The sequence below is a fragment of the Streptomyces sp. NPDC051172 genome, from assembly GCF_040682555.1.
GTDB lineage: Bacteria > Actinomycetota > Actinomycetes > Streptomycetales > Streptomycetaceae > Streptomyces.
On the sequence record NZ_JBFBBE010000021.1, the window covers coordinates 1 to 57,671 of the forward strand.

The following is a 57,671-nucleotide window of genomic DNA, read 5'->3' on the forward strand; positions in this document are numbered from 1 at the left end:
CTGCAGGGGGGACCCTGTGGGAGAGTAGGACGCCGCCGAACAATTGTTGAGGAAACCCCCGTACCGTTTATTCGGTACGGGGGTTTTCTGCGTTTCAGGCTTTTAGGTTTCGGGCCCTTCAAAGAGGGCCCTCCCCTTCCCTTACAGACGTCCCGCCGCCTTCAGGGCCAGATAGGCATCTGCCAGTGCTGGCGCCAGTTCTTCCGGTGTCTCGTCGACGACTGTGACTCCGTGACGGCGGAGCTGCTCCGCGGTTCGGTGGCGTTCACTCTGGGCCTGGGCAGCGGCTGCGGCTTCGTAGACGGACTCGGTGTTTCCCCGGGCGTTCGCCATACGCGCGATGTATGGATCCGCTACCGATGCCATCAGAACTGTGTGGCGCTGGGTGAGTTGGGAGAGCACGGGAAGCAGGCCTTCCTCCACAGGTGCCGCATCGAGGCTTGTGAGCAGCACGATGAGTGAGCGGCGGGGAGCCGTGCGGAGTGCGGTCGCTGTCAGGCCTCGGGCATCCAGTTCGACCAGTTCGGGTTCGAGCGGGGCCATCGCGTTGACCAGGGACGGGAGGACATCGCGTGCCGTGCGGCCCTGGACGAGGGCGCGTACCCGGCGGTCGTAGGCGAGCAGGTCCACCCGGTCGCCGGCGCGTGAAGCGAGTGCTGCCAGGAGCAGGGCCGCGTCCATGGAGGCGTCGAGGCGTGGGGCGTCGCCCACGCGGCCTGCTGAGGTGCGGCCGGTGTCCAGGACGATCAGGATGTGGCGGTCGCGCTCGGGACGCCATGTGCGCACGGCGACCGCAGACTGGCGAGCTGTCGCACGCCAGTCGATGGAGCGGGTGTCGTCGCCTGGGACGTACTCGCGCAGGCTGTCGAATTCTGTGCCTTCGCCGCGGGTGAGCACACTGGTGCGGCCGTCGAGCTCGCGGAGGCGGGCGAGTTTCGAAGGCAGGTGCTTGCGGCTGGTGAAGGGGGGCAGGACGCGCACCGTCCAGGGGACCTGGTGGCTGCCTTGGCGTGAGAACAGACCGAGGGGGCCGTAGGAGCGGATCGTCACGCGGTCCGCTTGACGGTCGCCGCGGCGGCTGGGGCGTAGACGGGTGGTGACCCGGCGGCGTTCGCCTGCAGGCACGGTCAAGCGATGGCGCGAGGCCGCGATCTCCGTGCCGGACTGCCAGCTGCTGGGGGGCCAGGCGTCACGTAGACGGGCACGGAGGAGCTGCCGCGATGGATTGCTGACGGTGAGGGTCACGTCGGCGGCCTCGCCCAGGCGGACGGACGTGTCGCCGGAGCGGGTCAGGCCGAGGCGCCGTACCGGTGCTGCGAGGGCGAAGTCGCAGGCGCAGGCCAAAGCCAGGGGGCCGTTCACAGCGAGGATGCCTGTCCAGCTGGGGGCCCAGATACCGACGGGGAAGGAGCCGAGTGCCGCGAGGAGCGCGGCGCGCCCGGTGAGTGGCATCAGCGGGGGACAGGGACGTGGGCGAGGATCGCGTTGATGACGGAATCGGCCGTGACGCCTTCCATCTCCGCCTCGGGGCGGAGTTGCACGCGATGTCGGAGCGTGGGGAGGGCCAGGGCTTTGACGTCGTCGGGGATGACGTAGTCACGGCCCGTGAGCCATGCCCATGCGCGCGAGGTGGCAAGGAGGGCCGTGGCACCGCGTGGTGAGACGCCCAGGGTGAGGGAGGGCGACTCGCGGGTGGCCCGGCAGATGTCCACCACGTAGGCGGTGATTTCCGGGGAGATGGCCGTCTTGGCGACCGCGGCGCGAGCGGCTTCCAAGTCGGCCGCGCCGGCCACGGGGCGTACGCCGGCGGCGCGCAGGTCGCGCGGATTGAAGCCCTCGGCGTGTCGGGTGAGGACGTCGATCTCGTCCTGGCGGGAGGGGAGAGGGACCGTCAGTTTGAGGAGGAAACGGTCCAGTTGGGCTTCGGGGAGGGGGTATGTGCCCTCGTACTCGACCGGGTTCTGGGTTGCGGCGACCAGGAAGGGATCGGGGAGCGGGCGCGGGGTGCCGTCGACCGTGACCTGGCGTTCCTCCATGGCTTCCAGGAGGGACGACTGGGTCTTCGGCGGTGTGCGGTTGATCTCGTCGGCCAGGAGGAGGTTGGTGAAGACCGGGCCGGGCTGGAACGAGAACTCGGCGGTGCGAGTGTCATAGACCAGGGAGCCAGTGATGTCGCTCGGCATCAGGTCGGGGGTGAACTGCACACGCTTCGTGTCGAGTTCGAGTGCGGAGGCGAGGGCGCGTACGAGCAACGTTTTGGCGACCCCGGGGACTCCTTCCAGTAGTACATGTCCGCGGCAGAGGAGGGCGACGACGAGGCCGGTCACGGCAGGGTCCTGGCCGACCACGGCTTTGGCGATCTCGGCGCGCAGGGCTTCCAGGGAGGCTCGGGCTTTGCCCGGATCCCCGGTGTTCCCGGCGTTGTCAGTGGTCGGGTCCATCATGGACGGCGTACCTCTCTTTCGAGGGCGTCGAGTTGGTCGGCGAGGGCAATGAGGGCCGCGTCGTCGCCTGGCGGCGGGCCGAAGAGGAGAGTTTGCAGGGCCTGGCCGTCGCCGTGGAGATGGGCGGACAGGGCGGGGAGCAGAGCCTCGGGCGCGTGCGCCTGGGCGACGGGGACACCTACGAGGGGGGCGAGGCGGGTGCGGGTGGTGGAGCGAAGAGCGGCGGCCGCGCGGTCGCGGGCGCTCGCCTTGCGGTAGAGGCGGGCGCGGCCTTCGACGGTTTCGGAGGCGCGGATCGCCACGGGGAGTTTTTCGGGCACGAGGGGGCCCAGTCGGCGTGCCCGCCAGAAGGCGGCGAGGGCTGCCGCGACGAAGAGTTGCAGCGTGCCCCAGCGCCAGCCGGAGGGGATCAGGTCGAAGAACCCTTTTTCGTCGCCCGTGTCGGCGGCGGAGTTGTCGGAAAGTGAGGGGAGGTACCAGACCAGATGGGGGCGGGAGCCGAGGAGTTGGAGGGCGAGCGAGGCGTTGCCCTCTTTGTCGAGGCGGTCGTTGAAGAGGATGTCGGGCGCACCGAGGACGACGGTGTCGCCGTCTGCGGAGGTCTCCGGAATGCGCAGGAGGGTGGCCAGGCGCTCGCTGCGGTAGCACTCGTCGGCGCCGAGGCGTGTGGTGGTGTAGCGGATGCCGCCCGTGTCCGCGGTGCCCGCGCGGCGGGCAGCAGGCAGTTGGCAGTCGGGTGGCAGGGTCGAGTCGAGGCTGGTCGCGGGGTCCGCGGTGACGCCGGGGGCAAGCTTCTCGACCGACGAGCTGCCTGGGGCGATGAGGACGGTGCGGCCACCGGAGTGTGCGGTCGCGGCCTGCAGCCGTGTCTGTTGACGGTATGTCAGCAGGTCAGGGAGGGCGACCAGGAGGGTTGTGTCCGGGGCGGCTGCTGCGCGCGCCTCGTCCAGAGTGGTCACCACGCGTGTGGACACACCGCGGTCGGCGAGGAGCTCGGCGACGGCGCGGCTGCCGTGGGAGTCGACGGAGCGCGGGTCGAGTTCGCCGTGCCGGGTGTCGGAGCGGATCACGGCGATCACGACGGCTGCGGCCAGGAGGAGCACTACGGCGAGTGCAATGCCGCGTGCGCGGGTCCACACCTGGCGGGCAGTGGGCGAGGCCGAGGTGGACGGGAGCATGACCTCGGTCGTCATCCGGCGGCTCCCTGGCGGGAGTTGTGGGCTGTGCCGGGGCTGCTGCTTGCGAGCTGGGGCTTGGTGCGTTCGAGGTCGTGGTCGAGTTGGGCCATGCGGTGGTACGAGTGCTCGCTCGCCCTTCGGCCGCCGTATGTCACGTCGTCGAAGTCCCGGGCCGCGGCGTGCAGCCGGTCTCGGTGTTCGGGCAGTGCGCTGCCCGCTTCGGCGGCTGCCTCGTCCGCGGTGCGGCCGGGGCGGATGTCGAGGAGCGCGCGTTCCTCGAGGGAGCGGACGATGCCGCGCATGCGTTCCTGGACGGCTTGGTTCCAGTGGCCCTGGGCGGCGTGCGCCTCGGCGGCTGCGCGGTGTTCGGTGGCGCTGCGGGGGCGATCGTCGAACAGGGTGGCGGACGAGGCGGGTTCACGCCGTGGTGTGCCCAGCCGCCACCACAGCGCGCCCAGCAGCGCCAAGACGGCCACGATGACGACGACCAGGCCGAGTGTGCCGCCGGGGGTCGCGGCCGCCGCCGAGCCGAACAGCTTGTCGACCCAGTCCCAGAAGGCGTTCAGGGCGCGCTGGAACAGGCTGGGGTCGTTCTCGTGGTACATGCGCTTCGACAGCTCGCGGCGGGCTGCCTCACGTGCGGGATCCCGAGGGATCGTCACGGACGTCTCGTCGGCGGAGTGCACCAGCGACAGGACGGATGTGCTGCCGGCGCGCAGCAGCGTCCGTACGGCAGATTCTGCAGCGCGCGGCAGGACCGTCGGCACCGCTGTGAGAACTCCCCCCGTCATGCTCACCGCATCAGCCCCCCGAGCCGGCGTCGGCCCCGTAGCCCTGGACGCCGGCGGCGCGGGCCAATTCGAGATCCAGTGCTTCGCGGCGGATGCGCTGGTCGATGTAGAGGAGCACGGTGACGCCGGCGTTGATCGGAAAAGTGATCATGGAGCCGATCACCGAGCCGATCCCGCTGATGATGAGGAAGGTCCAGCCGAGGTTGTTGCCCTCACCGTTGAGGAAGCCGACGACGCCTTCGCTGCCGAGCGCTGCGGCGAGGAAAGTGAAGGGGACGACGACGATCGCCGAGATGATGTTGGCGATGATTCCGGCGAGCAACTGGATACCGAGAACACGCCACCAGGAGCCTCGGACCAGCTTCGCGGATCGGCTCATCGACTTCACGACGCCCTGCTTCTCCAGCATCAGTGCGGGCGAGGCCAGGGAGAAGCGGATCATCAGCCACAGGGCGACGACGCCGGCGGCGAGGCCGCCCAGGACGGCGAGTGCGACACCCCCGTCGGCGTTCCCGAAGACCGCGACGAGGATGCCGGGCAGCGTGCCGACGAAGACGATGGCGACGGCGATGAGCGGCAACAGCAGGATCAGGCCGAACAGCTTCACGACCTGAGGGCGGGCATCGCGCCAGGCTTCGCCCGTGGTCACGGTGCGGCCGAGGACCGCGCGGCTGGTGACGGTGGTGAGGAGGGCGGTCGCGGCGACTGTGGCGATCAGAGTGATCAGGGAGACCGCACCGGAGCTGAGCATGACCTCGCCCATGGCGCGGGTCAGTTCGCCCGCGGTGGCGCTCGGGTCGTTCAGGGCCGCGGTGCTGGTGTCGTTGAGGACCAGGCCCTGGAGCAGGATGACGAGGACCTCGGTGACCACCGCGACGGTCAGAGAGATGCCCAGTACCGTGCGCCAGTAGGTGCGCATGGTGGAGACGGCGCCGTCGAGGATCTCGCCCACGCCCAGCGGGCGGAGCGGGATGACGCCGGGCTTGGCGGCGGGTGGGGGGCCGCCCCAGCCGCCGCCCCATGCGGGGTATCCGGGAGTGCCGTAGGCCTGGTAGCCGCCGGGGCCGGGGGGAGGCTGGGTGCCCCAGCCGGCGCTGGGCGGTGGGGGTGGCGGAGTAATTCGGTCGGAGCCTGCCGGGTCGGCGGGCGCGGACCACTGGCCGGGTGGCGGCTGCTGCTTGGACCACTGCGAGCCGGGGCCCTGCGGGTCAGGCGTGTCCTGCGGGGCGGAACCGGACTGGTCCGCGGGCTCCGCGGGGCCGGGTCGGTCGGTGGCCCCGGCAGGGCCGGACGCGCCGGGCTCCTGCCCGTCGGACGGGGCAGATCCGGGCGAGGCCCAGCCCGGAGTGTCTTTCATCGTCGCTCCTTCAAGGTGCCCGTCCGCGGTCGCGGCGGCAGGTTGGCAGCCATCGTGCCATGGGGTGGTCGCCGAGGTACCGGCCGCGGTATGGGCTGCACACCTTCAATTGTCCGCGGGAAAAGGGGCAGACTGACCGCATGGCTGATCAGTACGTGCAATCCGGCGAAGACAGCAGTCCGACCGAGATACCGGCGATCCGCTGGGAGGAGCCACCAGAAGGGCCCGTACTGGTACTTCTCGACCAGACGAGATTGCCGGCCGAGGAGGTCGAGCGGGTTTGCACGGACGCGCCCGCGCTGGTGGAGGCGATCCGTTCGCTGGCTGTGCGCGGGGCGCCGCTGCTCGGCATCGCCGGAGCGTACGGTGTCGCGCTCGCCGCCGTGCGCGGCTTCGACGTGGACGAGGCCGCAACCGCGCTGGCCGGTGCCCGGCCCACTGCGGTGAACCTCGCTGTCGGTGTGCGCAGGGCCCAGACCGCCTACCGGGCCGAGTTCGCCAGGAGCGGCGACGCCGGGCAGGCTGCGGCGGCGGCGCTTGCCGCGGCCCGTCGGCTGCACAAGGAGGACGCCGAGGCCAGTGCCCGTATGGCCGAGTGCGGGCTGGCACTTCTGGACGAGCTGCTGCCCGGTGGCGGGCACCGGATCCTCACCCACTGCAACACCGGTTCGCTGGTGTCGGGCGGGGAGGGGACCGCCTTCGCGGTGGCGCTCGCGGCGCATCGCGCGGGGAGGTTGCGACGGCTGTGGGTGGACGAGACGCGTCCGTTGCTGCAAGGCGCTCGCCTGACCGCTTATGAGGCGGCCCGTAGCGGCATGGCGTACACCTTGCTCACGGACAACGCCGCGGGCTCGCTCTTCGCGGCCGGCGAGGTGGACGCGGTGCTGATCGGGGCGGACCGCATTGCGGCCGACGGTTCGGTGGCGAACAAGGTCGGGAGCTATCCGCTCGCGGTGCTCGCGCGGTACCACCATGTGCCGTTCATCGTGGTGGCACCGCTGACGACGGTGGATCCGGACACCCCCGACGGGGCCTCCATCGAGGTGGAGCAGCGGCCCGGCCATGAGGTGACCGAGGTCACCGCGCCTCAGGTGCCGGTGGCAGGAGCGGAAGCAGGAGGTGGCGTTCCGGTGGCGCCCCTGGGGACCCAGGCGTACAACCCGGCGTTCGATGTGACGCCGCCCGAGCTGGTGACCGCGATCGTCACGGAAGAGGGTGCGGTCTCGCCCGTGACGGCTGAGGCCCTTGCGGAGCTCTGTGCCAGGTCGCGCGAGGTGTCGATCAGCTGAGGGTGAGCTCGGCTCGAGCGATGCTTGCCGGTAGAGGTTCGAGGCCGGCAAAGGGTGCTCGCCCTCGTGCGGCACTGAGCGATCGGTGCAGTGCCGCCAGGAGTCACTGGGCTGACCGTATGGTCAGGCTCCGCCTACCCTGGGTAGCTGACATCCGTGTCTGACATCGACGTCGCGGGACAGGGGCAGACAGTGACGGCCGAGTACGACTATCGTCACGGGCCAGTGACCCTGCTCACCTGCGCCTTCACCACTGTTATGAGAATGGGATGATGTCGTTTATGAAGGGACGAGTCCTTGTCGTCGACGACGACACGGCACTGGCCGAGATGCTCGGCATCGTGCTGCGTGGTGAAGGTTTTGAGCCGTCTTTCGTAGCCGACGGCGACAAGGCGCTGGCCGCATTCCGTGAGAGCAAACCCGACCTGGTGCTGCTCGACCTGATGCTGCCCGGGCGTGACGGCATCGAGGTGTGCCGCCTGATCAGGGCGGAGTCGGGCGTGCCGATCGTGATGCTCACGGCCAAGAGCGACACCGTCGACGTGGTGGTCGGACTGGAGTCGGGTGCCGATGACTACATCGTGAAGCCGTTCAAGCCGAAGGAGCTGGTCGCCCGGATCCGGGCGCGGCTGCGGAGGTCGGAGGAGCCGGCGCCGGAACAGCTGGCCATAGGTGACCTCGTCATCGACGTGGCCGGTCACTCTGTGAAGCGGGACGGGCAGTCGATCGCGCTGACGCCGCTGGAGTTCGATCTGCTGGTGGCGCTGGCGCGCAAGCCGTGGCAGGTGTTCACGCGTGAGGTGCTGCTCGAGCAGGTGTGGGGATACCGGCACGCTGCGGACACGCGGCTTGTGAATGTTCACGTGCAGCGGCTGCGCTCCAAGGTCGAGAAGGACCCGGAGCGGCCGGAGATCGTGGTGACCGTCAGGGGCGTCGGTTACAAGGCAGGGCCCAGCTGACATGTCCGGTGACAGTGCCGCTTCGGCGCCGGGGCCGGACAGGGCCAGCGCGGGGCGGCCTGTCGGCCGGGAGACGACAGCATCGCGTTGGGGCCGACTGCTGGAGGGCGGTCTGCTGCAGGGCGGAGTCCAGGGCAGCCCGGTGCTGCGCTTGTTCATGCGCTGGGTCCGCCGGCCGTTGCTGCCCGTCATGCGGCTGTGGCGGCGGAACATCCAGCTCAAGGTCGTCGTCACCACACTGCTGATGTCCTTGGGCGTGGTGCTGTTGCTCGGATTCGTCGTCATCGGGCAGGTGCGCAACGGGCTGCTGGACGCCAAGGTGAAGGCCTCGCAGAGCCAGGCCACCGGTGGGTTCGCGGTGGCCAAGCAGAAGGCCGACGAGGCAGCGGCCGGGACCAGCGACGACGGCACGGCGGCGGACCAACGGCAGTCGCAGAACCTCACCTCGTGGATGAGCGACCTCGTGGAGTCCCTGTCCAGTGGTGGTCAGGGCGCCTTCGACGTGGTGACCCTGCCAGCGGGGGACGACAACAGCGGCGGCGGGCGCGGACCCCGTGCCTCGGGGTTCGTCGATCCGACGGCCAGTGTGCCCGAGGACCTGCGCGCGCGGATCAACGACGACACTGCGGCCGCCCAGAGTTACACCCGCATCCTGTACAGCAACAACAAGGAGTCGCAGCCGGCACTGGTCATCGGCAAGCAGGTCAACGACCCCAACGGTGAGCCGTACCAGCTCTACTACCTCTTCCCGCTCACCCAGGAGGAGAAGTCACTGAGCCTGGTCAAGGGCACGCTGGCGACCGCGGGACTCTTCGTCGTCGTACTGCTCGGGGCCATCGCCTGGCTGGTGGTACGGCAGGTCGTCACCCCCGTGCGCATGGCCGCGGGGATCGCCGAGCGGCTGTCGGCCGGGCGGCTGCAGGAGCGTATGAAGGTCACCGGCGAGGACGACATCGCCCGCCTCGGTGAGGCCTTCAACAAGATGGCGCAGAACCTGCAGTTGAAGATCCAGCAGCTGGAGGACCTGTCGCGGATGCAGCGGCGGTTCGTGTCGGACGTGTCGCACGAGCTGCGGACACCGCTGACGACCGTACGGATGGCGGCGGACGTCATCCACGAGGCGCGGGAGGACTTCGATCCGGTGACCGCGCGGTCGGCGGAGCTGCTGGCCGACCAGCTGGACCGGTTCGAGTCGCTGCTCGCCGATCTGCTGGAGATCAGCCGGTTCGATGCGGGCGCGGCGGCGCTGGAGGCGGAGCCGATAGACCTCAGGGAGGTCGTACGGCGCGTCGTCAGCGGGGCCGAGCCGCTCGCCGAGCGCAAGGGCACGCACATACGTGTGCTGGGCGACCAGCAGCCCGTCGTCGCCGAGGCGGACGCGCGACGCGTGGAGCGGGTGCTGCGCAACCTCGTGGTCAACGCCGTGGAGCACGGCGAGGGCAAGGACGTCCTCGTCAAGCTCGCCGCGGCCGGCGGGGCGGTTGCCGTAGCGGTGCGCGACTACGGCGTCGGACTCAAGCCCGGTGAGGCCACGCGCGTGTTCAGCCGCTTCTGGCGGGCCGATCCGGCACGCGCGCGTACGACCGGTGGTACGGGCCTGGGGCTGTCCATCGCCCTGGAGGACGCTCGGCTGCACGGCGGCTGGCTGCAGGCCTGGGGGGAGCCCGGCGGAGGCTCGCAGTTCCGGCTGACGCTGCCGCGGACCGCGGACGAGCCGCTGCGGGGCTCGCCGATACCCCTGGAGCCCAAGGACTCGCGGCGCAACCGAGGACTCAACGACGCCGGGCTGCCGCGCGGCGACAAAGCCGCCACCGTGCCCGCGCAGCCGGTCGCGGACCAGATGCCGCCCATGGCCCCCAGAGTGGGCGGTGCGGCCCCCACAGCCGACCCGACGGCACTGCCCGGGAACGGCGCGCGCGTGGTGCCCCGTCCGACTTCCGGAGCCAGACGACAGAACGAGACGCCCGGCGAGGACGGGGCCGAGACCTCGAGCCGCCCGGACACCGGGCCGGAGGAGTCGAAGAAGCAAGGGGAGGCATTTCGTGGGCGCTGACCGCGAGGGGGGCGCCGGGCGCAGACCGTTGCGCGCGGCGACGTACGCAGCCTGTGGCGCCGTACTGCTGGCGGGATGCGCCTCGATGCCCGACAGCGGCGACCTGAGCGGCGTCGACTCCACACCGCGACAGGACACCCAGGTGCGGGTCTTCGCCATGCCGCCCCAGGAGGACGCCCAGCCCTCGGACATCGTCTCCGGTTTTCTCGAGGCGCTGACCAGCGACGATCCGAACTACTCGACGGCCCGGCAATACCTGACCAAGACGGCGTCACAGACATGGAAACCGGGGCAGTCCAGCACGGTCCTCGCCAACGGGCCCGGCATCGACCCCAACCGCCTGGGCGGCCGGGAGGGCGACGACCTGTCGTTCACGCTGACCGGCACCAGGGTCGCGAACGTGGACGAGCAGCAGGCGTACTCGCCCGCCGACGGGCCCTACGACGCGCCGGTGCATCTCACGCGCGACAAGAAGACCAAGCAGTGGCGCATCGACAGGCTGCCGCAGGGCATTGTCATGGGTAAGTCGGACTTCCAGCGCAACTACATGTCCGTCAACAAGTACTACTTCGCCTCGAACGCCGCGGCCGGGAGCACGACGCAGCCGGCGGCCGTCGCCGATCCCGTGTACATCCGCCGGCGCGTCGACCCCATGACGCAGATGGTCCGCTCGCTGCTCAACGGGCCCACGAACTGGCTCGATCACGTGGTGCGGACGAGTTTCCCGACGGGTACGGCGCTGAAGGACGGCGTCACCGCGCTGACGCCCGACGACCAGAACACGCTGACCGTGCCGCTGAACGAGAGAGCCCGCCGGGTCGGCCAGGGACAGTGCAACGAGATGGCCGCCCAGCTCCTGTTCACCGCGCAGAACCTCACCCCCGCGGTGGACCAGGTCGAGCTGCAGTCCGGCAACTCGCGGCTGTGCTCGCTCCGCGAGGCCGACGCCGCCACCGTGCGCGGCTCGGTGCAGCAGCCCGGCTACCTGTATTTCATCGATGGCAAGAACCGGCTCGTACGGATGGGGACCGGCAACAACCCCACCCCCAAGGCCGAACCGGTGGCCGGGGCTCTCGGCGCGGGCGAGAAGGAACTGCGCTCGGTCGCCGTGTCGCACGACGAGTACAAGGCGGCCGCCGTCTCCGGCGACGGCAAGGAGCTGTACGTCGCCTCGCTGGTGTCCGGCGATTCACTGGGGACCCCTGTACTGACCAGCCACGCCAAGTCGGACAAGGACCGGCTGACGGCACCCAGCTGGGATGTCTACGGCGACCTCTGGGTGGCCGACCGCGATCCCGGCAACCCCCGGTTGCTCCTGCTGGAACAGGGCAGGGGCGAACCGCTCGCGGTGAAGATCCCGGAGCTGAACGGCCGTATCAAGGACGTCCGGGTGGCAGCCGACGGAGTGCGCATAGCGCTCGTGGTGGCGAAGGGCAGCACGAAGTCCCTGCTCATCGGGCGGATCGAGCGGCGGCAGGAAGCCGCGGAGGGGCGGCCCACCGTCTCGGTGCTCGGACTGCACACCGCCACACCGGAGTTGCAGGACGTCACGGCCATGTCCTGGGCCGGGGACAGCCGGCTCGTGGTGGTCGGGCGTGAACAGGGCGGACTGCAGACCATGCGCTACGCGCAGGTCGACGGGTCCACACCCGAGGGGCCGGCACCGGCGGCCCTGTCCGGGATCAAGGAGATCACCGCGGCCGAGTCCGACCGGCTGCCGTTGGTGGCCGGCTCGGAGGACGGGATCGTACGACTGCCGTCCGGCGGCCAGTGGCAGAAGGTCACGGACGGGGTGGCGCCGGTCTATCCGGGGTGACGCTGTCGGGCGGGGGAGCCGGTGAGGTTGTCCGGGGGTGGCCGTTTCGAGCCGTGTCGAAGCGGCGGTTTGCACCGGGGACGACTTGTCCACAGGGAGTTGTCCACAGGGCTGGCCGGGGAGCTCGGGCGTTGGCAGAGTGATGGGCATGCGGGGGTGGTGGCAGGACCTCACCGACCTGGTGCTGCCGGCCGAGTGCGGAGGCTGCGGGAGGCCTCGCACGGTGCTCTGCCCGGAGTGCCGTGCCGTCCTGAGCGGGACCGCACCGAGCCGGGTGCGACCGGTGCCGGAGCCTTTCGGGCTGCCCGTGGTGCACGCGGCCGCCCGGTATGCCGACGAGGTGCGGGCCATGCTGCTGGCCCACAAGGAACGGGGCGCGCTGGCCCTCGCAGCACCGCTCGGCACGGCACTGGCAGGCGCCGTGCAGGCGGCGCTCAGGGAGGCGGCAGGCTCTGCGGCTGGGGGCGGTGGAGTGCCCGTACTGCTCGTTCCCGTTCCGTCCGCGCGTGCGGCGGTGCGGGCGCGGGGCCACGACCCGGCACGGCGGATCGCGCTCGCAGCGGCGGGCGAGCTGCGGCGGACCGGAACGGCGGCCCGGGTCCTCGCCGTGCTGCGGCAGCGGCGCACCGTGGCCGACCAGGCGGGGCTCAACTCCCGGCAGCGGCTGGACAATCTCGCGGGCGCCCTGGCGGTGGCTCCCGGCGGAGACCGACTGCTGCGCGGCGGTTGGGTCGTGCTCGTCGACGATCTGATGACCACCGGCGCCTCCCTGGCCGAAGCGGCGCGTGCCGTGCGGGCGGCGACGGGGCCGGAGGAAAGGGCGGGCGCCTGCGGGAGGAGAGAACAACAGGCGGTCGCGCAACGGCAGTTCCCGGGGCTGGTTTCGTACGGCGAAGCAACTACGGCTGTGTACACGGCAGCCGCTCGGGAAGGCGCAGGAGAACGGATCGCCGACTCGGCGGACGGGGCGCCCGGTCGTATGCACTCAGTGCCAGGAATGGCGGGTGCGGGCGGCGCAGGTGACGTCATCTGCGCAGCCGTGGTCGCAGCGCCCCCAGATTCTTTCGAAATAAACCGGAACTGACTGCCAGCTTGCATCGTTGCAGGTAATGAGAGGGTCAATTCACCTGAACGGAGGTACGCCGCGGTAGAGGGTGACGACATCCGTCCGGGCGAGATATGTTCGGTTGTGAGAGAAAGGCGCAGGCCATCGCTCTCGTACCCGAATGCCGTGCTGCGGGTTTTTCACAATCACCCGTCGCGGTGGAGTGGAGATCTTGCCCGCGGGGGAGGAGGTGGAAGTCACCGAGTCCGTAGGTTCCGGAGCTCGCCGGAACCTGGTGCAAAAGGGAGATGCTCCGCCAGTGGAGCGGAGTGATCCGGGAACGGAGTTCTGCGTGGACATCGTCGTCAAGGGCCGCAAGACCGAGGTGCCCGAGCGGTTCCGCAAGCACGTGGCCGAGAAGCTGAAGCTGGAGAAGATCCAGAAGCTCGACGGCAAGGTGATCAGCCTCGACGTCGAGGTGTCCAAGGAGCCCAACCCCCGACAGGCCGACCGTTGTGACCGAGTGGAGATCACGCTCCGCTCCCGCGGTCCGGTGATCCGGGCGGAGGCAGCGGCCAGTGACCCCTACGCGGCGCTGGACCTGGCAGCGGAGAAGCTGGATGCCCGGCTGCGCAAGCAGCACGACAAGCGGTTCTCTCGCCGCGGCGCGCGCAGGATCTCGGCCGCCGAGGTCCCCGACCACGTTCCGGGCGCGGCGACGCTCAACGGGAACGGCCACCCCGTCCACGAGGAAGACCAGGACGGAGTGCCCACCAAGAAGATCGGCTCACTGGAGGTCAAGGGCGAAGGCCCCCTCGTCGTCCGCGAGAAGACCCACGTCGCCTCCCCCATGACCCTCGACCAGGCCCTCTACGAGATGGAACTGGTCGGACACGACTTCTACCTGTTCGTCGACTCCGAGACGAAGGAACCCAGTGTCGTCTACCGGCGGCACGCCTACGACTACGGCGTCATCCACCTCAGCACCGACCCGATGGTTGCCCAGGCGCAGTCTCCCGCGCCCGGCGGGACCCTGGGCGGCTGACCCGCGCGGCTGACGGCTGAGCCGGTGCCCCTGGAGCGCCTGTGCGCCCCCAGGGGCACCGGTGTGACCCCTTCATGAACCGCTCTGTCACCGCGTTGTCGCCCGGGCATGGAATCATGGCGGCAATGGCCCAACCGGTGGGTCACTGCCTTGGGTTGGCGATGGCACAGCACCACAGGCCACAGCCTTCAGGGGGAGGAACGATGGCGGACAGCTTCGGACCGATGCACGAGGAGGACGCCGACGGCGTCGTCGGCATGGGCCCGGACGCGGGCTCTCCACGCAAGGAGCCGATCAGGGTCCTTGTCGTGGACGACCACGCCCTCTTCCGCCGGGGCCTGGAGATCGTGCTCGCGGCCGAGGAGGACATCCAGGTCGTCGGGGAGGCCGGGGACGGTGCGGAGGCCGTCGACAAGGCGGCCGACCTGCTGCCGGACATCGTCCTGATGGACGTACGGATGCCGAAGCGGGGCGGGATCGAGGCCTGCACCTCCATCAAGGAGGTCGCTCCCAGCGCCAAGATCATCATGCTGACGATCAGCGACGAGGAAGCCGACCTCTACGACGCGATCAAGGCGGGCGCGACCGGTTATCTCCTCAAGGAGATCTCCACGGACGAGGTGGCCACCGCCATTCGCGCGGTGGCCGACGGACAGTCCCAGATCAGCCCGTCCATGGCGTCGAAGCTGCTCACCGAGTTCAAGTCGATGATCCAGCGCACCGACGAGCGTCGGCTCGTGCCTGCACCGCGGCTGACGGACCGCGAGCTGGAGGTCCTCAAACTCGTCGCCACCGGGATGAACAACCGGGACATCGCCAAGGAACTGTTCATCTCCGAGAACACCGTGAAGAACCACGTCCGCAACATCCTGGAGAAGCTGCAGCTGCACTCCAGGATGGAAGCGGTGGTGTACGCGATGCGGGAGAAGATCCTCGAGATCCGCTGACGGGCCGGTGGCCGCGGTCAGCGCATGGCCGCGACGAGTGCCCGGGTCACCTCCTTGGTGAGCGGCTCGTGCAGCTCCGGGGCGTCCACGCGCTCCACGCGTACGCTCGTGCAGTTCACCCAGCTGGCCGCCTCGACCAGCGCCTCCGCCACGGCCGGGACCACCTTGGGGCCGTCCAGGGTGACCTGCTTGGCGACCAGCGTGGCGCCGTCACGGGCGGGGTCCACCCGGCCGACGAGGCGGCCGCCGGCGAGGACCGGCATCGCGAAGTAGCCGTACACCCGCTTCGGCTTTGGCACGTAGGCCTCCAGGCGGTGGGTGAAGCCGAAGATCCGCTCCGTGCGGGCTCTCTCCCAGATCAGGGAGTCGAAGGGGGACAGGAGCGTGGTGCGGTGGCGGCCGCGTGGCGGCGTGTCCAGGGCGGCCGGGTCGGCCCAGGCAGGTTTGGACCAGCCCTCGACCGTGACCGGGACCAGGCCCGAGTCGGCGATCACCGAGTCGACCTGCTCGCCCTTGAGACGGTGGTAGTCGGCGATGTCCGCGCGCGTGCCGACGCCCAGGGACTGACCCGCCAGACGGACCAGACGGCGCAGGCACTCCGTGTCATCCAGTTCGTCGTGCAGCAGCGCGTCCGGGATCGCGCGCTCGGCGAGGTCGTACACCCGCTTCCAGCCGCGGCGCTCCACGCACACCACCTCCCCGTACATCAGCGCACGCTCCACGGCGACCTTGGCGCCCGACCAGTCCCACCACTCACTGGTGCGCTTCGCACCGCCCAACTCCGTCGCCGTGAGGGGGCCTTCGGCGCGGAGCTGCTTGATGACCTGGTCGTAGGTGCCGTCCGGGAGGGCGTGGCTCCAGTGCGGGCGGCTTCGGTAGGCGCGGCGGCGGAAGGCGAAGTGGGGCCACTCCTCGACGGGGAGTATGCACGCGGCGTGCGACCAGTACTCGAAGGCGTGCGGTGCGGCGGACGGCGCCTTCCAGTACGCGTCCTCGACCTTTCCGCGGCCCACCGCACCGAGGCGGGCGTACGGGATGAGCTCGTGGGAACGCGCCAGCACCGAGATCGTGTCCAGCTGGACCGCGCCGAGATGGCGCAGGACGCCGCGGACGCCGGCTCTGCGGTCGGGTGTGCCGAGAAGGCCCTGGGCGCGGAGGGCGATGCGGCGGGCTTCGTCTGCCGAGAGATCGGTGGCGGGGCGCGGGGACGTCATGGTCGGCACGATAGACGGCGGCACTGACAACGCGGGATGATCTGCGAATTCGTCACTGGACGCCCGGTGTTGAGGCGGTTGCGGGGAGATACGGCGCCGTCGAGGCCAGCCCGAGGTCCGAGGGCAGCAGGGCACCCACCCAGGAGTCCCGGCGCACGCCCTCGTGGATGATCGCGGAGCGCAGGACGCCCTCGATGACGAAGCCGGCGCGCTCCGCCACCGCGCGGGAGGCGTTGTTGCCGACTTCCGCCCGCCATTCCACGCGGTCCACCGACAGGTGGGTGAAGGCCCAGCGGGAGACCTCGGCGACGGCCTCGGTGACATAGCCGTTGCCGCGGTGCTCCTTCGTGCCCCAGAAGCCGATCTCGGCCATGCTCAGAGAATGCATGGTGAGGCTGAGCATGCCCACGAGTTCCTCCCCTTCGGGGAGGAACAGAGCGAAGGTGAGTATGGAACCGTTCGCCCACCCCTTGGGGGCGAGTTCCTCGGTGAAAGTCCGCGCGTGCTCGGCGAGGTAGGGCGAGGGAATCGCCGTCCAGCGCTGGATGTCGGGATCCTGGGCCGCGGTGTACACCGCGTCGGTGTCCTCGGGGCCGACCGTGCGCAGAAGCAGCCGGGAGGTCGTGAGCGTGACGGGTTCCATCGGCTGATTCTCCTCGCGGGTCCGACACGGACGCCATCCTTTTGCCGTGCGTGAGCGCGTGATCACAATTCGCGCAATTCGTCGGCGTGCTGCGGCACCATCCGCAGGGCCCGTCCGTTGTCCCCTTTGAAGAAGATTTGAAGCGGTGCGCGAAGCCTTCGGCGGTCGTCGTACCGGCGGGCCTCCCGGCTTGGTGGGGTCCTCGCATACGATGGCCGTTGCTCAGTAAGTCAAATGGAAACCGACCGTGCCAGGCCCGACCGGCAAGGAGACCAACCCCCGTGTCCGTCCTCTCGAAGATCATGCGTGCAGGCGAAGGCAAGATCCTGCGCAAGCTGCACCGCATCGCGGACCAGGTCAAGTCCATCGAAGAGGACTTCGTCGACCTCTCCGACGCCGAGCTGCGGGCCCTCACCGATGAGTACAAGCAGCGGTACGCCGACGGCGAGAGCCTGGACGACCTGCTCCCCGAGGCGTTCGCCACCGTGCGCGAGGCTGCCAAGCGCGTCCTCGGACAGCGTCACTACGACGTGCAGATGATGGGCGGCGCCGCGCTCCACCTCGGCTATGTCGCCGAGATGAAGACCGGTGAGGGCAAGACGCTCGTCGGCACGCTGCCCGCGTACCTGAACGCCCTCTCCGGGGAAGGCGTCCACCTCATCACGGTCAACGACTACCTGGCCGAGCGCGACTCCGAAATGATGGGGCGCGTCCACAAGTTCCTGGGCCTGAGCGTCGGCTGCATCCTCGCCAACATGACGCCGGCTGAGCGTCGCGCGCAGTACGAGTGCGACATCACGTACGGCACGAACAACGAGTTCGGCTTCGACTACCTGCGCGACAACATGGCGTGGTCGAAGGACGAACTGGTGCAGCGCGGCCACAACTTCGCCATCGTCGACGAGGTCGACTCCATCCTGGTCGACGAGGCCCGTACGCCGCTGATCATCTCCGGTCCGGCCGACCAGGCCACCAAGTGGTACGGCGACTTCGCCAAGCTGGTCACGCGCCTGAAGAAGGGCGAGGCGGGCAACCCGCTCAAGGGTGTCGAGGAGACCGGCGACTACGACGTCGACGAGAAGAAGCGCACGGTCGCCATCCACGAGTCCGGCGTCAGCAAGGTCGAGGACTGGCTGGGCATCGACAACCTCTACGAGTCGGTGAACACGCCTCTGGTGGGCTACCTGAACAACGCCATCAAGGCCAAGGAGCTCTTCAAGAAGGACAAGGACTACGTCGTCATCGACGGCGAGGTCATGATCGTCGACGAGCACACCGGCCGTATCCTCGCCGGCCGCCGCTACAACGAGGGCATGCACCAGGCGATCGAGGCGAAGGAAGGGGTGGACATCAAGGACGAGAACCAGACGCTCGCCACGATCACCCTGCAGAACTTCTTCCGCCTCTACAAGAAGCTCTCCGGCATGACCGGTACGGCGATGACCGAGGCGGCCGAGTTCCACCAGATCTACAAGCTCGGCGTCGTCCCGATCCCGACCAACAAGCCGATGATCCGCAAGGACCAGTCGGACCTGATCTACCGCACCGAGGTCGCCAAGTTCGAGGCGGTCGTCGACGACATCGCCGAGAAGCACGAGAAGGGCCAGCCGATCCTCGTCGGTACGACGTCGGTCGAGAAGTCCGAATACCTCTCGCAGCAGCTCTCCAAGCGCGGTATCCAGCACGAAGTGCTGAACGCGAAGCAGCACGACCGTGAGGCGACGATCGTCGCCCAGGCCGGCCGCAAGGGCGCCGTGACCGTCGCCACCAACATGGCCGGTCGTGGTACGGACATCAAGCTCGGCGGCAACCCCGACGATCTCGCCGAGGCGGAGCTGCGCCAGCGCGGCCTCGACCCCGAGGAGCACATCGAGGAGTGGGCGCACTTCCTGCCCGACGCCCTGGAGCGTGCCGAGAAGGCCGTGAAGGCGGAGTTCGAAGAGGTCAAGGAGCTCGGCGGGCTCTACGTCCTGGGCACCGAGCGGCACGAGTCGCGGCGTATCGACAACCAGCTGCGCGGTCGCTCCGGCCGTCAGGGCGACCCGGGCGAGTCCCGCTTCTACCTCTCGCTCGGCGACGACCTGATGAGGCTCTTCAAGGCCCAGATGGTCGAGCGCGTGATGTCGATGGCGAACGTCCCGGACGATGTCCCGATCGAGAACAAGATGGTCACGCGCGCGATCGCGTCCGCACAGTCACAGGTCGAGCAGCAGAACTTCGAGACCCGCAAGAACGTCCTGAAGTACGACGAGGTCCTCAACCGCCAGCGTGAGGTCATCTACGGCGAGCGGCGCCGCGTCCTGGAGGGCGAGGATCTGCAGGAGCAGATCGGCCACTTCATGGACGACACGATCGACGCGTACATCGCCGCGGAGACCGCCGAGGGCTTCGCGGAGGACTGGGACCTCGACCGGCTGTGGGGCGCCTTCAAGCAGCTCTACCCGGTGAAGGTGACCGTCGAGGAACTTGAGGAGGCGGCCGGCGACCGTGCCGGTCTGACCGCCGAGTTCATCTCCGAGTCCATCAAGGACGACATCCACCAGCAGTACGAGGCGCGCGAGGCACAGCTCGGCTCCGAGATCATGCGTGAGCTGGAGCGCCGGGTCGTGCTGTCGGTCCTGGACCGCAAGTGGCGCGAGCACCTCTACGAGATGGATTACCTCCAGGAGGGCATCGGCCTGCGCGCGATGGCGCAGAAGGACCCGCTGGTCGAGTATCAGCGCGAGGGCTTCGACATGTTCACCGCCATGATGGAGGGCATCAAGGAGGAGTCCGTCGGCTATCTGTTCAACCTGGAGGTCCAGGTCGAGCAGCAGGTCGAGGAGGTCCCGGTCGAGGACGCCGAGCCGGTCGACATGGAGAAGCAGGACGTGGTGCCGGCGCAGGCGGGCAGCCGCCCGGAGATCCGCGCCAAGGGGCTGGACGCTCCGCAGCGCCGGAACCTGCACTTCTCCGCGCCGACCGTGGACGGCGAGGGCGGCACCATCGAGGGCGACTTCGTGGGCGACGAGGAGCCGGTGCGCTCGGAGGCCGACGGCCTCACGCGCGCGGAGCGGCGCAAGCAGTCCCGGAACGGGCGTCGCCGCAAGAAGTGAGCAGCGCGTCGTAGCGGCTTGAAGGGCCGGGTCACCTCGGGGTGGCCCGGCCCTTCTGCGTACGGCGGCGCGGGCCGCGTGGCAGCCCCTCTGGTCGTCTAGTCGTCGCCGGTGGTGCGCGGTGGGCGGGGGCCACCGAGTTCCACCGCCGTGCAGCGCCAGCGCAGGTCCTGGCCTCGTTCCAGGCGGAAGGCCATGGCCCGCAGCTGGTCACCGGCGCCGATGCGGGCGAAGGCCTCGACGGCACCGGGACGGGCTTCGTAGTAGCCGATGTCGCGGACGACGGGACGCGCGCCGCGGGTGCGCAGGGGGCCGCGTTCGGCGAGCCAGGCCAGTTCGTCGTAGGCCCGGCCCGCGGTGTGCCGCAGCATCGAGTGGACGGGGCGCTGACCGCTCAGCACGGCGAGGAGGAGGTCGGCGAAGACATCGGTGGGGCGGGGCTGGGGGATCGGCCGGGTGTGACCGGTGCGGCAGGGCGGGTGGCCGGCTGGGTTCCCGGGGGCAAGGACGGTTTCTTCTGGGACCGGAGCCGTGTTGGGCGGTGCGTGGGTGGTGGTGCGGGCCGCGGTGGCGGTACGCGCGCCCGGAGCCGTCGGCGGGCGGTTGTCGGCGGGCCCGGTGCTCGGGGAGGGGGTGTCCGTCCGGGAGCCCGGTGGGCGGCCGCCGCCCGGGGCGGTGCGGGTCGGGGTTCCGCCGGGCGTCCGGGGCGGGGCGCCGCCGGGGCGGCGGGAGTCGCGGCGGCCGGGAGGGCGGGCGCCCGGCTGGTGCTGTGTCCTGGTCATGATCTTGTGCATGTGCGTCCCCGTTCGGTGAGACGGATTGATACCCGCCGGTAACTTGGCGTTGGGGATCTTGTACGGGGCGAGGGGTGGCGGCAGCAAGGACACGGGGAGCCGGGCCGGGGTGGTCGGAATCTTCACCTATCAGAGTGATGGTGGGGGCCTGAAACCCCGTGATCACGGGGGCGCGCCGGGTGAATTCCGCGGCCGGAAGTAGACGCCTCCGGGCTTGCGGGCAGGGACTCGAAAGGGGACTCCCGCACGTATCCTGAAGGCCCTTCACAAGGCGCGTGAGCGCGCCCAGCCACCGACCACGAAAGCGGCCAGCCATGCGCGTCTACGTCCCCCTGACCCTCTCCGGTCTCGCCGAGGCGTACAAGACGGGAGAGCTGGGGGCAGGGCCGCTCGTGGCGTACGCCGTCACGCCCGGCCTTCGCGAGTGGTACCTCTCGGACGACATCGAGGAACTGGAGTATGCGGCCCTCAACCGTGCCGCGCTGGCCTCGCTTCGGCTGCTGGCCGCGGATCCCGGGGTGGTAAGGCGCCGGGTCGTGGTCGCCGTCGACGTGCCCGACGGCGCCGCGTCCGCCGACCCCGACCGGGGCCTCGACCCGGTCGCGCTCGGCGAGGTGCGGGTGACCGGGGCCGTGGCGCTGGCCAAGGCCGCCGCCGTGCACGTCGACCTCGACGACGCGGAGGAGGACGTGGCCGCCGCGGCCGAGGCGCTCGAAGCGGCGGACCGTGGGGATGACGATGCACAGTTCGTGGTGGACGGCGCCGAGGACCACGAACTGCTCTGGTACGCGACGCAGGAGATCCCCGACCTGGTCGGGCTCGGGGACTGAGCTCACCGTGCTCCATGGCTGTCTGATCTGCGGCGCTCTTGATTGTCAGTGGCGGCGGGTACGTTTTTGGCATGGGGAAGCAGACAGGGGCGCACATTGTCTGGGACTGGAACGGGACGCTGTTCCACGACAATGACGCGATCATCGGGGCGACGAACGCGGCGTTCGCCGAGCTCGGCCTTGAGCCGATCACGATGGAGCAGTACCGGGAGCTGTACTGCGTGCCGGTGCCGAAGTTCTACGAGCGGCTCATGGGCCGGCTGCCGACGGACGCCGAATGGGAGGTCATGGACGAGACCTTCCACCGGTACTACGCCGAGCACCGGATCGGCTGCGGGCTGACCGAGGGGGCGGCGGAACTGCTCGCGGGGTGGCGGTCGGCCGGACGCAGCCAGTCGATCCTGAGCATGTACACGCACGACGAACTCGTGCCGTTGGTGCGGGGGTTCGGGATAGAGGCGCACTTCATACGCGTCGACGGGCGGACGGGGCCGTCGGGAGGGAGCAAGGCGGAGCACATGGTGCGGCACCTCGGCTCACTGGTCGGTGTGGATCCGGCTCGTACGGTGGTGATCGGGGATGCCGCCGATGATGCGGTGGCTGCGCAGTACGTGGGTGCGCGGGCGGTGCTGTACACCGGCGGGTCGCATGGTCGGGCCAGCCTCGAGGTGGTGGGGGTGCCGGTGGTGGACACCCTGGGGGAGGCGGTTGCTGAGGCGGAGCGGTTGGCGGCGTAGGGCGCTGCGGGCTGGGCGGGGTTTTGCGGCGCCCGGCACCGGGGCTGGGCTGGTGGGGTTTGCCTGCCCGCGCTTGCGGGGTGCCGTCTGCGCCCACCCGTGCCGCCCCAGCGGCACGACTGCCCGCAGACGGCGCGGCGCGGCACGACTGCCCCTGGCTGCGTCAGCCCGTCATGCCACCGGGGCCTTTGCCCGTAGCACGGTCAGGAATTCCCGCATCCAGGCCGGGTGGTCCGGCCAGGCGCGGGAGGAGATCAGGGTGCCGTCGACCACGGCCTCGGTGTCCTGGAAGGTGGCGCCTGCGGCCTGCATGTCGGGTTCCAGGGCGGGGTACGCCGTGACGCGGCGGCCGCGGAGGCCGTCCACCGCGGCGGTGAGCAGGGGGCCGTGGCAGATCTGGGCGACCGGCTTGTCCGCGTCGAAGAAGGACTTGAGGATCTTGCGGAGTTCGGGGTCGTTGCGGAGGTACTCGGGAGCACGGCCGCCCGGGATGACGAGGGCGGCGTACTGGCCGGGATCAACCTCGGCGAAGGCGAGATCTGCGGGCCAGGTGTAGCCGGGCTTCTCGGTGTAGGTGTCGAAACCGGGTTCGAAGTCATGGACGACGAACTGGAGCTTCTTGCGGGCGGGGGCCGCGATATGGACGTCGTAGCCCTCCTCGCGGAGGCGCTGGTAGGGGTACAGGACCTCGAGTGACTCTGCTGCGTCGCCGGTGACGATGAGGATTTTTACGGTCATGTCGGGCGGCTCCCCTCGGGCGGGCGTGCGCTGTCATGGGCAACGTCCCTCCTGCGGGTGGTCTTGCCAAGGGGTCCGGTCGTATTCGAGCAAGGGGGATCAGATGAGGGGTTCGTTTCGTCGGCCCGCACGACAGTGGGGCCTTTGCCGCTGTGCAGAGTGTCAAAGTTCCACCCCTGGTTTTGTACACATACGGCTCATGACGGGCCCCCCGTACTGAGCGATAGCCTTATGGCGTGATCAGCGCGATAGCTCGCGGGGGCACCGTTGCCCCTGCCCTGCGCCCGGCGAGCACGGACCACCTCCGTGACCGGGCGGCGGTCGCTGGTCTTCGCGGGCAGGAGGGGGCCGGAAGGGCTCCCGGGATGCCATTCGCCCCCAGGACGCGGCCGCTGCGGAGAGCAGCGTCACACCCTCGGGGCAGCTCAAATATGGCTCATATCTTCCCGCTCATCTCACCTTGCGGCATAGCGTCGGAGCAGACCGGAGAACCCGGGCCGTGGCGAAGAGCCGCAGGGGAAGAGACCGTACTTCCTTCTACGTCACGCAACGGCGCGCGACAGGAGCCAGAGGACAATGCAGACCAAGCTGGACGAAGCCAAGGCCGAGCTGCTCGAAAGGGCCGCCCGGGTAGCTGAGAACAGCCCGGTCGGGGGGCACCTACCGACCGGGACGACGGACGGGAGCACCCCAGACCGGGAGACCGTGCTCGCGTTCCTCCAGCGCTACTACCTGCACACCGCCCCAGAGGACCTGAACGGCCGCGACCCGGTCGACATCTTCGGCGCCGCGCTCTCGCACTACCGGCTGGCCGAGAATCGCCCCCAGGGCACGGCCAACGTGCGGGTCCACACCCCCACGGTGGAGGAGAACGGGTGGACGTGCAGCCACTCCGTCGTCGAGGTCGTCACCGACGACATGCCCTTCCTGGTCGACTCCGTCACCAATGAGCTGACGCGCCAGGGACGCGGGATCCACGTCGTCATCCACCCGCAGATCGTCGTCCGCCGGGATGTCACCGGCAGGCTCATCGAGGTGCTCAGCGCGCAGCCGGGCGGCGAACTGCCGCACGACGCGCACACCGAGTCCTGGATCCACGTCGAGATCGACCGCGAGACCGACCGTGGCGACCTCAAGCAGATCACCGCCGACCTGCTGCGTGTGCTGTCCGACGTCCGCGAGGCCGTCGAGGACTGGGACAAGATGCGGGACGCGTCGCTGCGCATGGCCGACGAACTGCCCGAGGAGCCCGTCGCCACCGACCTGCGCGAGCAGGACATCGAGGAAGCCCGCGAGCTGCTGCGCTGGCTGTCCGCCGATCACTTCACCTTCCTCGGCTACCGCGAGTACCAGCTGCGTGAGGACGACTCGCTGGCCGCCGTGCCCGGCACCGGCCTCGGCATCCTGCGCTCCGACCCGCACCACGCCGGGGACGACAGCCACCCGGTGAGCCCGTCCTTCGAGCGGCTGCCCGCCGACGCCCGCGCCAAGGCCCGCGAGCACAAGCTCCTCGTCCTGACCAAGGCGAACAGCCGGGCCACCGTGCACCGGCCCTCGTACCTGGACTACATCGGCGTCAAGAAGTTCGACGCGGACGGCAATGTCGTGGGTGAGCGCCGCTTCCTCGGCCTGTTCTCCTCCGCCGCCTACACCGAGTCGGTGCGCCGGGTCCCGGTCATCCGCCGCAAGGTCGAGGAGGTCCTGGAGCGCGCCGGCTTCTCGCCCAACAGCCACGACGGGCGCGACCTGCTGCAGATCCTGGAGACCTACCCGCGCGACGAGCTCTTCCAGACGCCGGCCAGCGAACTCGAATCCATCGCCACCTCCGTCCTGTACCTGCAGGAGCGCCGGCGGCTGCGCCTCTACCTGCGGCAGGACGAGTACGGGCGCTACTACTCCGCCCTCGTCTACCTCCCGCGCGACCGCTACACCACCGGTGTGCGCCTGAGGATCATCGACATCCTGAAGGAGGAACTCGGCGGCACCAGCGTCGACTTCACGGCCTGGAACACCGAGTCGATCCTGTCCCGGCTGCACTTCGTGGTCCGGGTCCCGCAGGGCACCGAGCTGCCGCAGCTGTCCGACGCCGACAAGGATCGCATCGAGGCCCGCCTGGTGGAGGCCGCCCGCTCCTGGGCCGACGGCTTCGCCGAGGCGCTGAACGCAGAATTCGGCGAGGAGCACGCCGCCGAACTGCTGCGCCGCTACAACAACGCGTTCCCCGAGGGCTACAAGGCCGACCACACCCCGCGTGCCGCGGTCGCCGACCTCGTCCACCTGGAGCAGCTCAGCGAGGCACAGGCCGAAAGCGGCCAGGACTTCTCGCTCAGTCTGTACGAGCCCGTCGGCGCCGCCCCCGAGGAGCGCCGGTTCAAGATCTACCGCAAGGGTGAGGCCGTCTCCCTGTCCGCGGTGCTGCCGGCCCTCAGCCGGCTCGGTGTCGAGGTGACGGACGAGCGGCCGTACGAACTGCGCTGCTCGGACCGCACCACCGCGTGGATCTACGACTTCGGCCTGCGCATGCCCAAGTCGCAGAACGGCAGCGGCGACTACCTCGGTGACGACGCCCGCGAGCGCTTCCAGGAAGCCTTCGCCGCCACCTGGACCGGCAAGGCGGAGAACGACGGCTTCAACGCCCTGGTGCTGAGCGCCGGACTGACCTGGCGGCAGGCGATGGTGCTGCGCGCGTACGCCAAGTACCTGCGCCAGGCAGGCTCCACCTTCAGCCAGGACTACATGGAGGACACCCTCCGCAACAACGTCCACACCACCCGGCTGCTCGTCTCGCTGTTCGAGGCGCGGATGTCCCCGGACCGGCAGCGCGCCGGGCACGAGATCGTCGACGCGCTGCTCGAAGAGGTCGACGCGGCCCTCGACCAGGTGGCCTCCCTCGACGAGGACCGGATCCTGCGGTCCTTCCTGACCGTCATCAAGGCGACCCTGCGTACGAACTTCTTCCAGGAGGCGGCGGGCGGCAAGCCGCACGCGTACGTGTCCATGAAGTTCGACCCGCAGGCGATCCCGGACCTGCCGGCGCCGCGCCCGGCGTACGAGATCTGGGTGTACTCGCCGCGTGTGGAGGGCGTGCACCTGCGCTTCGGGAAGGTCGCCCGAGGTGGTCTGCGCTGGTCCGACCGGCGTGAGGACTTCCGGACCGAGATCCTCGGCCTGGTCAAGGCGCAGATGGTGAAGAACACCGTCATCGTGCCGGTCGGCGCGAAGGGCGGGTTCGTCGCGAAGCAGCTGCCGGATCCGGGCGTGGACCGGGACGCGTGGCTGGCCGAGGGCATCGCCAGCTACAAGACGTTCATCTCGGCGCTGCTCGACATCACCGACAACATGGTGGCCGGCGAGGTCGTGCCCCCGGCCGACGTGGTGCGGCACGACGAGGACGACACCTACCTCGTGGTCGCCGCCGACAAGGGCACCGCGACCTTCTCGGACATCGCCAACGGGGTCGCTCAGACGTACAACTTCTGGCTCGGTGACGCCTTCGCCTCCGGTGGCTCGGCGGGCTACGACCACAAGGGCATGGGCATCACCGCCCGCGGCGCCTGGGAGTCCGTCAAGCGGCACTTCCGGGAGCTGGGCGTCGACACGCAGAGCGAGGACTTCACCGTCGTCGGCATCGGCGACATGTCCGGTGACGTGTTCGGCAACGGCATGCTGCTGAGCGAGCACATCCGCCTGGTCGCCGCCTTCGACCACCGGCACATCTTCATCGACCCGAACCCGGTCGCGGAGACCTCGTACGCCGAGCGCCGCCGTATCTTCGAGCTGCCGCGCTCCAGCTGGGCCGACTACAACGCCGAGCTCATCTCCGCAGGTGGCGGCGTGTTCCCGCGTACCGCCAAGGCCATCCAGCTCAACTCGCACATCCGCGAGGCCCTCGGCATCGAGGGCAAGGTCTCCAAGATGACCCCGGCCGACCTGATGAAGGCCATCCTCCAGGCTCCGGTGGACCTGCTGTGGAACGGCGGCATCGGTACGTATGTGAAGGCCAGCACGGAGAGTCAGGCGGACGTCGGCGACAAGGCCAACGACCCGATCCGGGTCGACGGCGCCGACCTGCGGGTCAAGGTCGTCGGCGAGGGCGGCAACCTGGGTCTGACCCAGCTCGGCCGGATCGAGTTCGCACGGCACGGCGGCAAGATCAACACGGACGCGATCGACAACAGCGCGGGCGTGGACACCTCCGACCACGAGGTGAACATCAAGATCCTGCTCAACGGCCTGGTCGCGGACGGCGACATGACCGTCAAGCAGCGCAACCAGCTGCTCGCCGAGATGACCGACGAGGTCGGCGCGCTGGTCCTGCGCAACAACTACGCGCAGAACACGGCGCTCGCCAACGCCCTGGCCCAGTCCAAGGACATGCTCCACGCCCAGCAGCGATTCATCCGCCACATGGTGCGCGAGGGGCACCTCGACCGGGCGCTGGAGTTCTTGCCGACCGATCGCCAGATCCGTGAGCGCCTCAGCGCCGGCCAGGGCCTCACCGGCCCCGAGACGGCCGTCCTGCTGGCGTACACGAAGATCACGGTTGCCGAGGAGCTGCTGCACACCTCGCTGCCGGACGACCCGTATCTGCGCGGTCTGCTGCACGCGTACTTCCCGACGGCCCTGCGCGAGAAGTTCGCCGACGGCATCGACAGCCACCCGCTGCACCGCGAGATCACCACGACCGTCCTGGTCAACGACACGGTCAACACGGGCGGTACGACCTATCTGCACCGGCTGCGCGAGGAGACCGGCGCCTCCCTCGAGGAGATCGTGCGGGCGCAGACCGCGGCCCGGGCGATCTTCTGCTCGGCACCGGTGTGGGACGCGGTCGAGGAGCTGGACAACCGGGTCGAGGCCGCCGTCCAGACCCGGATCCGGCTGCACTCGCGCCGACTGGTGGAGCGCGGCACGCGCTGGCTGCTCAACAACCGGCCGCAGCCGCTGCAGCTCGCGGAGACGGTGGACTTCTTCGGCGAGCGCGTCGAGCAGGTCTGGCAGCAGCTCACCAAGCTGCTGCGCGGCGCGGACCTCGAATGGTGGCAGCAGATCCACGACGAGCTGACCGGCGCCGGCGTCCCGGACGAACTCGCCACCCGCGTGGCCGGGTTCTCCTCCGCCTTCCCGGCCCTCGACATCGTCTCGGTGGCCGACCGCATGGGCAAGGAGCCGCTGGACGTCGCCGAGGTCTACTACGACCTCGCCGACCGTCTGCACATCACCCAGCTCATGGACCGCATCATCGAACTGCCGCGCGCCGACCGCTGGCAGTCCATGGCCCGCGCCTCCATCCGTGAGGACCTGTACGCGGCGCACGCGGCGCTGACCGCGGACGTCCTGGCGGTGGGCAACGGCACCTCGACTCCCGAGCAGCGCTTCAAGGCCTGGGAGGAGAAGAACACGGCGATCCTGGGCCGGGCGCGCACGACGCTGGAGGAGATCCAGAGCTCGGAGACGTTCGACCTCGCCAACCTGTCGGTGGCGATGCGCACGATGCGCACCCTGCTGCGCACGCACTCGTAGCAGGCGGTACGAAAGCGAGGTGCCCCGAGCCGACCGGCTCGGGGCACCTCGCTCTGGTGACGGTGTTCAGGCGGCCTTCGGCTTGTCCGCGCCTCCGGTGAACTCCTCGTACGCCGCCATGACCTCCTCGGTCGGGCCGTCCATGCGCAGTTCGCCGCGCTCCAGCCACAGCACGCGTTCGCAGGTGTCGCGGATGGACTTGTTGTTGTGGCTGACCAGGAACACGGTGCCCGCCTGCTGGCGCAGTTCGCGGATGCGTTCCTCGGAGCGCTTCTGGAAGGACCGGTCGCCGGTGGCGAGGGCCTCGTCGATGAGGAGCACGTCGTGGTCCTTGGCGGCGGCGATGGAGAAGCGCAGCCGGGCGCCCATGCCGGAGGAGTACGTCCGCATGGGGAGGGTGATGAAGTCGCCCTTCTCGTTGATGCCGGAGAAGTCGACGATGTCCTCGTAGCGGTCCCTGATCTCCTCGCGGGACATGCCCATGGCGAGCCCGCCGAGGTAGACGTTCTTCTCGCCGGTCAGGTCGCCCATCAGGGCAGCGTTGACGCCGAGCAGGGAGGGCTGGCCGTCGGTGTAGATGTGGCCGTTCTCGACCGGCAGCAGGCCCGCGACCGCCTTCAGCAGGGTCGACTTGCCGGAGCCGTTGGTGCCGATCAGGCCGACGGCCTCGCCCTTGTACGCGACGAAGGACACGTTCTTGACGGCGTGCACTGTACGGACGCCGGACGCCTTCTCCGTTTGCTTGCGGCGCACCATGCGGTTGAGCGCCGCGGTGGCGGAACCCTTGCCCGCACCGGTGCCGTTGACCCGGTAGACGATGTCGACGCCGTCGACGACGACGGTGGGGATGCGTTCGATGGTGTGCTCAGCCACGGCCGTACGTCTCCTCAGCCTTCCAGAAGTAGATGAAGCCGCCGACTCCGGCGAGCAGCGCCCAGCCGGCCGCGTACACCCACACATGGTGCGGCAGCTGCTTGGCGTGGAAGCTGTCGATCAGCGCGAAGCGCATCAGGTCGATGTAGACCGCGGCCGGCTGGGCCTGGAGCACCGGCTCCACCCAGTGCGGCAGGCCGCTGTGCTTGCCGGCCAGCTTGTCGATGCTCCACATCACGCCGGACACGTACATCCAGGTGCGCAGGACGAAAGGCATCAACTGGGCGATGTCCGGGGTCTTGGCGCCCATCCGGGCCATGATCAACGACATGCCGGTGTTGAAGGTGAACTGCAGGACCAGCGCCGGGAACGCCAGCAACCAGGAGAACGCGAGCGGAACCCCGAAGCAGAGCAGGATGACGATCAGCGCGGCCATCGAGAACAGCAGCTGCTGCAGCTGCTGGAGGCAGAAGGAGATCGGCAGCGCGGCCCGCGGGAAGTGCAGCGCCCGGACCAGGCCCAGGTTGCCGGAGATCGCGCGGGTGCCCGCCATGATCGAGCTCTGAGTGAACGTCCAGATGAACACGCCCGTGACCAGGAACGGGATGTAGTCCGGCACATGCCGCTTGGTGCCGAGCAGGACACCGAAGATGAAGTAGTACACCGCCGCGTTCAGCAGCGGGGTCATGACCTGCCAGACCTGGCCGAGCTTCGCCTGGGCGTACTGGGCGGTGAGCTTGGCCGTGGCGAACGCCGTGATGAAGTGGCGCCGGGCCCACAGCTGCCGTACGTACTCGGGCAGGGAGGGGCGGGCGCCGCTGACCGAGAGGCCGTGGCGGGCGGCGAGGGCCGCGAGGTCGTCGTCGGCCGGGGCCGGCGTCGGGGGCGGTGTGTCGAGGACCTGGCTCACATCCGCTGCTTTCACTCGGGGGAGGGGGGTGCTGGCGTCGTCCGGCCCGTCGGCCGGACGGTCCGGTGTCCGGCGTTTCCTTACGTTTCTCTTCACGTTTTCTTACGTCGGGACGAGACCGTATCGTCGCAACGCGAGCGTAGGACACGTTGACGTCGGAACGCAACCGTTTCGTCGTGACGTGTTCGTCGGGTCGGGCCGTAACGACGCAACCGTTTCGTCGCAACGCCCTATGCTGGTCCGCATGACGACGAACGCCGAGGAGCCCCAGACGCGTCCGCGCCGCCGAACCCCCGCGGGGGCGGCCGTACTGCGGGAGGACGTGACGGAAGCCATCCGTGCGGCCGTCTTCGAGGAGCTCGCGGCCGTCGGCTATGCGCGGATGTCCATCGAGGGGATCGCGCGCCGCGCAGGCGTCGGCAAGACCGCGGTGTACCGCCGCTGGCGGTCCAAGCTGCACCTGGTCCTCGACGTCGTCTCGGCGATCGCGGTGCTGGGCCTGCCGACGCCGGACACGGGCTCCCTGGAGGGTGATCTGCGGCTGCTGTACGAGGTCACCTCGCGCGCCCTGCGGCACCCGGTGGCCTCGCAGATCATCCCGGACCTGCAGGCCGAGGCGGCCCGCAACCCGGAGATCGCCGAGGCCATGCAGAAGACCCTGCGCGAGGGGCAGGAAGGCGTGGCCCTCAAGATCATCGTGGCGGCGGCGCAGCGCGGGGAGATCAACGGGGAGCTGGACGAGGACCTCGCGCTCGACCTGATCTCCGGGCCCCTCTACTGGCGCTCGGTGGTGATCCGCAGCCCGAAGTTGCCGAAGGACTACCTGGCGGCGCTGGCGCGGGCCACCGCGGAGGCTCTCAAGGCGCTGTGAGTGTGCTGCGGCCTCGGCCGCGCGGGGGTCTCGTTCTCCTCCTGACCTCCGCAGGGCACGAGGTCGTGGCCGTCGCCGGACCGGGCCCCAGGTCCTGCCCGCCCTCCTGGAGCACCGTCCCGACGCCGCCGTGCTCGATGTGCGCAGGCCGCCCGGCTTCCGCGACGAGGGCCTGAGAGCGGCGATCGAGGTGCGTGCGCGGATCCCCGGGCTGCGGTGCTGGTGCTGTCGCAGTACGTCGAGGAGTCGTACGCGGCCGAACTGCTGACCGGGGGTGTGAGCGGCTCGGCTACCTGCTCAAGGGCCGGGTGGGCCGGGTCGACGAGTTCCTCGACGCACTGGAACGGGTTGCCGCCGGCGGTACGGCGCTCGACCCCGAGGTCGTCACCGAACTCCTCACCCGCCGAACGCGCGGTCCCCAAGCGCATCGGCAACGTCTTCCTCAAACTGGGCCTGCCCCCGAGCGACAGCGGCCACCGCCGGGTACTGGCCGTACTGACGTACCTGAACAACCAAGTATCTTCAGGCTTCACTGGCGGCGCGTACGGTGGCTGGTCACGCCCGCGCGGCGGAGCCGCAAAATCGAGACGGCCGGTGCCCTTCGGGGCGCGCACCCCCGCGCGGTGTCTAGCCCCGTGCCGCCTCCGGATGGACCCGTACCCAGCCCTCCCAGGCCGAGGTGATCATGTCCTGGACGTCGTGTTTGGCCTTCCAGGCCAGTTCCGTGGCGGCGCGGTCCGCGGAGGCGACTACCCGGGCCGGGTCGCCCGGGCGGCGGGGGGTGACTGTCGGGGGGCGGTCGTAGCCGGTGATGGCGTTGATGCGGTCGATCATTTCGCGGACCGAGACGCCCTCGCCGCGGCCGATGTTGAGGGTGAGGTGGCGGCCCGGTGCGGACTGGAGCGTGCGGGCGGCTGCTACGTGGGCTTCGGCCAGGTCCACCACGTGGATGTAGTCGCGGACGCAGGTTCCGTCAGGGGTTTCGTAGTCGTCGCCGAAGATGCGCGGGGGTGCGTCGTCGGTGAGCTTCTCGAAGACCATGGGGATCAGGTTGTGGACGCCGGTGTCCGCGAGTTCGGGGGTCGCGGCGCCCGCCACGTTGAAGTAGCGGAGGGAGGCGGTGGAGAGGCCCGTCGCGCGAGCCGTCGCGCCGACCAGCCATTCGCCGACCAGTTTCGTCTCGCCGTACGGAGACATGGGCACACAGGGTGTCTCCTCCGTCACCAGGGGCTCGTCCGGCATGCCGTACACCGCCGCCGAGGACGAGAACACGAAGGACGGGACGCCGGCCGCCGTCACCGCCTCCAGGAGGACGCGCAGGCCCTCGACGTTCTCCCGGTAGTAGTGCAGCGGCAGGTCCATCGACTCGCCCACCTGCTTCTTCGCCGCCAGGTGGATGACCCCGCTGACGTCGTGGACCGCCAGGGCGCGCGCGACCCGCTCGCCGTCCAGCGTCGATCCCACCACCAGTTGCACACCCCGCGGCACGCGCTCGGCGACGCCCGTGGACAGGTCGTCGTACACCACGGTCCGCTCGCCCGCCTCGATCATCGCCCGGACGACATGCGCCCCGATGTATCCGGCGCCGCCGGTGATCAGCCAGGTCATGTGCGGCCGTCCCCTTCGTCAGTTGGCCCGTGGTCGTGCGGTGTCAGTGAAGCAGGCGGTGGAGTCCCGTCAGCGGATTGCTAGGCGCCGGAGTGCTGGGGGAGGCGGTGGGTGACCGCGTCCGGTCCGCGGGTGGGCGCGGGAGACAGCGCCGCCGGGCGGGTGGAGCGCCACAGCCGGACGAGGGACAGGACGGCGGCTGCGGCGAGCAGTCCGTTACGGGCGAACATCAGCGCGCAGCCCGTCCAGGTGCAGGCGATGACCTGGCCGTACAGGGCCGGATAGGCGACGGCGCTCAGCGCGGTCGCGGCCAGCACCAGGGCGGCCACCGGGCGCTGCACGGTGTGCCGCGAGGTCAGGCACACGGCGGCCAGGCCCAGCAGCCAGATCATGTACTGCGGGCTGATCACCCGGCTGGTGACGGTGAACAGCAGGACGGCGCTCAGCGCGGCGTCGTACGGCGTCGCGGGCGTCCAGCGCCGGGCCCGCAGCCGCCACAGAAGCAGCAGTGCGAAGGCGACCGCCGTGAGCGCGAGGGAGAGGTGCGCCACGGTCCGCACGTGCGGGCCGGTGAACTCCATCGCGCCGTACTGGTACTGCACCTTCCCGGGCCATCCGGCGTGTGTCGCGAAGGCGAGCGCCGTACCGCCGAGCGACTCGATCTGCACGCCCCGCCCGCCCTGCTGGCGCAGGAAGTCGAAGGGGTGGGCGAACAGCGTCGCGAGGACCGCGAGCGACCCGGCCCCGGTGACGGCGGCCCACACCCACGCCGAACGCGTCGTACGCCCCCTCGGCGTGCCCAGCAGCACCAGCGCCGGCCACACCTTCACCAGAGCGCCGAGCGCCGCGAACACCCCGCACGCGCGCGTGGAGCGCGGCAACGTCAACAGGGAGATGACGGCGAAGGCGGTGACCTGCACGTCGTAGCGGGCGAGCGGGACGTGCAGGAGCAGCGGCAGGCCGCCCACCCACATCGCGGCCCCGAGGAGCCTGCGGCCGGGGCGGTTGCCCACGAAGGCCAGTGCCAGCGCGATCGCCGCGTCGGCGGCGAGGGTGAGCAGGACGAACGCCTGGAAGTACGTCAGGCCCGGCAGCAGCGCGGGCGACAGCAGCACCGCGCCGGCCCCCGGCGGGTACTGCCACAGCGGGTCGTGCGCGGGAAAGGCGCCGTGCGCGAGGGTGCCGTACCAGTCGTGGTACAGGTGCCACACCTCCCGTGCGACCGTGCCCGAGCCGAGCCGTGGCGCCGCGTCGTGTGCGAGCAGCCACAGCATCAGGGCCCGGGTGCCGAGCCAGGCGGCGGCGAGGGCGAGGAGCCGGCGTTTTCCGGCGGTGGTCATCACGGCTTTCGTCACGGCGTTCATCACGGCGGATCGTAAGCCGGGCGTATGGTGTATGCCTGCAAATACACCGTCAATGCTCGGTAAGAGCCTGTCCACCGGAGAAAATCACACGTGTGCTGAACGAGGACGCGGGGCGGGCGAACCGTCGGTGGGTGGGTGCGGAGATCGTGGCCGTGGCGGTTCCCGCCGTCGTCATACTCGCGATCGGTCTGTGGGGGCTGGACCGCGGCGGCATGTGGGGCGACGAGAGCGTCACCTTCCTGGTCGGGCGGCGCACGGTGCCGCAGATCTGGCAGTTGCTGCACGGCCTGGACGCCGTGCACGGCCTGTACTACCTGTTCATGCACGTCGTCCTCGCCGTCCATCCCGGTGAGGTCGTCCTCAGGCTGCCGTCCGTGCTCGGGGCCGCCGCGACCGCGGGCCTGGTCGCGGCTCTCGGCGTACGGCTGCTGCGGCCCCGAGTGGGGCTGTGGGCCGGTCTGCTGTACGCGGTCACCCCGATGACCGGCCACTACGCCCAGGAAGGGCGCTCGTACGCAATCGTCGCGGCGGGGGTGGCGGCGGCGACCCTCCTGCTGGTGCGCGCGGTCGAGGGGCGCTCGCGGCACGGTTGGTGGTGGTACGGCGGTGTCCTCGCCGCGACCTGTCTGCTGCACGAAATGGTCGTCCTGGTGCTGTGTGCGCATGCGCTGACGCTGGCGCTCATGCGGGTGCCGAAGCGGGTGTGGCTGGGCTGGGGGCGGGCGGCGGGGCTGACGGGGGTCCTTCTGCTGCCCTTGGTCTGGGTGTCGCACGAGCAGGCGGGGCAGGTGGACTGGCTGGTGACCCCCGGCTGGGACCAGGCCGGACTGCTGGTGCGGGACTTTGCCTTCGCCCCGGACGGGGTGGTCTTCTGGGTGGCCGTCGCGCTGATGGTGCTGGGGCTCGGGGCGGGCCGGCTGACGGCGGTGGCACTCCCGCTGCTCGTGCTGCCTCCGGCGCTTCTGATCGCCGTGTCGCAGATCCGGCCGCTGTTTCACGAGCGGTATGTGCTGTACGCGCTGGCTGGGGCGCCGTTGCTGGCCGCCGCCGGCGCCGAGCGGGTGGCCGGGGTGGTGGGGCGCCTGCGGCTGGGCGGCAGTCGTGTGCCCTACGGCCGGCTCGGCACCCTGACCGGTGTGCTGGCCGTCGCCCTCGCCTTCGTCCAGTGCCTCCCCCTCTACCGGCAGGACCGCTCCCCGGCGCACCGCCCCGAGAATCTCGGTGCCGTCGCCGCCCGGGCCGCCCGAGACATCCGTCCCGGCGATCCGGTGCTGTTCCTGCCGTCGAACTGGCGGCTGACGGCGCTGGCCTATCCGAAGGCGTTTCGCAGGGCCCGGGACCTCGCGCTGCGGGAGTCCGGGCCCCGGTCCGGGACGCTGAGCGGCATCGAGACCACACCTCAGGAGCTGCGGCGCAAGCTGGCCGGCGTGGACCGTGTCTGGGTCGTCGCCCAGTCGAGGCTGCTGAGCTCGGGGCAGCTGCCGGCCGATCCGACCGAGCGCGTCAAACTCGCCGTCGTGGAGGAGCAGTTCACCGCCCGCGAGAAATACGTCAGCGGCCGGGTGACCTTCCTCCTCTACGTCCGCCGCTCCACTGCCTCCGCCTCCGCCGCCGTGGCCGCGTCCAGCCCCCTGGTGAGCTCGTCGAGCCGCGACCGCAGCTCCCGGATCTCCGCCACGTCGAAGCCCGTCGCCGCCACGATCCGGCGCGGTACCTGAACCGCCTGATCGCGCAGGGCGGCGCCCTCCTCGGTCAGCCGGACATCCACCGAGCGCTCGTCGCGGGCGCTGCGCTCACGCCGTACCAGACCGGCCGTCTCCAGCCGCTTGAGCAGCGGGGACAGCGTGCCGGAGTCGAGCCGCAGATGCTCGCCCAGCTTCTTGACCGGCAGCTCGCCGTGCTCCCACAGCAGCAGCATCACCAGGTACTGCGGATAGGTGAGCCCGAGGTCCTTGAGGATCACCCGGTAGATGCCGCCGAAGGCGCGCGAGGCGGCGTTCAGCGAGAAGCAGATCTGCTGGTCGAGGCGGAGCCAGTCGGTGGTCGGGGTGTCGGGCGCGGTCGTCATGCATCCAGGATAGCTCTTGCGGACCATTTAGTTGTGCGCAATTGAATTGTGTGCTCTACTCGTGGTCGTGAGGCGGCCGACAGAAGGGCCGCCGGAACACGACTCCGAGAGGGATGGTCATCCATGGACGCGCTCTACACCGCTGTCGCCACCGCCACCCACGGCCGCGACGGTCGCGCCTTCACCAACGACGGCAAGGTCGACGTCAAGCTGGCCCCGCCGGTGGAGCTCGGCGGCAACGGCGAGGGCACCAACCCCGAGCAGCTGTTCGCCGCCGGTTACGCGGCCTGCTTCGGCAGCGCCCTCGGCCTCGTCGGCCGCCAGGCGAAGGTCGACGTCAGCGATGCCGCGGTCACCGCCGAGGTGGGCATCGGCAAGCAGGGCGAGGGCTTCGGGCTCAAGGTCACCCTCCGCATCGAGCTGCCGGACACCGTGGACGAGGCGACCGGCCGCAAGCTGGTCGAGACCGCCCACCAGGTGTGCCCGTACTCCAACGCGACCCGCGGCAACGTCGACGTCGACCTCGTCATCGAGTAGAGCCGACCAACCGTCAGCTCAGCGAGTGCGTCCGCTCCGTCGCAGGAGCGGGCAGCACCGCGGCCGTCTGCGGCGCCGGCATCTGCTCGCCGAGCAGCACCGTCCGTACGACCCGCTCGGCGGCCCGTCCGTCGTCGAACTCGCAGAACCGCTCCCGGAAGGCGGCCCTGAGCCCCGCGGACTCCTCGTCCCGCCAGGTGTCCGAGGCGAACAGCCAGGCAAGCTCCCGGTAGGAGCGCGACACATGGCCCGGCGCCTCGGCGGTGATGTCGAAGTAGACGCCCCGGCTCGCCGCGTACGCACCCCAGTCGTCGGCGTGGATCACGATCGGCCGGTCCAGGTTGGCGTAGTCGAACATCAGGGCCGAGTAGTCGGTGACCAGCACGTCGGAGGCGAGCATCACGTCCTCGACGTGCGGCTCGTCCGTCGCGTCGACGAGTACGCCGCGCGCGTGCAGATCGGCCAGGCCGAGCCCGCGCGCCGTGCCGGTGGCCAGGGTGGGGTGCAGCCGTACGACGAGGGTGTGCCCGGCGCCGAGGTCCGCGGCGAACCGCGCCAGGTCGATCCGGTCGACGTGCCCGCCCCGCCGGTAGTCGCGTCGGGTCGGTGCATACAGCACGACCGTGTTCCCGGCGGGGATGCCGAGCCGCGCGCGTACGGCCGCGCCGTGCTCCGCGGGCCTCTCGACCAGCACGTCGTTGCGCGGACTGCCCGTCCGCAGCGAGGTGAAGTGGCAGGGGTACGCCCGGTCCCACACCAGCTCGGAGTGCCGGTTGGCGACCAGGCTGAGATCCCAGCGGTCCGCGCGGTGCAGCATCTTCGGCACACTGAAGCCGTGCCGGGCACCGGGCTTCGTCAGCAGGTCGGCACCCATGTACTTGAGCGGTGTGCCCTGGTGGGTGTGCACATGGATCTGGCCGGGGCGTTTGACCAGGGAGCCCGGCCAGTTGACGTTGTTCACGCAGTACGTGGCCCGCGCCATGACCGTGTGGTATTCCCGCGAGCCCGGCGTCACATAGTCGGTGCCCGGCGGCAGCGAGTCCACCGTTTCCTCCCGGACCACCCACACCCCGCGGATGTGCGGCGCGAGTTCGCGGGCCTTGGCGTGGATCGCGGCCGGGTCGCCGTGCACGCCCGCATGGTGGGTGGCCGAGTAGACGGCCAGGCGCGGATCGAGGGGGAGCTTCGACTGGGCTGCGTACCACGTGTGTTGGACCACCGCCGAGGCCTTGCCGACCGTCCGCCGCTTGCCCGCCCCGGCGACCCTGCGCAGACCGCGGACCCCGCACAGGGCCGCGTACGAGAGGTAGGGCGAGCTCTCCAGGAGCCGCATCTCGGTGCCGCGCGGGCCGTCCGGCGGGGTGAAGTCCTCGGGGCGGTGACGGCGGTGGAAGGAACGCATCTCGCGGTAGAACGCGGAGCGGTCCGACGGGGGCACCCGGTCCTCGCGGCCGAGCACGAACAGCATGTGGTCCAGGGCCCGTTCGAAGAGAAGGGGCCGCGCCCAGGCGAGGTCGTCGCGCTCCTCCAGGAACGCGAACAGGCCCTCGTACTGCGGAAAGATGTCGAAGTGCCTGCGCCCCGGCGTCTTGGTGATCGCGCCCTGCCGGCGCTGCCGGTACTCGACGCCGATCCGGCCCAGGCAGGCGATGCGGTCGGCCAGCACCATCGACCGGTAGGTGACGGGCGCGTCCTCGTACAGGCCGGACGCGTACTGGAGCCCGTGCTCCTGGAAGAAGGCCCTCCGGTACGCCTTGTTCCAGGCGACCAGGAAGAGATGGACGTACTGCGGGCTCTCACGGAGGCTGAAGACGTCCTGGCCCGCGGCGGCCAGCAGGTCGGAGGCGTCGCTCGGGCCGCCCCGCCCCCACCAGTGGGTGCGAACATGGTCGAAGACCAGGATGTCCGGGTCCTCGGCCGACTTCAGCCGGTCGGCGACGGCGGCAAGCAGGCCCGGGGTGTAGTGGTCGTCGCTGTCGAGGAAGAGGACGTAGTCGCCGCGCGCCTCGGCCAGCCCGGCGTTGCGGGCCCGGCCCAGGCCCACGTTCTTGGGCAGGTGCAGCACGCGCACCCGCTCGTCGCGTGCCGCGTACTCGTCGAGGATCGCGCCGCAGCCGTCGGGCGAGCGGTCGTCGACGGCGATCACCTCGAAGTCGGGGTACGACTGCCCGAGCACCGAGTCGATGCACTCGCGCAGGAAGCCCTGCACCTTGTAGACGGGGACGATGATGCTGAAGCGGGGCACGGGTTTCAGTTCCTCACAAGGGCGGGGACCGGGGCCGGGGTGCGCTCGGCGAGCGGGATCACGGGCGGGATCGACTCGGGCGGTTCGCCCAGCAGAACCCGGCGTACGACGCGCTCGGCGGCGCGTCCGTCGTCGAACTGGCAGAACCGCTCACGGAAGGCGGCCCGTGCCGCCGTCGACTCCTCTCCCGCCCAGGAGCCGTCGCGGAAGACCCGGGCCAGTTCCCCGGGCGTGCGGGCCACCGGCCCCGGCGGGTGTTCCATCAGGTCGAAGTAGACGCCGCGGGTCTCCCGGTAGACGTCCCAGTCGTCGGCGTACACCACGACGGGCCGGTCCAGGTTGGCGTAGTCGAACATGATCGACGAGTAGTCGGTGATCAGGGCGTCCGCGGCCAGGCACACGTCCTCCGAGGAGCGGTGCGCGGTCACGTCGATGATCCGGCCGGTGCTCCGCGCTCTGCCCTGGTCGTAGAAGTAGTGGGCGCGCAGCAGCACGACCACGTCCTCGCCCACCTCCTCGCAGAAGGCCTCCAGGTCCAGGCCCGTCTCGAAGCCCGTGTGGTAGTCGCGGTGCGTGGGCGCGTACAGGACGGCCGTCCTGCCCTCGGGGATCCCCAGCTCCCGCCGGATGCGGGCCACGTCGTCCGCCGTCGCCGTGTAGTACACGTCGTTGCGCGGATAGCCGTACTCGAGCGTCTCGTGCGCGGCGGGGAAGGCCCGCTCCCACATCTCGGTGGAGTGGCGGTTGGAGGTGAGGTTGTAGTCCCAGCGGTCGATACGGGCCAGCAGCTTGGCGAAGCTGCCGGTCGCCGCGGCCACCACCGGATAGGTCGCCTGGTCGACGCCCATCTTCTTCAGCGGGGTGCCGTGCTGGGTCGACAGGTGGACGCTGCCGGGGCGCTTGACCACGGCGTCCGCGAAGTTGGCGTTGTTGACGAGGTACTTGGCGGCGGCCAGCACGTCCCAGTACTTCGTGCTGCCGATGACCGCGTACTCGATGCCCTCCGGCATGGTGTGCTCCTGATCCGGTTCGACCAGGAACACCGAGCGCAGATGCGGGGCGAGTTCGAGGGCCTTGGCGTGGATCGCGGCCGGGTTGCAGGCGTAGCCGCGGCCCCAATAGGCGCAGTACACAACCAGGTTGGGGTCCAGCGGGCGGCGCAGATTGCGTGCGTACCGCAGCCGCGTGCGCACCATGTGGGGGCGCGGCAGCCGCTCGGCCGCCTTCACCGCCGCCTGGTTGGCCTCCCGCAGGGCACGGAACGCCGTGTACGCCCCGGCCGCCAGCAGCCGGTGCTGCAGGCCGAGGCTGCCGGGCGGTGTCCGGTGGCCGACGGGGCGGTGCCGCCGGTACAGCGTGCTCGCCAGCCGGAAGAAGGCGCGGCGCCTGCCGGACAGCCGCCTGGGGTGGGCGGCGGTCTTCAGGACGGTCGCGAAGAGCTGCTCGAACAGCGCGTTCAACCGGACGCCGGCCAGGCCCAGTTCGGCGGCGCGGGTGAGGACCAGGTCGGTCTGGGAGAGGAGTTCGAGGTGGTGCTCGCCGGGGAGGGCGAGCCGGCTGCCCTGTCTGCGCACCAGATGCCGTACGACGACCTGGCGCAGCACCGCGGCCTTCTCGGCCGCCAGCGTGACCAGGCCGTAGAAGCCCACGTCGGTGAAGTGGCCGTCGGGGAAGCCGATACGCTGCTCGACCAGGAAGGTCCTGCGGTAGGCCGCGCTCCACGCCGGCAGCTGCACGCCCGTCAGCTCCGGCACCTCGTCTGGGGAAAAGGCGCCCGCCGGTGTCCGCGGCAGGAGCAGCGCGGTCGGATTGGTCGGCTCGCCCTCCCACCAGGGCACCCGCTCGTGCTCCACGTACAGGACGTCCACGTCACCCGTCTCGGCCAGGCGTGCGTCCAGCGCCGCCAGCGCCCCGGGTACGAGGGTGTCGTCGCAGTCGAGGAACAGCAGATGGGTGCCGGTCGCCGCCCGCATCCCGGTGTTGCGCGCCCCGGACAGACCGGCCGTGGGCGGCGAGTGCACCGTGGTCACCCGGGAGTCCCGCTCGGCGTATCCGTCGACGACGTCCGCCGCGGGCGTGCCGGGGCCGTCGCAGACCGGGATCAGCTCGAAGTCGCCGAAGGACTGCGCGAGCACGGAGTCCAGTGCCTGGGACAGCCGGCCTGCCACCCCATGGGACGGGACGATGATGCTGAAGCGGGGCATGCTGCTCTTTCTGTCGAGGTTCGTGCGGGGACCCGGTGCGTCTCAGCCGAGGCGTCCCGGCCGCCCTGTGGGACGCCAGGTGGACGGCCGGCTCGGTGTGGGCCGCGACGGGCTGGAGGGCATGCGAACTCCCCGGAGTGAGAACGGCGTTCAGAGGCTGTCGGTGACGGTCAGCGGACCGCCGGGTTGCGGCACGGTCGCCTGCGGGGAGCGCGCGAGGGTCGCGGCCGCGGAGGGCACGGGGTGGCGCTCGGCGAGCGGGGTCACCGGCGGCAGGTCGGTTTCGCCCAGGACGACACGGCGTACGACGCGCTCGGCCGCGCGTCCGTCGTCGTACGGGCAGAAGCGCTCGCGGAACGCGGTCCGCAGCTGGGCCGAGCGGGAGCCGCGCCAGTGGCCGGTGGCGAAGATGTCGATCAGTTCGTCCTCGCTGCGGGCGACCGCGCCCGGCGGGAAGGCGCGCACGTCGAAGTAGGTGCCGCGGGCCCCCTCGTACGCCGCCCGGTCGTCGTCGGCCGAGTGGAGCACGATCGGCCGGTCCAGGCCCGCGTAGTCGAACATCAGGGACGAGTAGTCGGTGAGCAGGACGTCCGAGGCCAGACAGAGGGACTCGACGCCGGGGTGGCCGGTCACGTCGATGATCCGGGCGCTCTGCGGTACGGGGCCGTGGGTGCGGGCGAGGACGACGTAGCGGGGGCCCAGGCGGCGCAGGACGCGTTCCAGGTCCAGGGGGGAGCGCTGGGTGCGGCAGTGGTCGCGGCGGGCGGGGGCGTACAGGATCGCGACGCTGTCCTCGGGGATGCGGAGGGACTCACGGAGGCGGGTGACGTCGTTCGACGTGGCCTTCTGGAACACGTCGCTGCGCGGGGAGCCGTATTCGAGCGTGGTGTAGCTGCCCGGGTGGACCCGCTCCCAGACGAGGGTGGAGTGGCGGTTCGCCGACAGGACGTAGTCCCACTTGCCGACGTCGGCGAGGAGCCCTTCGAAGTCCAGGTCACGCGCCGCGGCCGGGCGTTCCTGGAGGTCGAGGCCCGCGTGCCCGAGCGGGGTGCCCGCCGGCGTCTGGACCAGGATCTGCTGGGGCCGCTTGACCAGACGGGGCTCGAAGCCGGTGTCGCTGACGAGGTACTTGGAGCGGGCCAGGGCCGTCCAGTAGGCGGCCGTGTCGGAGCGGCCGAGCCAGGTCGTGCGGATGTGCGGCGCGAAGGTGCGGAAGGCCTCCTCCAGGGCGCTCGGGTTGCAGCCGTGCTCGTGGTCGTCGTACGCGGTGAAGGCGGCGCGGTCGGCGCGCAGCGGCAGCCGGAGCTGGATGCGGTAGTGCAGACGCAGCGCCGTCGCCCTTGCGGTGCGCAGGAGTTTGACGGAGAGCTTGGCGGTCCTGCGGTGCAGGGCCGCCGCCAGCTGCAGTGAGCGGTAGGTGCGGTGCAGGCCCCAGCGGACCAGGGTGTGGCGCAGGCGGGAGCCCAGCGGGAGAGGCGGTCCTGGGACGCGGTAACGGCGGTAGTGGGCGCGGGCCTTGCGCAGGAACTCGGCGTGCGAGCCGCGCGGCAGCCGGTCGCGGCGGGCGAACACCTTGGTCACGTGGTCGACCATGCGGCGGAACAACACCGGCCGCCAGCGGGCGAATTGGGGGTGGGCGTCGAGGAACGCGAAGACACGGTCGTACTGTTCGAAGAGGTCGAAGTGCTTACGGCTGGTGGTGGAGAGGATGCTGCCCTGGCGCCGCTGCCGGTAGTGCACGCACACCCGGTCGAGGGTCGTGATGGACTCCGCGGCCATCAGCACCGGGAACGTCCACGGGGTGTCCTCGTAGTAGCCGGGCGGGAAGGTGAAGCCCTCGCGCTCGACGAACTCCCGCCGGTAGGCCTTGTTCCAGGCCACCATCAGCAGTTTCAGCAGGCCCGGGCGGTCCTCCAGGCGGAAGGGCGCCGGGCCCTGCTCGGTGAGCTGGTCGGCGACGACGTTGCGGACGGTCTCGCCCGACCAGTAGATGCGCGCGTAGTCGTAGACGACGAGGTCCGGTTCGCCCGTCTCCTTGAGACGGTCGGCGATGGCGCGCAGGGCGTGCGGGGTGAGCGTGTCGTCGGCGTCCAGGAAGACCAGGTAGTCGCCGCTCGCCCGCGCGAGGCCGGCGTTGCGGGCGCGGCCCAGCCCCTGGTTCTCGGTCAGGTGCAGGGGTTGCACGCGCGGGTCACGGGCCGCGAACTCGTCGATGATCGCGCCGCTGGCGTCCGGGGAGCAGTCGTCGACGGCGATCAGTTCGAGATCGGGATACGACTGCGACAGCACCGATTCCAGGCATTCGTGCAGATACGCCTGAACCTTGTACGCGGGGACGATGACACTGAACCTGGGCAAGGCACATCCATGGGGTCGGCGCGGACGACGGGGCCTTGCCCGGGAACGGCCGATGGAGTGACTTGGTTACGCCGGCTGCGGCATACGGGGGACCTTGGATGAACGGAAGGGGGCGGGACCGTAACGTCCCACCCCCTCCGGCGCGTTGTCCACCAGGACTATTTGACGGCGCCCGCCATGACACCCGAGACGAACTGACGCTGGAACGCGAAGAACACGACCAGCGGGATCACCATCGAGATGAACGCGCCGGGCGCCAGTACGTCGATGTTGTTGCCGAACTGCCGTACCTGCTGCTGCAGGGCGACCGTCAGCGGCTGCGACTCGGCGTTCGAGAACACCAGCGCCACCAGCATGTCGTTCCACACCCACAGGAACTGGAAGATGCCGAGCGACGCGATCGCCGGCGCGCCCAGCGGCATGACGACGGTGAGGAACAGCCGGGTCTCACCGGCGCCGTCCAGCCGTGCCGCCTCCAGGAGTTCCCGCGGGATCTCCGCGAAGAAGTTCCTGAGCAGGAAGATCGCGAACGGCAGTCCGAAGCCGACGTGGAAGAGGATCACGCCGATGATGTCGCCGAAGATCCCGATCCTGCCGAAGAGATCGGCGAGCGGGATCAGGGCCACCTGGACCGGCACGACCAGCAGCGCCACCACGACCAGGAACCACCAGTCGCGGCCCTTGAAGTCCATCCAGGCGAAGGCGTACCCGGCCATCGCGCCGAGCAGCACCACGAGGAGCGTGGCCGGCACCGTGATCCAGACCGTGTTGAACAGCGCGTGGGTGATCGCGTCCTTCTCCAGGAGCGACTGGTAGCTCTTGGCGGTGAGCCGGCTCGGCGCGGTGAACACCTTCCACCAGCCCGAGGTGGCGATGTCGGTCGGGTCGCGGAACGACGAGACCAGCAGGCCGAAGGTGGGCACCAGCCAGAACAGGGCGACCAGGATCAGGAAGATCCGCATCACCCCGCCCGCCGCGCCGCTCGCCACCCGCGCGGCGAGGGAGCGCTTGGCGCGCACGGTCGTGTCGAGGGCGGTCACCGCTGACGCTCCTTCCTCAGCCGGCGGATGTTCACGAACATCACCGGCAGCACGAGCAGCAGCAGGATGACGCCGATCGCGCTGCCGACGCCCTCGTTGCCGCCGCCGCCGAAGGACGACAGGAACAGCTGCAGGGCAAGGACGTTGGCGTCGTCCTGACTGGGCTGCGGGGCGATGATGTAGACCAGGTCGAAGATCTTCATCACGTTGATCATCAGCGTGATGAGGACCACCACCAGAACCGGTGCGAGCAGCGGGACCGTGACCCTTCTGAAGACCTGCCACTCGTTGGCGCCGTCCACCCGGGCCGCCTCCAGCAGATTGCGGTCCACGCCGGCGAGGCCCGCCGCGATCAGCACCATCGCGAAGCCCGCCCACATCCACACGTACGCGCCGATGATGGCCGGGGTGACCAGCGTCGGTCCGAGCCAGTCGATGCCGTTGTACGGAGCCGAGAAGTTCGAGGCGGGCAGGCGCAGTTGGGCCCCGTCGGCCGCGGCCGGCAGGGTGAAGGTGCCGTCGGCGCCGCTCTTGGCGGAGGCGACCACCTTGCCACCCTTCACGGCCTCCACCCTGACGCCCTTCAGCGCCTTCTCACCCGGGTCGACCTTGCCCTTCGTACCGCCCCCGCCGAGCTTGAAATCCAGCCAGACGGTGCCGGTGACACCCGAACCGCTCGCTGTCTTCGCGTTCTCGGGGGTGCCGGGCAGCCTGTTGGGCGCGATGCCGACCAGGGGGAGCATGGCCGGGGTGCCCGCCTTCACGGTGCCGGTCGTCGTGAACGAGCCGCCGCCGGACGGCTTCAGATCGGTCGCCGTCTCGTTCGGCCGCGCACCCGGATACACCGACGAGGACACGAACGTGTCGTGGATGGACTTGGCGACCGCGTTGGCGGCCCCCAGATTGGGGTCCTGCTCGTAGACGAGACGGAAGATGATCCCGGCCGCGAGCATCGAGATCGCCATCGGCATGAAGACGATCAGCTTGAACGCCGTTCCCCAGCGCACCCGTTCGGTCATCACGGCGAAGACGAGACCCAGCGCGGTGACGATCGCGGGCGCCACCGCCACCCAGATCGCGGTGTTGCGCACGGCGGTCAGAGTGGCGTCGTTGCTGAAGATGTCGCCGTAGTTCTTCAGCCCGACGAAACCGGAGCCGTCGGCGTCGTAGAGACTGCGCCAGACGGAGTACCCGATCGGGTAGACCACGAGCGCCCCGAGGAGCACGAACGCGGGCAGCAGAAACAGCACCGCCACCCACAGCCGGGTCCCCGTGACGCTCTTGCGCGGCGAGACGGAGGGCGTCGGCAGTGCGCCGGCGCCCCCTGTCGATTTCGCTACGGACGTCATGGCCGCGCCGTCAGCCGGCCGCGTACGCCTTGGCCGCGTCGGCCTCCAGCTTCTGCTGGGCGCCGGCGACGTCCTTCGGGTTCCTCAGGAAGTCCTGCAGGTCCTTCCACTCGCCGATGCCGGCCGTGCCACCGAAGGCGGCCGGGGCCTGGTCGGACATGTCGAAGCGGAAGTTGTCACCGGCCGCGAGGAGTTGCTTGGCGATCTGGGCGGTGATCGCGTCCTTGTACTTGGACTGGTCCATCTCCTTGTTCGGGGAGAGGATGCCGCCCTGCGCCGCCCAGATGTCCGCCGCGTCGGTGGAGGCCAGGAACGTCAGCAGCGCCTGGGCGCCCTTGCTGTCCTTCAGCGCCACCGCCACGTCGCCGCCGCTGACCACGGGGGCCTGGGAGCCGACCGCCGGGAACGGGAACACCTTCGCGTCCGTGCCCAGCTTGGCCTTGGTGTCGCCGTTGATGTTCGCGGCCACGAAGTCGCCCTCGAAGACCATCGCCGCCGGGGTGCTGCCGGAGAAGGTCTGCGTGACCGACTTCGGGAACTCCGTGTTCAGCGCGCCCTTGGTGCCGCCCGCGATCAGGTCGTTCTTGCCCCAGAGCTGGGCGAGCGTGGTGAGCGCGTCCTTGACGGACGGGTCCGTCCACTTGATCTTGTGCGCGGCCAGCTGGTCGTACTTCTCGGGGCCCGCCTGGGAGAGATAGACGTTCTCGAACCAGTCGGTGAGCGTCCAGCCGTCCGCGCCGCCGATCGACACGGCGGGCGAGCCGGCGTCCGACAGCGTCTGTGCGGTGCTGAGGAAGTCCTTCCAGGTCTTCGGCGCCTGCGTGATGCCCGCCGCCTCGAAGGCCTTGGTGTTGTACCAGACCAGGGACTTGTTGGCGGCCTTGGCATAGACGCCGTACTGCTTGCCCTTCCAGGCACCGAGGTCGACCCAGCCCTTGCTGAAGTTCTTGTCCAACTGGGCCTTGGCGTCCGCGCCGAGCGGCTTGAGCCAGCCCTTGTCCGCGAACTGGTGCAACACGCCGACCTGCGGCAGGAACGCGACGTCCGGCGGCTGGCCGCCCTGGATCTTGGTACCGAGGAACGTGGAGGTGTTGTTGCCCGTCGGCACGAAGTTGACCTTCGCGCCGGTGCGCTTCTTGAACTCGTCCATGACCTTCATGAAGTTGTCCTGCTCGGCGCCGGTCCAGACCGCTGCCACCTCCAGTGTCTGGCCGTTCAGCTTGGGCAGCTTGACGGAGCCGGAGCTCCCCGAGCTGCCACCGCCGTTGCTGCTCTTGCCGCCGCCCCCGCCGCAGCCCGTGAGTGCCAGCGCGAGTGCCGCCGCCAGGAGGGCGGCTGCGGATTTGGCGGCCCTGCGTGTCCGGTTCTTGCTGCTCGTGCTGCGCATCACTGCCCCGTTCTCCGTTCTTCGTCGAACGTCGAGCGCTGTCCCGTGTGATCTGGTCTACGCCCGTGGGATGGGGTCGGCAAGTGTGCGTCCCGTGTCAACCGGGGGATCGTGACCGCGTCGTGACCAGGCGTCCGGCGTTGGTATGACCGCCCCTGGGGGCTGCCGCCCCCAGACCCCCGCTGTCGGCCTGAACGGCCTCGTCCTCAAACGCCGGACGGGCTGGAATTGGCCGCCCGGGCTGGAAAGCGCTGAACGAACAGGACCTAAAGCAGCGAAGGGACCTCCGATGCCGAGACCTCTCGGGCCGCTCGCTCCAGCGCGCTGGCCAGCAACGCCAGGTCCGTCGGGCCGTTGCCCAGTTCGCGTACGGGTCTGCGGGTCGGGGGGTCGCCCATGCGCTGCCAGTCCAGGGGGACGACCGTGGGGCGGAGCGTTGCCGTGCGGGGGATGCGGCCCGTGACGCGGCCGCCCTGGAAGGGTGTTGTCCGGCCGTCGGGGCGGGTCAGGCTGCCGCGGCCCGGTGCCGGGTCGTCAGGGCCGGTGCCCGGGGCGTCGAGGCTCACCCGGAGGGTGGCCTTCCGGGCCGGTTCCGTGTCCGCCGTACGGCCGCCGGGGGCGGTCGCGGCCACCAGATGGACGCCGAGTCGCTCGCCCTCGCGGGCCACCGCCTCCAGCGCCCGCATGACGGAACCCGCGGCCGGGCGGCCCGGTGAGCCGAGTGCGGGGGAGACCAGCGCGTCCAGGTCGTCCACGACCACCACCAGCCGGGGGAGGGGCGGTGCCGCTTCGGTCTGCCGGCGTGCCGCTCCCGGACGCAGCCGAATGGTCGAGCTGGGCGGGGAGTCCAGGTCGCCGGTGGTGGTCGTACCGGTCACCCGCTGGGCCACCATGCGGCCCGACAGCTCCCGGCCCGTGTGCCACTCGGCGAAGGCCGAGCGGCCCAGCAGCTCGGCGCGGCGCTTCAGCTCGGCGCTCAGGGACTGCGCGAACTCCCGCATCCGGACGGGGTCGTTGGCGGTGAGGTGCGTCGTGACGTGTGGGACGTCCGTGCAGACCCGCAGGCCGTCGCCGCTCCCGGAGGTGGTACCCCCGGCGCTCACACTGTCCCGGCCGTCCATCAGGACGATGCCCAGCCGGTCGGGCCGCTCGGCCGCGGCCAGCGAGGCGACCACGGCCCGCAGCAGCTCCGTGCGGCCGCTGCCCGTGGGGCCCTCGATCAGCAGGTGCGGGCCGTCGGCGGCGAGGTCCGCGCCGACCGGGCCGCGCGGACCGGCGCCGAGCACGGCCCAGGCCCGTCCGCCGAGCGACTCCGCGTCGTCCGCCGCATCCGCCCAACGCGCCATCAGCGACGCCGGGGTGGCCCTCGCAAGCCCCAACTCGTCCAGCAGCCGCGCCGCCTGGGGCAACGGTACGGCCACGCGTGCGTGCCGCTCGGTCCCGGAACCGTCCGTCCTGAGCGGCGCCAGCGCCCGCGCGAACCGCTCGGCCCAGGCGAGCGAGACGGCGTCCACGGCGGCCACGGTGCCGGGGCCTATGGGGCCGGGGTGCGGGTGGGCGGTGGCCGTGGTTATGGGCGCGGGCACGGGCCTCGGCATGGTGTGTGTGTCGGCCGGTGATGCCGCATCCGTGCGGACGGCCGGGTCCGCCGGCATCGGCGGGCGGTCTCCGGCTCCGCCTCCGGGGATTGCGGTACCGGTCCGTGCCACTCGCATCAGCCGCAGCGCCGTCGCCACGTCCCCGCTCAGCAGCGCGACCGCGCCGCAGTCTCGGAAGGCCGGTGCCACCGCGCACGCCGCCTCGTACGTCTCCGTCACCGGTGACGCGGGCGAGGCCGACACCGTCTCGGCGAGGCAGACGACATGTATCCCGGCCCGTGGGCCCTCCAGCGCCAGCCGTGCCACCGCCTCCCGCACCGCGGCGCCTCCGGGGTCGCCGTCCACGACGACCACGGTGTACGGCCCGGGGAAGCCGTCCGGCTCCTCCGCGCCGTCGTCCGTCCGGGCCCAGGAAGGCGTGTGGGCCTGGGAACGGACGTCGGGGGTGCGCGGTGCCGGCCGTGTTCCGTGCCGTGCCTCCGTCTGCTGGTCCTCCAGGCGCCGCAGCAACTCGTCGGTGCGGGCCGTGGCCTGCTCGCGGTCGTAGGCGAGCAGGAGACGGCAGTCCTGGCCGTGGCCGGGGCGCAGGTGGGGGAGCCAGCCGAGCCAGGACCACTCCGCGGTGCGCTCCTCCAGCGGGCGGGAGCGGTCCGCGGCGATCAGGACGAGCTCCAGGGCTTCGGGGGAGTGCAGCGCGGCCAGCTGGGCCAGCACCGCGCGGGCCAGCCCGGACAGCCGGGTGCGCGGGCCGGCCAGGCCCAGCGCCCCGGCCTCGCGCAGATCCGCGGTCACCGGCACCGCGGGCAGCAGCCCGGAGCCGTCGGGCGCCGCCCGGTCCGCCGTGCCGAGCCGCACCGTGAGCGCCTCCGGGTGCCCCGGCCCGCGCTCCCACAGCCGTGGACCGGGGCCGAGCGCCGTCAGCAGCAGCGCCGCCGGGTCGGGCCAGGTCTCCGGGAGCTGAGGGCCGGTGCGGGGTGCGGGCCCCGCCGTCGGGTCCGGGCCGTCGTCCTCGTCGTACGCGTCATGCTCGGCCATGGCCTGCTCGCCGCGGCCACCCGCCAGCCGTCGTGCCCATGCGGAGAGCCCCCCGCGCCTGCGCAGGCCCGGTGGCACGTCCGTCCCGCGGAGCGGGGTTCCCTTGCGGCGGCCGGCCTCGGGGGCGTCCGTGCCCTCCGGTGAGTCCCACACGACCGCGCCGAAGTGGCCTGCGTGAGTGTCGCCGCCCGCTGCGGATGCTTCTGCGGCCCTCATCTCCACCCGCGGTGCGCCGCCCTGCTCGGGCACCAGCGGCGCTTCGGCGGAGCCGTGGCCCTGGGCGGAGGGCAGACCGCGGGAGGGTGCGGCGGAGGCGTCGCCGCCGTCGGCCACGCGTGCGTGAAGCGCCGCTTCGGGCGCCGGGGCACCGCCCCCAGGGGCCGCCGGTCTCCCGTCGGCGGTCGCCGGCTCCCGCTCGCCGCCGGACGCCACCCGGACGTGCCCTTCCCCGTCCGGGGCCGTCGGCACCCGCGCGCCCGGTCCCCCGGCCGGAGCGACCCGCAGTGCCGACTCGCCGATACGGAGCAGTGCGCCCGGGGTGAAGCGCACCGGGCGGGTGCTCAGGCGGGTGCCGTCCAGGGTCGTGCCGTTCGTGGAGTCGAGGTCGGCGACCGAGACCTGGCCGTCCGCGGCGACCGTGACCGCGCAGTGGAGGCGGGAGACGTCCGGGTCGTCGAGCGGGACGTCGGCGTCGGCGGAGCGGCCGATGCGGATCTCGCCGCCGTGCAGGAGATGCACGCCGCCCGCGTCCGGACCTGCGACGACATGCAGCTGGGTCGGGGCGTCGTCCAGCTCGGGGTGCGGCTCCGGCTCGGCGGGGGCGCCCAGGGAGAGCACCGCGCCGTCGATCAACGGGGGCTCGCCGAGCGTGCTGCGGCGGTCGTCCAGGCGCTCCGCGCCCGCGTACAGCACCACCGCGCCGCCGGAGGCCGAGGCGCTCGCGTCACCCGCGACCGCCGAGGCCAGCGCCGACGCCACCGCGGCCAGCGCCGTACCGGCGGGCGCCGTGACCAGCACGTCACAGCTCGCCGTGCGGCCCCGCGCGCGGTCGGGCGGGCCCAGGGGGTCTACGACGGTCAGCCGGATCTGCATCGCCGTCAGCGGTCCCTTCTGCGCGGGTCTGCGCGGGCGCGGACTACCCCCACCCCACACGAGCACATCGGCCAGTACTGGTACTCAAGGCATCCTCGCACCTGCCACTGACAACGCGCCCGCCGCTCGGGGGCAAGTGATCTTGATTGGTCGGCTCTGCCCGCAAAAGTGCCTGACAGATGACACAGCGCAGATCGCTTGAGATCGGTCACGCCCGCTTCGGGCAACCGGCGGACCAAGTCGAGCGTCTTTCCTTCGAACATGCACGGGGATGCGTACGTAAGACGCTGGGACGGCGACAGGCCGGTGCCGCCCACAGCGGCACTACAGTGGGTCGGAACGGTAAGCAAGCAGCAGGGAGCACATGACGTGCGGCCGGTAGGCAGCAAGTACCTGCTCGAGGAGCCGCTCGGTCGCGGCGCCACGGGCACCGTCTGGCGGGCCCGCCAGCGAGAGACCGCGGGGGCCGAGGCCGCCGTGCCCGGTCAGCCCGGCGAGACCGTCGCGATCAAGGTCCTGAAGGAAGAGCTCGCGAGCGACGCGGACATCGTGATGCGCTTCCTCAGAGAGCGCTCCGTGCTGCTGCGCCTGACCCATCCGAACATCGTCAGGGTCCGCGACCTGGTCGTCGAGGGCGATCTGCTGGCGCTGGTCATGGACCTCGTCGAGGGCCCCGACCTGCACCGCTACCTGCGCGAGAACGGCCCCTTCAGCCCGGTCGCCGCATCCCTCCTCACCGCCCAGATCGCCGACGCGCTCGCCGCCAGCCACGCCGACGGCGTCGTGCACCGCGATCTGAAGCCCGCCAACGTCCTGCTCAAACAGGACGGCGGCCAGATGCACCCGATGCTCACCGACTTCGGCATCGCCCGCCTGGCCGACTCCCCGGGCCTGACCCGCACCCACGAGTTCGTCGGCACGCCCGCGTACGTCGCACCGGAGTCCGCCGAGGGCCGCCCGCAGACCTCCGCCGTCGACATCTACGGCGCCGGCATCCTGATGTACGAGCTGGTCACCGGCCGTCCCCCGTTCGGCGGCGGCTCGGCCCTGGAAGTACTGCACCAGCACCTGAGCGCCGAGCCGCGCCGCCCGTCCACGATTCCGGACCCGCTCTGGACGGTCATAGAGCGCTGCCTGCGCAAGAACCCGGACGAACGGCCCAGCGCCGAGAACCTCGCGCGCTCCCTGCGCGTCGTCGCCGAGGGCGTCGGTGTGCACGCGAACGCCGCGCAGATCGCCGCCGCGGAGGCCGTCGGCGCCCTGCTGGCCCCCGACCCGATGCCGGCCGCCGTTCCCGGCTCGGCCGACCCCACGCAGGTCCTGCAGCACGGAGCGGGCTCGTACGACCCGAACGCGGCGACCAGCTTCCTGCCGCACACCGGCGCACCGGGCGCCGCCGATCCCACCGCCGTACTCCCGAACACCGGGGCCGCGGACCCGACCGCCGTCATGCCGCCGGTGCCCCAGGGGCAGCCCGGGCAGCAGCCCGAGCAGCCGCACCCCTGGCAGAACCAGCTGCGCGCCGCCCGCGACCGCAACGAGCAGACGCAGGTCCAGTACCTCGACCCCGACGAGGACCCGCTGCGCCGCCGCCCCCAGCGGCAGGCCGCCCGCCCGCAGCAGCAGCGACCCCGGCAGCAGCGGCCGCAGCAGGCGTACGGCTATCCGCAGCAGCAGCCGCAGCAGTACGCCCCGCCGCAGCACCAGCAGCCCCAGCGGTACGCGCCTCCGCAGCAGCCCGCGCGTGAGCCCCGGCAGCCGCGGCAGCGCAGCGCCAACCCGATGAAGATCCCCGGGCTCGGCTGTCTGAAGGGCTGCCTGTTCACGATCGTCATCCTGTTCGTCGCGGGCTGGCTGGTCTGGGAGCTGAGCCCGCTCCAGGAGTGGATCGGCACGACCAAGAGCTACTGGCAGCAGTTGTCCGACATGTTCAGCACCGTGAGCGGCTGGATCGGGAAACTGGGCCACCTCGTCAGCAGCAAAGGCGGCAACTGAGCAGCGAGCTTGGTGATTTGTCGACACCTGGCGGGTGATTTCCGTCTCTGCGGTGAAGGTTGGCTCCTCGGACGCGTAGTTTTAGCGACACACGCGTCCCGTAGGAGCAGTCTTGGCACGGAAGATCGGCAGCCGGTACACCGCGAACCAGATCCTGGGGCGGGGCAGCGCCGGCACGGTGTGGCTGGGCGAGGGGCCCGAGGGACCCGTCGCCATCAAGCTGCTGCGCGAGGATCTCGCGTCCGACCAGGAACTCGTCGGCCGCTTCGTGCAGGAGCGCACGGCGCTGCTCGGTCTCGACCACCCGAACGTCGTCTCCGTACGCGACCTGGTGGTGGACGGCAACGACCTCGCGCTGGTCATGGACCTGGTACGCGGCACCGACCTGCGCACCCGTCTCGACCGCGAACGCCGGCTCGCGCCCGCGGCGGCGGTGGCGATCGTGGCCGACGTCGCGGACGGCCTGGCAGCCGCGCACGCGGCGGGCGTCGTGCACCGCGACGTCAAGCCGGAGAACGTCCTCCTCGACATGCAGGGCCCGCTGGGCCCCGGCGGCTCCCACCCCGCCCTCCTGACCGACTTCGGCGTCGCGAAGCTGATCGACTCCCCGCGCCGCACCCGCGCCACGAAGATCATCGGTACGCCGGACTACCTGGCCCCGGAGATCGTCGAGGGCCTGCCCCCGCGCGCGGCCGTCGACATCTACGCCCTCGCGACCGTCCTCTACGAGCTGCTGGCGGGCTTCACCCCGTTCGGCGGCGGGCACCCCGGCGCCGTGCTGCGCCGCCACGTCACGGAGACGGTGGTCCCGCTCCCGGGGATCCCGGACGAGCTCTGGCAGCTCCTCGTGCAGTGCCTGGCCAAGGCACCGGCCTCCCGGCTGCGCGCCTCGGAGCTGGGCGACCGGCTGCGGGAGCTGCTGCCGCTGGTCGCGGGCATGCCGCCGCTGGACGTGGACGAGCCGGACACGGAGCCGACCGAGGAGCCGGAGCCGACGGCCGGGGAGACCGCGGCCCCGGCCCGCGAACGGGTACGGCGCGGCGCGGTCCCCCTGGTACCGGGCGCGAAGCCGGCCGACTCCAATCGGGACACCCATACGTCGATGAGGGTTCCGGCGCCGGACGAGCTGGCCGGCGGCGCCCGCGGCACGGCCCGGGTGCCGCGGCCGGCGGGCGCACCACGTCCGGGCTCCGCACGGCACCGCGCCGTGACGCGCCGTCGCCGGATGGTGCTGGGGGCGGCCGCGGCGCTGCTGGTGGCGGCGGCCGGGGTGGGGACGTGGCTGGCGACCTCGGGGGACGACGCGGGGGCGACTCCGCAGGACTCGAAGCACTCGGCACCGGCTTCGCCGTGACCAGGGTGGTTCGCCTGCCCGCGCTTGCGGGTGCCGCGGTGCCGTAGCCGGACACTCACCGCTTGGCGGAGCCGTTACGCTGGAGGCGTGGCAGTCGTCGATGTATCCGAAGAGCTCAAGTCCCTCTCCTCGACCATGGAGTCGATCGAGGCCGTTCTGGACCTCGACAAGCTGAGGGCAGACATCGCCGTGCTCGAGGAGCAGGCGGCCGCGCCGTCCCTGTGGGACAACCCGGACGAGGCGCAGAAGATCACCAGCAAGCTGAGCCACCTGCAGGCCGAGGTCAGGAAGGCCGAGGCGCTGCGCGGGCGGATCGACGATCTCGCCGTGCTCTTCGAGATGGCCGAGGAGGAGGACGACCCGGACACCCGGGCCGAGGCCGAGTCCGAGCTCGCCGCCGTCAAGAAGGCGCTGGACGAGATGGAGGTCCGCACGCTTCTGAGCGGTGAGTACGACTCCCGTGAGGCGCTCGTCAACATCCGCGCCGAGGCCGGTGGCGTGGACGCCGCCGACTTCGCGGAGAAGCTGCAGCGGATGTATCTGCGCTGGGCGGAGCAGAAGGGCTACAAGACCGAGCTCATCGAGACCTCGTACGCGGAAGAGGCCGGCATCAAGTCGACCACCTTCGCCGTGCAGGTGCCGTACGCCTACGGCACTCTCTCGGTCGAGCAGGGCACCCACCGGCTCGTGCGCATCTCGCCCTTCGACAACCAGGGGCGGCGCCAGACCTCCTTCGCGGGCGTCGAGGTGCTTCCCGTGGTCGAGCAGACCGACCACATCGAGATCGACGAGTCCGAGCTGCGCGTGGACGTGTACCGGTCCTCCGGCCCCGGCGGCCAGGGCGTCAACACCACCGACTCCGCGGTGCGCCTCACCCACCTCCCCACCGGCATCGTCGTCTCCTGCCAGAACGAGCGGTCGCAGATCCAGAACAAGGCGACCGCCATGAACGTTCTCCAGGCGAAGCTGCTGGAGCGGCAGCGTCAGGAGGAGCGGGCCAAGATGGACGCCCTCAAGGACGGCGGCAGCTCCTGGGGCAACCAGATGCGTTCGTACGTCCTGCACCCATACCAGATGGTCAAGGACCTGCGCACCGAATTCGAAGTCGGCAACCCCGAGGCCGTGTTCAACGGTGAGATCGACGGCTTCATCGAGGCGGGTATTCGCTGGCGCAAGCAGCAAGAGAAGTAACTTTGTCGACTTGCCAACTGCCGCCCTACGGGCGGCAGTTGCTGTTTGTCTGGGTTTTACATCACACTCACAGGTTCCAACTCGCTGTAAACAACCCGCAAGTGGACATTGCGCACGCAATGCCCTTGACGTTGCTTTGAAAAATGGGAATGGTGAAGCGCGGCATGCGTATCTCTGGGGCGCATGTGAACCGGGGGAATTTTGCAGCGTAGTCACCTCCGTCGATCACGGCCCCCGAGCGCCGCCTCAATGACGATGAGCTACTGGGGGTAGCAACCTTATGACGAAGAAGACGCGGCTCCGCGTCGCGCGGGTGGCCGCTGGCGCAGTGATCGCCGCCGGTGCCTCGCTGACCGCCGCCGGTGCCGCTTCCGCGGCGGGTATCGACGTGAACGTGGCCGGTGTCAACGTGGGTGTCAACACCGGCGGCGACGACACCGGGGGTACGGGCGGTGGCCCGTGCGACATCGTCATCGACCCGACCTGCGACCCCGGCGGTACCACGGGTGGCAGCACGACGGGCGGTGCGACGACCGGCGGTGCGACGACCGGCGGTGACACCACGGGTGGTGCGACGACGGGCGGTGACACCACGGGCGGTGCGACCACCGGCGGTGACACCACGGGTGGCGTGATCGGTGGCGTGATCGGTGGCGGCACCACGGGCGGTGACACCACGGGCGGTGCCACGACCGGCGGTGCGACGACGGGCGGTGACACCACGGGCGGTGCGACCACCGGCGGCAGCACCACTGGCGGTGGCAGCACCACGGGTGGTGGCAGCACCACCGGCGGTGACACCACGGGTGGCGGCAGCACCACGGGTGGTGCCACGACCGGCGGCAGCACCACGGGTGGCGGCAACGGCAACTCGGGTGGCAGCGGCAACGGCCACGGGCACAACGGTGGTGGCAACTCCAACACCAACCCCGACGGCAACACCGGCACTTCCACCCAGGACCAGGGCTCCTCGGTCCTCACGGACACCGGCTCGAACACCGCGACCCAGACCAAGGGCAACGGTCAGCAGCTCGCCGAGACCGGTGCCGGCCAGACGACCTTCCTGATCATCGGTGCCGCCACCATGATCGCCGGTGGCGTCGGCTTCCGCATTCTGCCGCGCCTCGTGGGCGGCCGTGGCGGTGCGGCTGCCTGACGGTAGCCGTGTGCACACGCAATGTGTGCGACCACGTACGACGAGGGGCCCGGAGCGTGCATCGCTCCGGGCCCCTCGGGCGTCTCAGTGCCCCTGTGACGCGTCTTACGCGGTCTGGTGCGCCAGTAGCGCCACCGCCGCGATCAGCACTGCCAGCAGTGCGATCAGCGCCATGGGGTTGAGCCCCGCGAAGAAGTTCTCCTGCTGCAGCCGCTCGCGGTTCGCACGGCACACGGGGCACCGGCCCTCGCTCACGGGCGCCGCGCAGTTTGCGCACACCAGCCGGTCGTACGTCATGCGCTCGCCCTCCTTGCGAATACGTTCCACTGGGAGAACGGTTTGTGGTTGCCGAACGTTCCCCTCTCTACTGTGCCAGGTTCCTCCGGAGGTCGCGCGGGTTCCTCCCGGAGGCTGCGCGGGGACGCCTGAGGGGGCGTGTGAGAGTTGTCTCGCGGCTGCGGGCCGGTGGGGGCTTGTCGCGCAGTTCCGCGCGCCCCTTAAAGGCCGCTGGGCTTACCGGCACAAAAGGGCACAAGTCGCTCTGAAGCGCAACCGCCGCCTGCGCTTGTGCACCCGACTCGCGTATGGTCACGCTCATCTACCCCCGGCGACCCGTGGTGCATCCGTGATCCGATTCGACAACGTCTCCAAGGTCTACCCCAAGCAGACCCGTCCTGCACTCAGGGATGTGTCCCTGGAAGTGGAGAAGGGCGAGTTCGTGTTCCTCGTGGGGTCCTCGGGCTCCGGAAAGTCCACCTTTCTGCGGCTGATCCTCCGCGAGGAGCGGTGCAGCCACGGTCAGGTGCACGTTCTGGGCAAGGACCTCGCGCGCCTGTCCAACTGGAAGGTGCCGCAGATGCGGCGCCAGTTGGGGACGGTGTTCCAGGACTTCCGCCTGCTGCCGAACAAGACGGTGGCGGAGAACGTCGCCTTCGCGC

The 57,671-nt window shown here is 70.6% G+C and carries 40 protein-coding genes and 2 pseudogenes (1 of these 42 running past the window's edge); 20 read left to right on the forward strand and 22 right to left on the reverse strand.

The window, feature by feature from the left end; genetic code table 11:
* Positions 1-141 precede the first annotated feature (141 nt).
* Genes AB0N07_RS15290 through AB0N07_RS15310 form a run of 5 tightly spaced genes read right to left on the reverse strand, consistent with a single transcriptional unit; the run spans position 142 to position 5,770 of the window.
* Positions 142-1,452, reverse strand: a complete 1,311-nt coding sequence (locus AB0N07_RS15290; protein ID WP_365835001.1) for a DUF58 domain-containing protein — start codon at positions 1,450-1,452, stop codon at positions 142-144.
* Positions 1,452-2,441, reverse strand: coding sequence for a MoxR family ATPase (locus AB0N07_RS15295; RefSeq protein WP_365835003.1), 990 nt, complete (start codon positions 2,439-2,441; stop codon positions 1,452-1,454). The genes AB0N07_RS15290 and AB0N07_RS15295 overlap by 1 nt, the downstream gene beginning before the upstream one ends.
* Positions 2,441-3,637, reverse strand: a complete 1,197-nt coding sequence (locus AB0N07_RS15300) for a DUF4350 domain-containing protein (RefSeq protein ID WP_365835005.1) — start codon at positions 3,635-3,637, stop codon at positions 2,441-2,443. Before AB0N07_RS15300 ends, AB0N07_RS15295 begins: the two co-directional genes overlap by 1 nt.
* Entirely contained in the window at positions 3,634-4,419 is a 786-nt protein-coding gene (locus tag AB0N07_RS15305; RefSeq protein ID WP_365835007.1) for a DUF4129 domain-containing protein, read from the reverse strand. Before AB0N07_RS15305 ends, AB0N07_RS15300 begins: the two co-directional genes overlap by 4 nt.
* A 4-nt stretch (positions 4,420-4,423) precedes the next feature.
* The gene (locus tag AB0N07_RS15310; RefSeq protein ID WP_365835009.1) at positions 4,424-5,770 is read right to left on the reverse strand and encodes a glycerophosphoryl diester phosphodiesterase membrane domain-containing protein; all 1,347 of its coding nucleotides are present in this window, start codon (positions 5,768-5,770) and stop codon (positions 4,424-4,426) included.
* A 140-nt stretch (positions 5,771-5,910) separates the two neighbouring features.
* Here AB0N07_RS15310 and mtnA point away from each other — a divergent pair, with 140 nt between their 5' ends.
* The 7 genes from mtnA (at position 5,911) to AB0N07_RS15345 (ending at position 14,924) form a co-directional block, all read left to right on the forward strand.
* Positions 5,911-7,059: an S-methyl-5-thioribose-1-phosphate isomerase gene (mtnA, locus tag AB0N07_RS15315; RefSeq protein ID WP_365835011.1), complete on the forward strand. Its 1,149-nt coding sequence runs from the start codon at positions 5,911-5,913 to the stop codon at positions 7,057-7,059.
* A 269-nt stretch (positions 7,060-7,328) separates the two neighbouring features.
* Positions 7,329-8,018, forward strand: a complete 690-nt coding sequence (gene mtrA / locus AB0N07_RS15320) for a two-component system response regulator MtrA (protein WP_187284748.1) — start codon at positions 7,329-7,331, stop codon at positions 8,016-8,018.
* A 1-nt stretch (position 8,019) separates the two neighbouring features.
* Positions 8,020-10,071 (forward strand): MtrAB system histidine kinase MtrB, encoded by a 2,052-nt coding sequence (gene mtrB, locus AB0N07_RS15325; protein WP_365835013.1) that lies wholly within the window; start codon positions 8,020-8,022, stop codon positions 10,069-10,071.
* On the forward strand, positions 10,061-11,887 hold the full coding sequence (locus tag AB0N07_RS15330) for an LpqB family beta-propeller domain-containing protein (RefSeq protein WP_365835015.1): 1,827 nt from the start codon (positions 10,061-10,063) through the stop codon (positions 11,885-11,887). Before mtrB ends, AB0N07_RS15330 begins: the two co-directional genes overlap by 11 nt.
* Before the next feature lie 148 nt (positions 11,888-12,035).
* A complete protein-coding gene (locus tag AB0N07_RS15335) occupies positions 12,036-12,971 on the forward strand; it encodes a ComF family protein (RefSeq protein WP_365835017.1) in 936 nt (311 codons plus the stop codon).
* A 280-nt stretch (positions 12,972-13,251) separates the two neighbouring features.
* Entirely contained in the window at positions 13,252-13,977 is a 726-nt protein-coding gene (raiA, locus tag AB0N07_RS15340) for a ribosome-associated translation inhibitor RaiA (RefSeq protein WP_365835019.1), read from the forward strand.
* Between the two features lie 203 nt (positions 13,978-14,180).
* Positions 14,181-14,924, forward strand: coding sequence for a response regulator transcription factor (locus tag AB0N07_RS15345; RefSeq protein ID WP_365835021.1), 744 nt, complete (start codon positions 14,181-14,183; stop codon positions 14,922-14,924).
* A gap of 17 nt (positions 14,925-14,941) precedes the next feature.
* Here the strand turns inward: AB0N07_RS15345 and AB0N07_RS15350 are convergent, their stop codons facing one another.
* Both AB0N07_RS15350 and AB0N07_RS15355 read right to left on the reverse strand, forming a co-directional pair.
* Positions 14,942-16,138: a crosslink repair DNA glycosylase YcaQ family protein gene (locus AB0N07_RS15350; protein ID WP_365835023.1), complete on the reverse strand. Its 1,197-nt coding sequence runs from the start codon at positions 16,136-16,138 to the stop codon at positions 14,942-14,944.
* 52 nt (positions 16,139-16,190) lie between these two features.
* A complete protein-coding gene (locus AB0N07_RS15355) occupies positions 16,191-16,781 on the reverse strand; it encodes a GNAT family protein (RefSeq protein ID WP_365835025.1) in 591 nt (196 codons plus the stop codon).
* 281 nt (positions 16,782-17,062) lie between these two features.
* Between AB0N07_RS15355 and secA the strand changes: the two genes are divergently transcribed.
* Positions 17,063-19,876 (forward strand): preprotein translocase subunit SecA, encoded by a 2,814-nt coding sequence (gene secA / locus AB0N07_RS15360; RefSeq protein WP_365835027.1) that lies wholly within the window; start codon positions 17,063-17,065, stop codon positions 19,874-19,876.
* A 98-nt stretch (positions 19,877-19,974) separates the two neighbouring features.
* On the opposite strand, the gene AB0N07_RS15365 is transcribed toward secA, so the two are convergent.
* Positions 19,975-20,670, reverse strand: a complete 696-nt coding sequence (locus AB0N07_RS15365; RefSeq protein WP_365835029.1) for an Rv3235 family protein — start codon at positions 20,668-20,670, stop codon at positions 19,975-19,977.
* A 314-nt stretch (positions 20,671-20,984) separates the two neighbouring features.
* Here AB0N07_RS15365 and AB0N07_RS15370 point away from each other — a divergent pair, with 314 nt between their 5' ends.
* Together AB0N07_RS15370 and AB0N07_RS15375 are read left to right on the forward strand one after the other, a co-directional pair.
* The gene (locus tag AB0N07_RS15370) at positions 20,985-21,500 is read left to right on the forward strand and encodes a hypothetical protein (protein ID WP_365835031.1); all 516 of its coding nucleotides are present in this window, start codon (positions 20,985-20,987) and stop codon (positions 21,498-21,500) included.
* Between the two features lie 71 nt (positions 21,501-21,571).
* Positions 21,572-22,237 carry an HAD hydrolase-like protein gene (locus AB0N07_RS15375; RefSeq protein ID WP_365835033.1) on the forward strand — a complete coding sequence of 222 codons (666 nt, stop codon included), beginning with the start codon at positions 21,572-21,574 and terminating at the stop codon, positions 22,235-22,237.
* A 171-nt stretch (positions 22,238-22,408) separates the two neighbouring features.
* Here the strand turns inward: AB0N07_RS15375 and AB0N07_RS15380 are convergent, their stop codons facing one another.
* A complete protein-coding gene (locus tag AB0N07_RS15380; protein ID WP_365835035.1) occupies positions 22,409-22,975 on the reverse strand; it encodes a DJ-1/PfpI family protein in 567 nt (188 codons plus the stop codon).
* 576 nt (positions 22,976-23,551) lie between these two features.
* Here AB0N07_RS15380 and AB0N07_RS15385 point away from each other — a divergent pair.
* The gene (locus AB0N07_RS15385; protein ID WP_365835037.1) at positions 23,552-28,498 is read left to right on the forward strand and encodes an NAD-glutamate dehydrogenase; all 4,947 of its coding nucleotides are present in this window, start codon (positions 23,552-23,554) and stop codon (positions 28,496-28,498) included.
* Positions 28,499-28,564: 66 nt separating this feature from the next.
* Here AB0N07_RS15385 and AB0N07_RS15390 read toward each other — a convergent pair whose 3' ends face one another.
* A complete protein-coding gene (locus AB0N07_RS15390) occupies positions 28,565-29,371 on the reverse strand; it encodes an ABC transporter ATP-binding protein (protein WP_365835039.1) in 807 nt (268 codons plus the stop codon).
* Entirely contained in the window at positions 29,364-30,281 is a 918-nt protein-coding gene (locus AB0N07_RS15395) for an ABC transporter permease (RefSeq protein ID WP_365835041.1), read from the reverse strand. Before AB0N07_RS15395 ends, AB0N07_RS15390 begins: the two co-directional genes overlap by 8 nt.
* A 244-nt stretch (positions 30,282-30,525) precedes the next feature.
* On the opposite strand from AB0N07_RS15395, the gene AB0N07_RS15400 reads away from it, so the two are divergent.
* A complete protein-coding gene (locus AB0N07_RS15400) occupies positions 30,526-31,152 on the forward strand; it encodes a TetR/AcrR family transcriptional regulator (protein WP_365835043.1) in 627 nt (208 codons plus the stop codon).
* Positions 31,149-31,662, forward strand: a pseudogene (locus AB0N07_RS15405) (response regulator transcription factor); the annotation flags it as partial. The gene AB0N07_RS15400 and the pseudogene AB0N07_RS15405, both read left to right, overlap by 4 nt.
* A 117-nt stretch (positions 31,663-31,779) precedes the next feature.
* Here AB0N07_RS15405 and galE read toward each other — a convergent pair.
* A complete protein-coding gene (gene galE, locus AB0N07_RS15410) occupies positions 31,780-32,760 on the reverse strand; it encodes a UDP-glucose 4-epimerase GalE (protein WP_365835045.1) in 981 nt (326 codons plus the stop codon).
* Between the two features lie 80 nt (positions 32,761-32,840).
* Positions 32,841-34,124, reverse strand: coding sequence for a glycosyltransferase family 87 protein (locus tag AB0N07_RS15415; RefSeq protein ID WP_365835047.1), 1,284 nt, complete (start codon positions 34,122-34,124; stop codon positions 32,841-32,843).
* A 320-nt stretch (positions 34,125-34,444) separates the two neighbouring features.
* Here AB0N07_RS15415 and AB0N07_RS15420 point away from each other — a divergent pair.
* Positions 34,445-34,816, forward strand: a pseudogene (locus AB0N07_RS15420) (glycosyltransferase family 39 protein); the annotation flags it as partial.
* A gap of 884 nt (positions 34,817-35,700) precedes the next feature.
* Here the strand turns inward: AB0N07_RS15420 and AB0N07_RS15425 are convergent.
* The gene (locus AB0N07_RS15425) at positions 35,701-36,192 is read right to left on the reverse strand and encodes a MarR family transcriptional regulator (protein WP_365835049.1); all 492 of its coding nucleotides are present in this window, start codon (positions 36,190-36,192) and stop codon (positions 35,701-35,703) included.
* A 123-nt stretch (positions 36,193-36,315) separates the two neighbouring features.
* Here AB0N07_RS15425 and AB0N07_RS15430 point away from each other — a divergent pair, with 123 nt between their 5' ends.
* A complete protein-coding gene (locus AB0N07_RS15430; RefSeq protein WP_123965485.1) occupies positions 36,316-36,729 on the forward strand; it encodes an organic hydroperoxide resistance protein in 414 nt (137 codons plus the stop codon).
* 13 nt (positions 36,730-36,742) lie between these two features.
* Here the strand turns inward: AB0N07_RS15430 and AB0N07_RS15435 are convergent, their stop codons facing one another.
* From AB0N07_RS15435 to AB0N07_RS15465, 7 genes are all read right to left on the reverse strand, one after another.
* Positions 36,743-38,974: a bifunctional glycosyltransferase family 2 protein/CDP-glycerol:glycerophosphate glycerophosphotransferase gene (locus AB0N07_RS15435; RefSeq protein WP_365835052.1), complete on the reverse strand. Its 2,232-nt coding sequence runs from the start codon at positions 38,972-38,974 to the stop codon at positions 36,743-36,745.
* A gap of 5 nt (positions 38,975-38,979) precedes the next feature.
* Positions 38,980-41,178, reverse strand: a complete 2,199-nt coding sequence (locus AB0N07_RS15440) for a CDP-glycerol glycerophosphotransferase family protein (RefSeq protein WP_365835054.1) — start codon at positions 41,176-41,178, stop codon at positions 38,980-38,982.
* Positions 41,179-41,328: 150 nt separating this feature from the next.
* On the reverse strand, positions 41,329-43,536 hold the full coding sequence (locus AB0N07_RS15445; RefSeq protein WP_365835056.1) for a bifunctional glycosyltransferase family 2 protein/CDP-glycerol:glycerophosphate glycerophosphotransferase: 2,208 nt from the start codon (positions 43,534-43,536) through the stop codon (positions 41,329-41,331).
* Positions 43,537-43,694: 158 nt separating this feature from the next.
* Positions 43,695-44,576 carry a carbohydrate ABC transporter permease gene (locus AB0N07_RS15450; RefSeq protein WP_365835058.1) on the reverse strand — a complete coding sequence of 294 codons (882 nt, stop codon included), beginning with the start codon at positions 44,574-44,576 and terminating at the stop codon, positions 43,695-43,697.
* Complete coding sequence (locus tag AB0N07_RS15455) at positions 44,573-45,925, reverse strand: sugar ABC transporter permease (RefSeq protein ID WP_365835060.1); 1,353 nt, start codon at positions 45,923-45,925, stop codon at positions 44,573-44,575. Before AB0N07_RS15455 ends, AB0N07_RS15450 begins: the two co-directional genes overlap by 4 nt.
* Positions 45,926-45,935: 10 nt before the next feature.
* Complete coding sequence (locus AB0N07_RS15460) at positions 45,936-47,312, reverse strand: ABC transporter substrate-binding protein (protein WP_365835062.1); 1,377 nt, start codon at positions 47,310-47,312, stop codon at positions 45,936-45,938.
* Between the two features lie 266 nt (positions 47,313-47,578).
* Positions 47,579-51,037, reverse strand: a complete 3,459-nt coding sequence (locus tag AB0N07_RS15465) for an FHA domain-containing protein (protein WP_365835065.1) — start codon at positions 51,035-51,037, stop codon at positions 47,579-47,581.
* Between the two features lie 369 nt (positions 51,038-51,406).
* On the opposite strand from AB0N07_RS15465, the gene AB0N07_RS15470 reads away from it, so the two are divergent.
* The 4 genes from AB0N07_RS15470 to AB0N07_RS15485 all read left to right on the forward strand — a co-directional run bounded on the left by AB0N07_RS15470 (position 51,407) and on the right by AB0N07_RS15485 (position 56,733).
* Positions 51,407-53,032, forward strand: a complete 1,626-nt coding sequence (locus AB0N07_RS15470) for a serine/threonine-protein kinase (RefSeq protein WP_365835067.1) — start codon at positions 51,407-51,409, stop codon at positions 53,030-53,032.
* Between the two features lie 112 nt (positions 53,033-53,144).
* Entirely contained in the window at positions 53,145-54,386 is a 1,242-nt protein-coding gene (locus AB0N07_RS15475; protein ID WP_365835069.1) for a serine/threonine-protein kinase, read from the forward strand.
* Between the two features lie 87 nt (positions 54,387-54,473).
* A complete protein-coding gene (prfB, locus tag AB0N07_RS15480; RefSeq protein ID WP_365835071.1) occupies positions 54,474-55,577 on the forward strand; it encodes a peptide chain release factor 2 in 1,104 nt (367 codons plus the stop codon).
* 280 nt (positions 55,578-55,857) lie between these two features.
* Complete coding sequence (locus AB0N07_RS15485; RefSeq protein ID WP_365835073.1) at positions 55,858-56,733, forward strand: hypothetical protein; 876 nt, start codon at positions 55,858-55,860, stop codon at positions 56,731-56,733.
* A 105-nt stretch (positions 56,734-56,838) separates the two neighbouring features.
* On the opposite strand, the gene AB0N07_RS15490 is transcribed toward AB0N07_RS15485, so the two are convergent.
* Positions 56,839-57,030 carry a hypothetical protein gene (locus AB0N07_RS15490; protein WP_016438128.1) on the reverse strand — a complete coding sequence of 64 codons (192 nt, stop codon included), beginning with the start codon at positions 57,028-57,030 and terminating at the stop codon, positions 56,839-56,841.
* Positions 57,031-57,358: 328 nt separating this feature from the next.
* Between AB0N07_RS15490 and ftsE the strand changes: the two genes are divergently transcribed.
* Positions 57,359-57,671, forward strand: partial view of a cell division ATP-binding protein FtsE gene (gene ftsE, locus AB0N07_RS15495; protein WP_030943440.1) — the beginning only. 377 nt of this gene lie beyond the right edge of the window; 313 of the gene's 690 nt are visible here — the first part of the coding sequence; its start codon is at positions 57,359-57,361; its stop codon lies off the right edge, out of view.

Excerpts from the sequence above, each read along its gene's own strand:
- AB0N07_RS15290 (WP_365835001.1), bottom strand. The coding sequence starts at position 1,452 with ATGCCACTCACCGGGCGCGCCGCGCTCCTCGCGGCACTCGGCTCCTTC.
- AB0N07_RS15295 (WP_365835003.1), bottom strand. The coding sequence starts at position 2,441 with ATGGACCCGACCACTGACAACGCCGGGAACACCGGGGATCCGGGCAAA.
- AB0N07_RS15300 (WP_365835005.1), bottom strand. The coding sequence starts at position 3,637 with ATGACGACCGAGGTCATGCTCCCGTCCACCTCGGCCTCGCCCACTGCC.
- AB0N07_RS15310 (WP_365835009.1), bottom strand. The coding sequence starts at position 5,770 with ATGAAAGACACTCCGGGCTGGGCCTCGCCCGGATCTGCCCCGTCCGAC.
- mtnA (WP_365835011.1), top strand. The coding sequence starts at position 5,911 with ATGGCTGATCAGTACGTGCAATCCGGCGAAGACAGCAGTCCGACCGAG.
- mtrA (WP_187284748.1), top strand. The coding sequence starts at position 7,329 with ATGATGTCGTTTATGAAGGGACGAGTCCTTGTCGTCGACGACGACACG.
- mtrB (WP_365835013.1), top strand. The coding sequence starts at position 8,020 with ATGTCCGGTGACAGTGCCGCTTCGGCGCCGGGGCCGGACAGGGCCAGC.
- AB0N07_RS15335 (WP_365835017.1), top strand. The coding sequence starts at position 12,036 with ATGCGGGGGTGGTGGCAGGACCTCACCGACCTGGTGCTGCCGGCCGAG.
- AB0N07_RS15345 (WP_365835021.1), top strand. The coding sequence starts at position 14,181 with ATGGCGGACAGCTTCGGACCGATGCACGAGGAGGACGCCGACGGCGTC.
- AB0N07_RS15350 (WP_365835023.1), bottom strand. The coding sequence starts at position 16,138 with ATGACGTCCCCGCGCCCCGCCACCGATCTCTCGGCAGACGAAGCCCGC.
- AB0N07_RS15355 (WP_365835025.1), bottom strand. The coding sequence starts at position 16,781 with ATGGAACCCGTCACGCTCACGACCTCCCGGCTGCTTCTGCGCACGGTC.
- AB0N07_RS15365 (WP_365835029.1), bottom strand. The coding sequence starts at position 20,670 with ATGCACAAGATCATGACCAGGACACAGCACCAGCCGGGCGCCCGCCCT.
- AB0N07_RS15370 (WP_365835031.1), top strand. The coding sequence starts at position 20,985 with ATGCGCGTCTACGTCCCCCTGACCCTCTCCGGTCTCGCCGAGGCGTAC.
- AB0N07_RS15375 (WP_365835033.1), top strand. The coding sequence starts at position 21,572 with ATGGGGAAGCAGACAGGGGCGCACATTGTCTGGGACTGGAACGGGACG.
- AB0N07_RS15380 (WP_365835035.1), bottom strand. The coding sequence starts at position 22,975 with ATGACCGTAAAAATCCTCATCGTCACCGGCGACGCAGCAGAGTCACTC.
- AB0N07_RS15385 (WP_365835037.1), top strand. The coding sequence starts at position 23,552 with ATGCAGACCAAGCTGGACGAAGCCAAGGCCGAGCTGCTCGAAAGGGCC.
- AB0N07_RS15400 (WP_365835043.1), top strand. The coding sequence starts at position 30,526 with ATGACGACGAACGCCGAGGAGCCCCAGACGCGTCCGCGCCGCCGAACC.
- galE (WP_365835045.1), bottom strand. The coding sequence starts at position 32,760 with ATGACCTGGCTGATCACCGGCGGCGCCGGATACATCGGGGCGCATGTC.
- AB0N07_RS15415 (WP_365835047.1), bottom strand. The coding sequence starts at position 34,124 with ATGAACGCCGTGACGAAAGCCGTGATGACCACCGCCGGAAAACGCCGG.
- AB0N07_RS15425 (WP_365835049.1), bottom strand. The coding sequence starts at position 36,192 with ATGACGACCGCGCCCGACACCCCGACCACCGACTGGCTCCGCCTCGAC.
- AB0N07_RS15430 (WP_123965485.1), top strand. The coding sequence starts at position 36,316 with ATGGACGCGCTCTACACCGCTGTCGCCACCGCCACCCACGGCCGCGAC.
- AB0N07_RS15440 (WP_365835054.1), bottom strand. The coding sequence starts at position 41,178 with ATGCCCCGCTTCAGCATCATCGTCCCGTCCCATGGGGTGGCAGGCCGG.
- AB0N07_RS15455 (WP_365835060.1), bottom strand. The coding sequence starts at position 45,925 with ATGACGTCCGTAGCGAAATCGACAGGGGGCGCCGGCGCACTGCCGACG.
- AB0N07_RS15460 (WP_365835062.1), bottom strand. The coding sequence starts at position 47,312 with ATGCGCAGCACGAGCAGCAAGAACCGGACACGCAGGGCCGCCAAATCC.
- AB0N07_RS15465 (WP_365835065.1), bottom strand. The coding sequence starts at position 51,037 with ATGCAGATCCGGCTGACCGTCGTAGACCCCCTGGGCCCGCCCGACCGC.
- AB0N07_RS15485 (WP_365835073.1), top strand. The coding sequence starts at position 55,858 with ATGACGAAGAAGACGCGGCTCCGCGTCGCGCGGGTGGCCGCTGGCGCA.
- AB0N07_RS15490 (WP_016438128.1), bottom strand. The coding sequence starts at position 57,030 with ATGACGTACGACCGGCTGGTGTGCGCAAACTGCGCGGCGCCCGTGAGC.